Source organism: Coprococcus sp. RTP21428st1_C9_RTP21428_210409 (assembly GCF_040227395.1).
Classification (GTDB): domain Bacteria; phylum Bacillota; class Clostridia; order Lachnospirales; family Lachnospiraceae; genus Coprococcus; species Coprococcus aceti.
Genome location: NZ_JBEHVV010000020.1, coordinates 1 through 40,624, shown reverse-complemented (window position 1 = coordinate 40,624; position 40,624 = coordinate 1). Strand labels below are relative to the sequence as shown.

Sequence of the window (40,624 nt, the reverse complement as noted above, 5' to 3'; positions counted from 1 at the left end):
CATCTATACCGTACTGCTCAAGTAAGCTCCTGTCCTCAAAAAACTCACCTGTCCCTCCATCATACACTATCCTTCCATGCTCCATAAGAAGAATCCTCTCTGACATCTCATACACATCCTCCATGTCGTGGGATACCAGTATGATCGTCACATTTTTCTCTCTGTTGAGCTTTCTGACGAGATTCCATAACTGCTCCCGGCTCTCTCCGTCAAGTCCGCATGCAGGCTCATCAAGGATCAATACGTCTGGCTCATATGCCAGTATTCCCGCTATTGCCACCCTCTTTTTCAAACCACCAGACAATTCGAATGGAGAATACTCCGCATATTTCTCCGGTACTCCCACCAACTCAAGCGCCTTTCTGGCAGCATCCTCAGCCTCTCTCTTTGACATTCCAAAGTTTATCGGGCCATACATTACATCCTTGAGCACCGTATTCTCAAACAACTGGGACTCAGGGAACTGAAATACATACCCTATCCTCCTGCGGATATCCTTGATATTCCTTACACTCTGCACATCCGTATCATACAGATATACCTTGCCACTCTGTGGAACTATCAGCTTATTTATCATTTGAAGCAGTGTACTCTTTCCCGAGCCGGTCTGCCCTATTACAGCGACAACCTGTCCTTCATATATCTTGATGTTTATATCAGAAAGCGCCTGAAATGACTCATTTCCATTCACATACGAATATGATACATTCTGAAGCTCAACTATACATTTTTCTGAATTATCTGCAGTCTTCTCATCCTCAGCATGATTACTCTGCGCATTGTTCATATCGCTGCTTATATCCATATGCCTGTTCTTATATTTATAGCAGATATCGATCGGTATTCCGGCCCTACGCTTCATATCAACCGGTATCTCCAGTCCATAGCTCTTAAGCCGGTCAACATCTGTGAATACATCTCCAGGTGTACCCTCTGCCACGATCCTGCTATTATCCAATATGTATACTTTATCCGCCATAAGCGCCTCAGCTATCCTGTGAGTCACCATTATTACGGTTATTTTCTTTTCTTTGTTCAATCTCTGCACAAGCTCCAGCATATCCTTTGCTCCCTGCGGGTCAAGCATGGATGTCGCCTCGTCTAGCACTATACAATCCGGAGTCATCGCCATGGACGATGCGATTGCAAGCCGCTGTTTCTGTCCACCGCTTATTCTTGACGTATTGGCATACTTATAGGCTGTGAGCCCTGTGAGCTCCAGCATCTCATCTATCTTCTTCCATATATCTTCGCTGGAGACGCCAAGATTCTCCAGCCCAAATCCTATATCCTCAGCGAGGGTGTTGCCGACTATCTGGTTATCGGGATTTTGAAACACCATTCCTACCTGTCGTCTGACGGATGTAAGCTCTCCCATCTCCGCCATGTCTTTTCCACCTATGACTATCGAACCCTCATGCGGTGCAAGCAGTCCATTCAAATGTCTTGCAAACGTAGACTTCCCTGAACCGTTTCTGCCAAGGATCGCGATTATCTCCCCCTTGTCGGCAAGAAAATCCACATCCTTTATTGCCCAGTTCTCCCCTATCTTATTGCCGTCTTTGTCCTTTATATTAAATTTATGAGATAGTCCTTTTACATTTATGAAGCTCATAATCTTTCCAATCTATATCAATGAAATCTCTCTATATTTCACTAAATTTTATTAAAAAACAGGGCCGCCGTACACGAACGTAAACTAATACGTCTATGTACTGCAGCCCTGTTTATTTATCTGTATAATATCAATCTATCAATCGATTATACTAACTCGAGAATAACCTCAAGAGCCTGATCACCCTTACGCTGACCGATCTTGATGATTCTTGTGTAACCACCCTTACGTCCTGCGTACTTTGTACCATACTCATCGAATAACTTCTGTGTTAAGTCGATCTTCTTAGTACCGGCCTTCTTACCAGCAGCATCTGTAGGAACTTCAACAACTGGATATAAAACCTTGAGCATCTCTCTTCTGGCATGAAGTCTTGAAGGCTGATCCTTCTTAACTGTCTTCTCAACTGTGTCGTATACTGTAACCTTCTTACCGTCTACAACTTCCTTGATTCTCTTGCCATCTTTATCCTTCTTAGCAACCTTAGCCTGAACTGTAACCTCATCGTAGTTGTCCTTCTCAGCAACTGCTAAAGTGATGAGCTTCTCTGCGATCTTAACAACTTCCTTAGCTCTTGCCTCTGTTGTCTTGATCTTTCCATGATACAGTAACTGAGTTACCTGGTTACGAAGTAATGCGTTTCTCTGTGCGCTTGCTTTTCCAAGCTTTCTATACTTTGCCATTTTAATTATCCTCCTATACCCTTTGCGGGTCTTCACTGTGCTTACTATTATTCAGCTTGAGTGGTATACGGGAACTGCTATTAGTCCTCGTTCTGATTAAGTGATAAGCCTAACTCCTTAAGCTTAGCTAATACTTCATCCAGTGACTTACGACCAAGGTTACGAACCTTCATCATATCCTCTGGTGTCTTGTTTATAAGTTCCTGAACTGTGTTGATGCCAGCTCTCTTCAAACAGTTGTATGAACGAACTGATAACTCGAGCTCATCGATATTCATCTCAAGAACCTTTTCCTTCTCGTCTGTTGTGCTCTCAACCATAACATCTACAAGACGTGCGTTCTCTGATAAATCTACGAACAGCTTCAAGTGCTCTACCAGAAGATTTGCAGCAAGACTTACTGCCTCATCTGGAGCAAGAGCTCCGTTTGTATATACATCAAGAGTTAACTTATCATAGTCAGTAACCTGACCAACACGTGTATTCTGAACTGTAAGGTTTACTCTTTCAACAGGGGTGAAGATTGAGTCAATAGCGATGACATCAATTGGTGCATCTGCTTCCTTGTTCTTGTCAAGGCTTACATATCCACGTCCGTTGACAATTGTAAGCTCCATCTCAAGCTTTGCGTCCGGACCACTAAGGTTTGCGATTACAAGATCAGGATTTACGATCTCTATATCTCCGTCAACCTTGATATCTCCTGCCTTAACAACGCGCTCACCAACAACATCGATGTATGCCTGCTTTGGCTCAAATGTATCTGAGTTATTCTTGATAACGACATTCTTGATGTTCATTATTATCTCAGTAACATCCTCTTTTACACCTGGTATTGAGCTGAACTCGTGTAAAACACCCTTTATCTTAACGTGGCTTACAGCGGTACCTGGTAATGAAGAAAGCATTATTCTTCTAAGTGAGTTACCAAGTGTTATACCGTAACCTCTCTCTAAAGGCTCGATTACAAACTTGCCATATTTGTTGTCATCTGAAGTCTCAACGATCTCGATTTTTGGTTTTTCAAACTCAAACATCTAAGCCCCTCCTTTACGGGTTTTAAAATGCTACACTCCAAGTTACAAAATGTATAAATAAAGAACAAATCTTACTTAGAATATAACTCGACGATGAGAGTCTCATTTACAGGAACATCGATCTGCTCTCTGCTTGGCTTCTCTACAACTTCACCTGCGAGGTTATCTCTGTCTGCTGTTAACCAACCTGGTACGAGAACACCCTCTGTTGCAGCCATGATATCCTTGTATCTCTGAAGAGACTTGCTCTTCTCTCTGATCTCGATCTTATCGCCTGGCTTAACTGAGTATGAAGGGATGTTTACACACTTGCCATTTACAAGTACGTGCTTGTGATCTACGATCTGTCTAGCCTCTCTTCTTGTTCTTGCAAAGCCTAATCTGAAGATGATGTTGTCAAGTCTAAGCTCAAGTAATGTCATGAGGTTAGGACCTGTTAATCCCTTCTGCTGCTCAGCCTTTGCATAAAGGTTACGGAAAGGCTTCTCAAGTACACCATAAATGAACTTAGCCTTCTGCTTCTCGCGGAGCTGAAGTCCATACTCGCTCTGCTTTCTATTTGATCTGTTTGGTCTTCTGTTTGACTTCTTGTCTATTCCGAGATACATTGGCTCCATGCCTAAAGATCTGCATCTCTTAAGAACTGGGGTTCTATCTACTGCCATCTTGTTTGTACCTCCTCTAATTAAACTCTTCTTCTCTTTGGTGGACGACATCCGTTATGTGGAACCGGAGTAACATCCTTGATACTAACTACATCTATACCACATGCTGAGAGTGCACGAATTGCAGCCTCTCTTCCTGAACCTGGTCCCTTGACAAATACGTCGATTGTCTTGAGTCCGTAAGGTGCAGCAGCCTTTGCGGCTGTCTCTGCAGCCATCTGAGCAGCATATGGAGTTGACTTCTTAGAACCCTTAAATCCTAATCCACCAGCGCTTGCCCATGAAAGCGCATTGCCTTCAGCGTCTGTTAATGTAACAATTGTATTATTGAAAGATGACTGAATATGAGCCTGTCCGTGCTGTACGCTCTTTCTGACACGCTTCTTAGCCACTTTTTTAGTTGCCTGCTTAGCCATTAGCCTAAACCTCCTATGGTTTTTTACAAATATATTCTATAAATATTACTTCTTCTTATTAGCAACAGTCTTCTTAGGACCCTTACGAGTTCTAGCGTTAGTCTTAGTCTTCTGTCCACGAACAGGAAGTCCCTGTCTATGACGCTTACCACGATAGCAAGCAATCTCCTGTAAACGCTTAATATTGAAGCCTATCTCTCTACGTAAATCTCCCTCTACTACCTGAGTTGCCTTGATAACCTCGCTGAGTCTTCTAACCTCATCGTCAGTCAGATCTGCGCAACGTGTATCAGGATTAACGTTTGCTTCCTTAAGAATACGCTGTGATGAAGGAAGTCCGATACCATAGATATAAGTAAGACCAATTTCAACACGTTTCTCTCTTGGTAAATCAACACCTGAAATACGAGCCATTATAATAACCTCCGTAAAATCTTCTTTTAAGCTGAATCCACAAATGTATCCCATAGCACACGCTATGGGGTGAAATGCATACACCGCAAACTTCAACTAAGTTGTATATTTCTATAATTGTATTGGCATATCTACGTATGCCACAGCCGCTTTTAAATAATACAGTACATTAGATATATGTACTGACGCACGAAAATAAGTATACTTCCGGATGGGCTATCATCCATATACTTCTTTTCCTTTTTTGATTAACCCTGACGCTGCTTGTGCTTTGGATTCTCGCAGATAACTCTAACGATTCCCTTTCTCTTGATAACTTTGCACTTATCGCAGATAGGTTTTACTGATGCTCTAACCTTCATTAGAAACTCTCCTTTCAAAAAAAGTCCGCTACGAATTAGCATTCTATCATTTTCATTGATAAAATGCAATAGGGAAATTCATTTTTTTATTATTTATCTCTCCAAACGATTCTTCCCTTGGTAAGATCGTATGGTGATAACTCTATTGTAACTTTGTCGCCAGGAAGAATCTTTATATAATTCATTCTCAGCTTTCCACTTATATGAGCAAGAACCTTGTGTCCATTCTCAAGTTCTACCTGAAACATGGCATTTGGAAGTTTCTCAACTACTGTTCCTTCTACTTCAATTACATCTGCTTTTGACATTTTCAAAAATCCTCCTATATATATAAATCAACTTATGAGTTCTCCATGATATAATGAATATATCATCGTGCTTACGAACGACGACATATGATATCACATCTACAGCTCAATTCCATCGGCCCTTGAAAGTATCTCAGGCTCTCCATCTGTTATAAGTATTGTATTCTCATAATGTGCCGCCAGTGATTTGTCTGCGGTGACGACCGTCCATCCATCCGGCATCCACTTCACTTCGTAATCGCCAAGTGTGATCATCGGTTCTATCGCTATCGTCATTCCTGCTTTCAGCTTCGGCCCTCTTCTTCTTGTTGCGAAGTTTGGGACCTCCGGCTCTTCATGAAGATTTTTTCCAACTCCATGTCCCACCAGATCGACAACAACTCCAAGTCCACACTCATCGGCATAGGACTCGACCGCTATTCCTATATCCCGCACATGATTTCCCGCACGGGCCGCTGACAGTCCTTCAAAGAAGCTTTGCTTCGTTGCCTCTATGAGATACTTTGCCATATCAGATATCTCGCCAACTCCATATGTTCTGGCTGAGTCTGAATGGTAACCCTTATAGATAACACCGGCATCAAGACTTACTATATCTCCATCCTGAAGCACTCTGTTCTTTGATGGAATTCCATGTACCACCTCATCATTTACAGATACACACACCGACGCCGGATATCCCTGATAGTTCAGAAATGATGGTTCACAGTGATAACTTCTGATAACCTCTTCACCGAGCTTATCTATATCATATGTGGTCATTCCCGGCTTCAATGCTTTTCTCATCTCCTCATGAGTTATCGCCAGAATTCTTCCAGCCTCTCTCATAAGCTCAATCTCTTCCTGGGATTTTATGGAAATACCCTTCATATTTACTCACCTAATATATCAGTGATAGCAGCGAATACATCCTTCATATCTACGGTTCCGTCAACCTCTTTCAGGATGCCCTTTGCCTTGTAGTAATCGATGAGAGGCTGTGTCTGCTCATGATATACATTAAGTCTCTTCTCTACTGTCTCTGGCTTATCATCGTCTCTAAGGATGAGATCAGCTCCACATGCATCACACTTGCCCTCAACTTTTGTTGGGTTGTATACGATATGGTATGTTGCTCCACAACCTACACATGCACGTCTGCCTGACATTCTCTCGATGATATTCTCATCAGGTACCTCAACATTGATAGCGTAATCAACTGAATCGCCGATTGCTGAGAGTGCCTTGTCAAGTGCCTCTGCCTGTGGGATAGTTCTTGGGAATCCGTCAAGGATATATCCCTTTGCACAGTCATCAGCCTTGAATCTATCTATTACCAAGTCGACAACGAGCTCATCTGGTACAAGAAGTCCCTTATCCATGTACTCCTTTGCCTTTGCACCAAGCTCTGTGCCGTTCTTTATGTTCGCTCTGAATATATCTCCTGTTGAGATATGTGGTACGCCGTACTTTGCAGCGATCATCTTTGCCTGTGTTCCCTTGCCTGCGCCCGGTGCGCCTAACATGATTATCTTCATATATTCAACCTCCATTTTTTTGAACGTTTCCCATTCTTATCAAATACTATTCTCTCTATAATACACGAATAGGAAGTGTACTATACGGCACACTCCCATTCGTGTTTATTGCCACGTCATATTTTAGTCTAAAAGGAATCCCTGATAGTTCCTTACCAGCATACGTGACTCAATATTCTTAATTGTCTCTATAACAACACCTACAACGATGATAAGTGATGTTCCTCCAAATGAAACATTTGCTCCAAAGAAACCACTGAAGAACATTGGTATACATGCTACTATGATAAGTCCTACAGCACCTATAAATATGATGTAGTTTAAAATCTTATTAAGGTAATCCTGTGTTGACTGTCCAGGTCTTATACCAGGGACAAAACCGCCACTCTTCTTCATATTGTTGGCAATCTCCATTGGATTGAATGTGATCGCTGTGTAGAAATATGCGAAGAAGAACACAAGTAAAATATATACGATCAAACCGATCGATGCCCAAGGATAAGATCTGTTAAACCAGTAGCCCTGACTCATACCCTGGATTATCTTTGCTCCTACACCAGATGTCTTGATGTTGAACAGATTCACTACGATCTGTGGAACAGACAGTATGGATGATGCAAAGATGACCGGAATAACACCTGCAGTATTGACCTTAAGTGGAATATGAGAGGACTGTCCTCCCATCGTCTTTCTTCCTCTTACTGTCTTGGCATACTGTACAGGAATTCTTCTCTCTGCGCCCTGAAGTGCACATACAAATACTACTGTAATAACTACAACTGCAAGGATAATGAGCCCTACAAGTGTAAATCTTACAAAGTCTCTGCCCTTCATGAACTGTGTGTATAAATTCTTGAAGTCATTTGGCATTGTTGAAACGATGTTTATCAGAAGGATTACTGATATACCATTGCCAACACCCTTCTCTGTTGCTCTCTCGCCAAGCCACATTACTATAGCACTTCCTGCCGTAAGAATGACTACGATGCAAAGAACTGTCCAGAAGTTATAATTCTCAATGACTCCCTTGTTTCCAAATCCTACTACAAGACCAGCACTCTCAAGAATAGCAAGACCTACTGTCATATATCTTGTGATAGCGGTGATCTTCTTTCTACCATCTTCTCCGTCTTTCTGCAGTTCTTCCAAAGCCGGTATAGCAATGGTGAGAAGCTGTATGATGATGGAAGCTGTAATGTAAGGTGTTACCGACAATGCAAAGATCGACATCTGCTCGAACGATCCTCCGGTGAATGAACTGAAGATGTTCAGTGAATCACCGAGTGCATTCTGCATGTACTCTCTTATTGCATCCGCACTTATTCCCGGAACGGTAATCAGACTACCAAGTCTGACTACCACGAGAATGAAGAACGTATATAAAAGTCTTCTTCGTATATCCTGTACCTTAAATGCATTGATTAAGGTTTTGAACATATTACATCACCTCTGCTTTTCCGCCAAGAGCTTCAATTTTCTCAGCTGCTGACTTTGAAAAAGCATTAGCCTTAACATTGAGCTTTTTAGTTAACTCTCCATTTCCAAGAATCTTAACTCCATCACGAGGATTCTTAATGATACCTGCCTCTACTAATGTCTCAACAGTTACGTCTGAGCCATCCTCGAATCTCTCAAGAGCTGATACATTGATTGCAACGATCTCTTTGTGATTGATGCAATTAAAGCCTCTCTTAGGAAGACGTCTATATAATGGCATCTGTCCACCTTCGAAACCTGGTCTAGGTGATCCAGAACGTGCCTTCTGACCCTTATGTCCCTTACCTGCAGTCTTGCCATTTCCTGAACCATGTCCACGGCCTACACGGAAATTAGCACTGTGCTTTGAGCCTTCAGCCGGCTTTAATGTAGATAAATCCATGATCTGCGTATCCTCCTTCTCTTATACTTCCTCAACCTTTACCATATAACTTACCTGCTTAACCATTCCAAGTGTTGCAGCGTTATTTGGGAGCTCTACTGACTTATTAACCTTCTTAAGTCCAAGAGCCTCTACTGTCTTTCTATGCTTTGGTACAGCACCGATAGGGGACTTTACCAAAGTTACCTTTAACTTATCTGCCATCTTCTAATACCTCCTTAGTTAAGTATCTCATCAACAGATTTTCCACGAAGTCTTGCGATATCCTCTGGGTTCTTGATCTCTGTAAGGCCCTTGATTGTTGCAAGAACTACGTTCTGCTTGTTGTTTGATCCTAAGGACTTTGTACGGATGTTCTTATATCCTGCAAGCTCAAGTACGCTACGAGCAGGACCACCAGCGATGATACCAGTACCTTCTGGAGCTGTCTTCAGAAGAACTGAAGCACTGCCGAACTGTCCATTCCAGTCGTAAGGGATACTACCAACTTCATTTACAGGAACTGTAACTAAATGCTTTGCAGCATCCTCCTTACCCTTACGGATAGCTTCTGGAGTCTCAACTGCCTTGCCAACACCAACGCCAACGTGGCCATTTCTATCACCAACAACTACGAGAGCTGCAACTCTAGAATTACGTCCACCCTTAACAACCTTTGTTACACGCTTGATGGCAACAACTTTATCTTCTAACTCTAACTTACTTGCATCAATTATTTCACGCTTCATACGTTGTTCTTCCTCCTTACTAGAATTCCAGACCAGCTTCTCTCGCTGCATCTGCTAATGCCTGAACCTTACCGTGGTATACGAAACCGCCTCTATCATAGATAACAGTCTTGATACCCTTCTCAAGTGCTCTCTCAGCAATAACCTTACCAACGTAAGCTGCTGCATCAACATCATTTGTCTTCTCAAGCTCATCCTTAATAGCCTTCTCTGTTGTAGATGCTGCTACTAATGTCTTACCAACTGAATCATCAATAATCTGAGCGTACATATGATTATTACTTCTGAATACAGCTAAACGTGGTCTCTCTGTTGTTCCAGCTAAACGATTACGAACACGCATATGCTTCTTTACACGAATTGCGCTTCTTGATTCTTTATTAATCATCTTATCTCACTCCTTTATTATTTCTTACCAGTCTTACCAACTTTACGTCTGATAGTCTCATCCACATACTTGATACCCTTGCCCTTGTATGGCTCTGGTGCTCTCTTCTCTCTGATCTCAGCAGCGTACTGACCAACCTTTTCCTTGCTGATTCCGCTTACTATGATCTTGTTTCCATCAACTGATGTTTCGATACCATCTGGATCAACCATCTCAACTGGGTGTGAATAACCAAGAGCAAGAACAAGCTTATTACCCTGCTTCTGAGCTCTGTAACCTACACCGTTAACCTCAAGCTCCTTCTTGTAACCCTCTGTAACACCTACTACCATGTTGTGGATAAGTGTTCTTGTGAGTCCGTGAAGTGATTTCATCTTCTTTAAGTCGTTAGGTCTTGATACTGTGATTGTATCGCCGTCTAACTTTATATCCATTTCCGCAGGGAGAACTCTCTCAAGAGTTCCCTTTGGTCCTTTAACAGTCACTTTATTATTTTCTGCTATATCTACAGTTACGCCTGCAGGTACAGCGATAGGCATTCTTCCGATACGTGACATTTTGCCGTCCTCCTTTTACCAAATAAACGCAAGTACTTCTCCACCTACGTTCTGTTTTCTAGCTTCCTTATCTGTTAATACACCCTTGTTTGTGGAGATAATAGCAGTTCCAAGTCCACCAAGTACTCTTGGAAGCTCATCCTTGCTTGCGTATACTCGAAGACCAGGCTTTGAAATTCTCTTAAGACCTGTGATGATCTTCTCGTTCTTATCTGCACCATACTTCAATGTGATCTTGATTGTCTCGAACTTACCGTCCTCAACTATATCTACAGCCTTAACATATCCTTCTGATAAAAGTATGTCGGCAATAGCTTTCTTCATCTTTGAAGCAGGGATTTCTACTGTATCATGCTTTGCTGTATTAGCATTACGAATTCTTGTAAGCATATCTGCAATTGGATCGCTCATTGACATAATAAATTTCCTCCTTCTTACTCTTACCAGCTTGATTTCTTAACGCCAGGAATCTGTCCCTTATATGCTAACTCACGGAAGCAGATTCTACAAATTCCATACTTCTTTAAAACTGAGTGTGGACGTCCACAAATGCTGCAACGTGTGTACTCTCTTGTTGAGAACTTCTGCTTGCGCTGCTGCTTAACTTTCATTGATGTCTTAGCCATTTCTCGAATCTCCTCCTTTATTATTTGCTATAAGGCATGCCGAACAGTGTAAGTAACTCACGAGCTTCCTCGTCAGTCTGTGCTGTTGTTACGCAAATTATATCCATACCTCTAACCTTATCTACCTTATCGTACTCGATCTCAGGGAAGATAAGCTGCTCCTTAATACCGAATGCGTAGTTACCTCTTCCATCAAATCCGTTTGGATTGATACCTCTGAAGTCACGTACACGTGGGAGTGCAAGATTTACAAGACGATCAAGGAACTCATACATCTTCTCGCCACGAAGAGTTACCTTACATCCGATAGGCATTCCCTCTCTCAGCTTGAAGTTAGCTACTGACTTCTTTGCTCTTGTTACAACTGCCTTCTGACCTGTGATTGTCTCAAGATCCTTGATAGCAGCGTCGAGAACCTTAGCGTTCTCTCTAGCTTCACCAACGCCCATATTGATAACGATCTTATCGAGCTTTGGTATCTGCATTACATTCTTATATCCAAATTTCTCAACCATGGCGCTCTTAATTTCAGCGTCATACTTTTCTTTAAGTCTACTCACCTAAGACGACCTCCTTCCAATTAATCTATCTTCTCTGTCTTGCCATCAACTTTGGCTACACGAACCTTATCCTTACCAGTTCCTTCAAAACCAACTCTAACTGGCTTGCCCTTGTAAAGATACATTACATTAGAGATGTCAAGTGGGGCTTCCATCTCGATGATTCCGCCCTGCTGGTTAGCCATGCTTGGCTTGCTATGCTTAAATACTTTGTTGATTCCTTCAACTACTACGGTACCATTCTTCTTATCTACTGAAACGACCTTTCCGCTCTTGCCCTTGTCCTTACCAGCGATAACCTGTACCATATCATCTTTCTTAATCTTCATTGTTGCCATAGTCACACCTCCTTATAATACTTCAGGTGCAAGTGATACGATCTTCATGAATTTCTTATCACGGAGCTCTCTTGCAACTGGTCCAAAGATACGTGTACCTCTTGGATTCATATCGTCTTTTATAATTACAGCAGCGTTCTCGTCAAACTTGATGTATGAACCATCCTTACGACGAGCGCCATGCTTTGTCCTAACTACAACGGCCTTAACTACATCGCCCTTCTTTACAACTCCGCCTGGTGTTGCATCCTTAACAGAGGCAACGATGATATCGCCGATATTCGCATATCTTCTAACTGATCCGCCTAACACTCTGATACAAAGTAACTCTTTTGCACCTGTGTTATCAGCAACTTTAAGTCTTGTTTCCTGCTGAACCATTTAATTTGCCTCCTTACTTTGCCTTCTCGATGATCTCAACAAGTCTCCATCTCTTATCCTTTGATAATGGTCTTGTCTCCATAACCTTTACTCTATCGCCAATCTTGCACTCGTTATTCTCGTCATGAGCCTTCAGCTTTACTGTTCTCTTTACAATCTTACCATAAAGAGGATGCTTAACATTATCTACGATAGAAACAACGATTGTCTTATCCATCTTGTCACTTGTAACTATACCAACACGTGTTTTTCTCAGATTTCTTTCCACAATAATTCCTCCTTCCAAGATAATTAAGCATTAGCCTTCTGGGCTATAACTGTCTGTATTCTTGCTATATTCTTTCTAACGTCCTTGATTCTGCTTGTGTTGTCAAGCTGATTTGTAGCATTCTGGAATCTCAGGTTGAATAATTCCTTCTTTGCAGCTACTAAATCTTTCTGGAGATCGTCAACGGACTTGCTATTTAATTCGTTCATAAAATCCTTAGTTTTCACTGCCTGCTACCTCCTCTAACTCTTCCTTTGATGCGATCTTACACTTAAGTGGAAGCTTGTGCATAGCGAGTCTGAGAGCCTCTTTAGCTACCTCCTCAGGTACGCCCTGAACCTCAAACATAACTCTGCCTGGCTTAACTACTGCTACCCAGTACTCAAGTGCTCCCTTTCCTGAACCCATTCGAGTCTCAGCCGGCTTTGCTGTAACTGGCTTGTCAGGGAAAATCTTGATAAATACCTTACCACTACGCTTCATATATCTTGTCATTGCAATTCTGGCTGCCTCGATCTGGTTTGACTTGATCCAAGCTGGCTCTAATGCTACGAGACCATACTCACCGTTTGTAATCTTATTGCCTCTAAGTGCCTTACCAGCCATTGTTCCTCTGAACTGCTTACGACGCTTTACTCTCTTTGGCATTAACATTATTTATTTCCCCCTTCCTTTACTGTCTTTGTTGGAAGTACTTCACCATGGTAGATCCATGTCTTTACGCCAACCTTACCATATGTTGTATCTGCTTCAGCAAATCCGTAATCGATATCAGCACGGAGTGTCTGAAGAGGAATTGTTCCCTCGCTGTAGAACTCTGTTCTAGCCATATCAGCACCGCCAAGACGACCTGAACATGCACACTTGATACCCTGTGCGCCTGACTTCATTGTTCTACCCATGCAAGACTTCATAGCCTTTCTGAATGCGATACGATTCTCAAGCTGTGCTGCGATGTTCTCTGCAACGAGCTGAGCGTCAGCATCCGGCTTCTTGATCTCCTTAACGTCGATAAAGAGCTTCTTATCTGTTAACTTCTGAGCGTCAGCCTTGATCTTCTCGATTCCGGCTCCACCCTTTCCGATTACTACTCCAGGCTTAGCTGTGTATAATACGATCTTTACATTCTTTGCTGATCTCTCGATCTCGATCTTTGAGATGTTTGACTTGTAAAGAGTTGTCTTTAAGTATTTTCTAAGGATCTGATCTTCTGCTAAGTTCTTAGCAAACTCGTCATTTCTCTTGTCAGCATACCAGTTTGAATCCCAATCTTTGATAATGCCGACTCTTAAACCATGAGGATTAACTTTCTGTCCCATATTTTACCTCCTATTTCTCGTCAAGCACGATTGTGATGTGGCTTGTTCTCTTCTCGATTCTATATGCTCTACCCTGTGCTCTTGGATGAACTCTCTTCATTGTAGGTCCCTTGTTAGCGTAACACTCTGCTACGTAAAGGTCCTCCTTCTTCATGCCATTGTTGTTCTCAGCGTTAGCAATAGCAGACTTCAAAAGCTTCTCTATAACGCTTGAGCCATATCTTGGGTTGTATTCTACGATAGCAAGTGCTGTCTGAACATCCTTACCTCTGATAGCATCAAGCACAAAACATGCCTTGGTTACTGATACTCTTGCGTATGAAACCTTAGCTGATGGTCTTGTATCTTTGTTCTCATTTCTGAGTCTCTTGTCATGGGATCTATGTCCTTTAGCCATTTTGAAAAGTCCTCCTTTCAAATATTCCTAATATTATCTTCTACCCTTCTTTTCGTCCTTACCATGACCTCTGTATGTTCTGGTAACTACGAACTCACCGAGCTTATGTCCTACCATATCTTCTGTTACATATACTGGTACGTGCTTTCTTCCATCATGAACGGCAAATGTGTGGCCAACGAATGATGGGAAGATTGTTGAACGTCTTGACCAGGTCTTTATAACTTCTGTCTTATTAGCAGCGTTTAAAGCATCTACCTTCTTAAGCAGATGTGCATCTGCGAATGGTCCTTTTTTTAATGAACGAGCCATATTTCTTCCTCCTTAACTATTTAACATTCTTACCGTCTCTACGTCTTACGATCAACTTATTAGACTGCTTGTTCTTCTTTCTTGTCTTGAGACCCATTGCTGGCTTGCCCCATGGAGTAGAAGGACCTGGACGACCGATAGGTGCTCTACCTTCTCCACCACCATGTGGATGGTCATTAGGGTTCATGACAGAACCACGAACTGTTGGTCTAACGCCCATATGACGCTTACGACCGGCTTTACCAATGTTAACAAGGCCATGCTCGATATTTCCTACCTGTCCAACTGTTGCTCTACAGATAATCGGAACCATTCTCATCTCGCCTGATGGAAGTCTAAGTGTTGCATACTTTCCTTCCTTAGCCATGAGCTGTGCAGCGTTTCCTGCTGAACGAACTAACTGTCCGCCCTTACCTGGGTAAAGCTCGATGTTGTGTACCTGAGTACCAACTGGAATATTCTGAAGTGGAAGACAGTTACCAACCTTGATCTCTGCCTCTGCGCCATTCATCAGCACATCGCCAACTGCAAGCTTGAAAGGAGCAAGGATGTATCTCTTCTCTCCATCTGCATAGAACAGAAGTGCAATATTTGCTGATCTGTTTGGATCATACTCGATTGCAGCTACTGTTGCTGGAATACCATCTTTGTCATTTCTCTTGAAATCTATTATTCTATACTTTCTCTTAGCACCACCACCGTGATGTCTTACTGTTATCTTACCCTGATTGTTACGACCGGCTGTCTTGCTTGTTGAAACAACGAGTGACTTCTCTGGAGTTGTCTTTGTGATCTCTGAGAAATCAAGGCCAGTCATATTTCTTCTGGAAGGTGTATATGGGTTATATGTCTTAATTCCCATTGTTGTTCTCCTTTCGGTTCAATTTATTCTCACGCTTTGATTGCGTATACAACTAATGTGATGAGCAGCTATACTGTGCAGCCACCCACGGCTATATCTTAAAGTCCCTCGAAGATCTCGATGTCCTTGCTGTCAGCTGTAAGCTGAACGATAGCCTTCTTGTACTTTGCTGTGTTACCAAGTGTCATACCACGTCTCTTGACCTTACCGTCATTGTTCATTGTGTTGACCTTTGCAACCTTTGTTCCCTCGAACATCTTCTCTACAGCTTCCTTAACCTGTGACTTGTTTGCTTCTGGATGAACAAGGAATGTATATTTCTTCTCAGCCATAGCGTTCATGCTCTTCTCTGTGATCACTGGCTTAAGTATAACGTCATAATATTTGATATCTGCCATTATGCGTACACCTCCTCAATTGCTGCAACTGCTTCCTTAGTAAGAACAAGCTTCTCATACTTGAGAATATCGTATACGCTAAGTGAATTAGCTACTGTTGTCTTAACTGTTGGAATGTTGTTTGCTGAAAGAACAACGTTATTGTTCTTATCCTTTGTTACTACAAGAGCCTTAGGAGCTGAAAGCTTTGCAAGGATCTTTGCAAATACGCTTGTCTTAGCCTCCTGAAGATCAAGCTTGTCAACTACTACCAGCTTGTTCTCAGCAACCTTTGATGAAAGTGCTGACTTCATAGCAAGCTGCTTCTCTTTCTTATTCATCTTAACTGAATAATCTCTTGGCTTTGGTGCGAATACAACTCCGCCGCCTGTCCACTGTGGAGATCTTGTTGAACCCTGTCTAGCATGACCAGTTCCCTTCTGTCTCCAAGGCTTTCTTCCACCACCAGAAACTTCTGAACGTGTCTTAGCGCTCTGTGTTCCCTGACGGTTGTTGGCTAACTGACCAACTACAGCCTTATGCATTATATGCTCATTTATTTCTACACCGAAAACTGCATCATTGAGCTCTAATGTCTCAACTTCTTTGCCTTCAATGTCATAAACCTTAACTGATGCCATTGTTGTCTCTCCTTTCCAAAGCCCTACTTACCAGACTTTACTGTATCTTTAATCATAACCAATGACTTCTTTGGTCCTGGAACAGCGCCCTTAACCAAGATTACATTGTTCTCAACATCTATTTTAACTACCTCAAGGTTCTGGATTGTAACTCTTACGCTACCCATATGTCCAGGCATCTTCTTGCCCTTGAATACTCTACCTGGAGTAGTTGCAGAACCGTTTGAACCTGCATGTCTGTGATACTTTGAACCATGTCCTGAAGGACCTGACTTAAGGCCGTGTCTCTTAAGACCGCCTGCGTATCCCTTACCCTTTGACTTAGCAGTAACATCAATCTTGTCGCCAGCAGCAAATACGTCTGCCTTGATCTCTGCGCCAAGCTCGTACTCAGCAGTGTTCTCAAGTCTGAACTCTCTATAGAAAGCCTTTGGAGTTGTTCCTGCCTTCTTAGCATGACCAACCTCTGCCTTACCAGCACCATGTGGATTTCTGATAACTTTCTTTCCTGATACGTCCTTTGTTGTTACTCTTTCCTTCTTCTCGCCGAATCCTACCTGAATTGCATCGTAACCGTCATTCTCAACTGTTTTGATCTGGGTTACAACACATGGACCAGCCTGCAATACTGTAACTGGTGTTAATACACCGTTCTCGTCGAAAATCTGTGTCATTCCGACTTTTGTAGCTAATATAGCCTTCTTCATTTCTGTTTCCTCCTAATTTAATTCACAGCGGATTGCATCTGCAATCATACTAAATTACATCCGAAAATGCATTAGGTACTGTTATTTAATTGTTTCTGCGGTTTGTTTTAAATTAGTCCGCATCTAATTGGGTTTCTTTTGAATTGCTGTCTGACTTTGATTATTTCATCTTAACATCGATGAACACGCCAGCGGACAGATCGATCTTCTGTAATGCATCAATTGTCTTCTGAGTTGGTGCTACAACATCGATAAGTCTCTTATGAGTTCTCTGCTCAAACTGCTCTCTTGAGTCCTTGTACTTATGAACTGCTCTTAAGATTGTGATCTTCTCAATCTTAGTAGGCATTGGAACTGGTCCGCTTACCTTTGCGCCAGTCTTCTTAACTGTATCAACAATCTGTGCTGCTGCCTTGTCGATAAGTTTGTGGTCATAAGCCTTAAGTGTAATTCTCATAATCTGATTTGCCATAAAAAAAGCCGCCTCCTTTTCGCACTTAATCTTAGTACAACAAGCGGTGACTGTACACTCTCCCGTGTGTGTCCTAAGTTAAAACCCAGAACCATCACGTCGTTTCTGTCCTCTTGACAGACGGTTATATTGTACAGTGACTTGTCGCCAGTTTTGTAAATTGACATTCGCTCCACGAAAAACCTGCGTCATATATGTACGCAGCAACCTCCGCTTCTCAGCTATCATGCCACAGTATGTTTGATTATATACTAGGGATTTCTTTAAATCAAGAGGTTTTTTTAATTTTTTTATGTTTTTTTGAATTTTTTTAACGGGTATTTACAGGGTATCACTCGCCAGATTCACTCAGCTTGAATGTCCTCTTCATCTTAATCCCCTTGTTCTCCCATATCTCAAACTTCGAAAAGCTTAAGATGAACCCGTAATCTGTATGGTAACCATAATTCTCCATCGCAAACCCAGGGAATCTGCTTCGAATCGCATCGAGCAGCTCTGCCATATCATCTATCTTATATCCCCTGCCCGTCATATACTCATATGCAAATGTGTCTATCTCCTCCCTGTCATCGACCAACGTCAGCTTTGTCACGCCATTCTCATCGGTATAAACCTTCACTCCACTCACATTATTCTCCACAAATGTATCAAGATGAGTATAGCCATAATTTCTGACATCAAAATCCGGGTATCTTCTCACAACGCCTTCATACACCTGTTCCATGACAGCATCTCTTCCCTGTCCTTTATAATAGGAAGAAACCGAATATATCTCCTTTGCTATATCACCTATATCCGGTATATCAGCAGTGCATTTTCCTCCGGCAAGAACATCTATATACATATATCTCTGGGCGCTGTTCACAAGGATTTTGTCTGCGTCACATGGACCGGCAACCACAACCTCTATATCCGTGAGCCTCAGCTTGTTGAGAAGCGGTACTGTCAGACTGTCCCCCGTTGCTATATATATGCGCTCTGGCTTTGAAAGCGCAGCATCCGCCATAACCTCCACGGCCAGCGCAACCATCGCCGATGACACCTTATACTCTCCGTGCATGCAGTCCTGTATTCTGAACCTCCCTGCACTCTCCATAAAGCTGTCATCGTCTTTGTCGGAATTAAACATCTTGCAGATCACAAGCTTGTCCGTTCTGATTATATCCTCATATATAACAGGCACAGCCTTTGCCTCTATGCTATCACAATCTATATACAGCGCAGCCCTCATGATATCCTCCTTAATAATATTCCACAACCATCACACACACAACAAACCACAGGTTTAATCCAATTATATCCTGCCATCCACCTTAATCATCTCCATCAGAGTCTGTCTGAATCCAAACTCCTCACAAAGTGCTTCCGCATCCTTAAGAGCCTTCTTTCTCCTGTCCGGAGATACATTTTTCTTCACAGCTCTTATGAGCAGATTTTTAGGCGAATGTGCAATGTCTATAAATTCCATTATATCAGTCTTATATCCACACGCCTCAAGCATATGTCCACGGATGGAATCTGTTGCCAGCGCAGCTATCCTCTCCTTTATGATACCGTATCTTGTCAGCGCAACCAGTTTATCAGAATGCATCTGTTTATTCAGCTCATGCTGGCAGCAAGGCACGGACAATATATACTGTGCGTTCCAGCAAATGGCATTGTACAGCGCATAGTCCGTGGCAACATCACACGCATGCAGCGTCATGACCATATCCACATCCACATCCGTCTTATACCCATTTATATCCCCAAGTTCGAATTTTAGTCCGGTATATCCAAACTGTTCCGCCAGCGCATTGCAGTCTTTTATCACCTGCTCCTTGAGATCCAGGCCGGTTATATGGACATCAAGCCCCTTAACCTCATGCAGATAATAATAAACTATAAATGTCAGATACGATTTGCCGCATCCAAAATCTACTATATTAATAGAAGGTTTGTTGTAGCTCTTCATGACATTGTCCACGATCTCCGCAAATCTGTTGATCTGCTTAAACTTGTCATACATGGAGTGCACAACCTTGCCATCCTTTGTAAATATGCCCAGATGGGTAAATACAGGGATATCCATTCCCTCTTCAAGTATGTATTTCTTTCTTCGGTTGTTTCCCTGAACAGTTATGAGTTTATTCTCCGTGTGCCTCTTATTCACAGCTATTTTGCCCTTCTTTGAGATCTTCACATCCCACTCCTCCCGGGCCGAGAACATGTTTATCTGTCTGAATCCATCCCGCAGATCTCCGGCCAGTGCTTCTTCAAGCTCGTCCTCATCTATATTCTGGTGGAACACCTGCTTCTCCGTATACCTTTCTATCTGAAAGCACCTTTTACCGCCTATGATTTTTCTCTCAAATACCACTTTTCTATATTCACCGCGTCCGCCACTGAGGATAATCTTGTGGGGATCACTCTGTACCATCTCTTCTATTAATTCTTTTATACTTATATCTGCCATTATTCCAACTTCTCCATTACCAACAATCTGTATCGTCATTAATCTCTGTCATCAATCTATGCACACAGCAGCCTTGACGCAGTGCTTTGATACAAGTATAATCTATAGGATATATTTTTTGAAGTTATTTTTATAAGGAAGGATTACATATATGTGGATAGCAGATGGATGGAAGGATTATGAAGTTATTGACTGCTCTGACGGAGAAAAGCTTGAGCGTTGGGACAAATACACTCTGCTCAGACCAGATCCCCAGGTTCTGTGGAGCACTCCAAAGAAAAATCCTGCATGGAATAAACTGAACGGACATTATCATAGAAGCAACAAAGGCGGCGGAGAATGGGAGTTTTTCAGCCTGCCTAAGCAGTGGACGATAAATTACAGGGATCTGACTTTCAATCTGAAGCCATTCAGCTTCAAGCACACTGGTCTGTTCCCTGAGCAGGCTGTCAACTGGGACTGGTTCAGCGAACTGATAAAGAACTCACCTAAAAAGGATATTAAGGTGTTGAACCTGTTCGCATACACAGGGGGCGCAACATGCGCAGCCGCCAAAGCCGGAGCTGCAGTCACCCATGTTGATGCATCCAAGGGAATGGTTACCTGGGCAAAGGAAAACGCAGCATCATCAGGGCTCGCCGACGCACCGATCAGATGGATAGTTGACGACTGTGTGAAATTTGTCGAAAGAGAGATCAGACGAGGCAACAAATATGACGCGATCATCATGGATCCTCCTTCATACGGCAGAGGACCAAAGGGTGAGATATGGAAGATCGAAGAGAAGATCCATCCTTTCATCAAGCTCTGCAGCCAGCTTCTCTGTGACAAGCCGCTTTTCTTCCTTGTAAATTCATATACAACAGGTCTCGCGCCTGCGGTGCTCACATATATGATATCCACAGAGGTAAAGAGCAGATTTGGCGGACATGTTGTGGCAGATGAGATCGGACTTCCTGTCACAGAGACAGGTCTTGTTCTTCCTTGCGGTGCCGCCGGAAGATGGCAGAGATAACAACGGATCGGTCGAGGCAGATACATTTTGCAGATAAACTAAAAGCAGGAATATGAAACCCAGCAAACTTCGTTATAGGGGCTCATATTCCTGCTTTTTTTAATTTTTCAGCTTCTTAATTTCAGCTTTTTTGTCACGTAATTTAGTCCTTTACACCGTCACATCCACATACTCCAGACGTATGACCTTCTCCAGATCCGCAGGGGCTATCTCTATCTGATACCCAACCTTACCCGCACTCACATACATCTTATCAAGATTTTCAGCACTTGCATCTATCGTGGTCCTGAAAAACTTCTTCATACCGATAGGTGAGCAGCCGCCATGTATATATCCGGTAAGAGGGAGGAGTTCCTTTGCCTTGAGCATATCTATCGACTTCTCTCCCACAGCCTTCGCAGCTTTCTTGAGATCAAGTTCCTCCTTGACAGGAATTACAAACACGTAATTTGCGCCGGACTTCGCAACGGTCACCAGGGTCTTATACACATACGCAGGATCCTGTCCAAGTATGGCAGCAACCTTCTCTCCATTCGTCTCGCCCGTCTCCACATAACAATAATGGTTGTACTTTATCTTCTTGCTGTCAAGTATGCGCATGACATTTGTCTTTTCCTCAGTCTTTGCGTTCTTATTCTTATCTTTCATGTTCCAGTTCATCTCCTTGTCATCAAATGCACTAAGCGCCCCAACCTTGTCTATTGAAGATTGAAGCGCTGTATGCATGTCTATTGTATTCTCCGGCTTTATCTTAATCTGCCGTACATAACTTTATCTGTCTTCCATCGGCAGATACTCTTTGTGTGTTCCCACATACTTATATGCAGGTCTGATGATCTTGCCGGCATTGACAAGCTCCTCTATTCTATGCGCCGACCATCCTGCAATACGTGCGATGGCAAATATAGGAGTAAACAGCTCGATAGGGATACCGAGCATCGTATATACAAATCCACTGTAGAAGTCTACATTTGCCGATATAGGCTTGCCGCTGCGTCTTCTGGCCGCAAGCAGTCTTCCTGATATCTCCTCAACCTTCTTGTACAGCTCAAATTCCTTTGTCCTGCCCTTCTCCTGGGCAAGTCTCTCTGCATATCCCTTGAGTATCCTAGCTCTAGGATCTGAGTTGGTGTATACCGCATGACCCATTCCATATATAAGGCCTGAATGGTCAAAGCCATTCTTGTCAATAAGTCCTGTGAGATATTTCTCCAGTGCAGCCTCATCATCCCAGTTCTTGACATGGCTCTTGAGGTCATCAAACATCTGCTGAACCTTGAGGTTTGCACCACCATGCTTAGGTCCCTTCAGCGATCCAAGTGAACTTGCAACTGCAGAATATGTGTCTGTTCCTGTCGACGATACTACATGAGTTGTAAATGTGGAGTTATTACCACCACCATGCTCAGCGTGTATAACCAGACATATGTCAAGCACCTGCGCCTCAAGCTCTGTATATTTCTTATCCGATCTGATAAGCCTCAGGAAATTCTCTGCAGTGGAAAGCCCCGGCTTCGGATTGTGTATTACAAGACTCATGTCGTGGAAATAGTGCTTGTAGCCCTGATAACCATATGCGGCGATCACAGGGAACTGTGCTATCAATTCCATACACTGTCTGAGAACATTCTCAATGCTTATATCATCCGGATTATCATCATATGAATAGAGTGTGAGAACACATCTCTGCAGAACGTTCATCATATTCTTGCTTGGTGCTTTGAGGATAACATCTCTTGTAAACTTTCTAGGAAGCTCCCTGTAGCACTCCATCATCTCAACAAATCTCTTAAACTGCTGCTCATTTGGAAGCTTTCCAAACAACAGAAGATACATAGTCTCCTCAAATCCGAATTTACTTCCGTGAAAACCTCTCTCGAGATCCTCAACATTGTACCCTTGATAATACAGACGACCATCAGTCGGCACTCTCTCTCCATCTATTACATCATATCCTATGACATCAGATATCTCTGTGAGTCCCGTGAGTACACCTTTTCCTGTGGAATCTCTGAGGCCTCTCTTGACATCATAATTGACATAGAGGTTCTGGTCTATCTTGCCAGATTCTGTACAATAACCTGTAAGCTCATCCAGTATTCTGTTATATTCCTCGCTGTTTCTTTCCAAACCTCATGTCTCCTTCCTTTATCCAATCCCTGTTCATCATCCCGGAGCTTCTCCGGATCTTATCAATAAACTATATCAACTCACCACAGTTTATCAAAAAAACTCCATTTTCGCAAGAAAGACAGCAATAAATTTGATTTATTCCTGTCTTTTCGCCAAAATTATTTAATTTCAAAATATTTCTGCCTAAATTTCAATAATATATCTCTCATAGGCATTTATGATCGTCGTGTCCTCGTATTTTGATTCGCGGACAAAATCTCTTCCATAATTTATATGCACATGGCCATGGACAAAATACTTAGGTCTGTACTCCTCCATAAGCGTTCTGAAACACTTAAAACCTGTATGTGGGAGATCCTCGGAATCATTTATCCTGTATGCAGGCGAATGGGCAACAAGTATGTCAAAGCCCTTGTTCCTCATGATCTTAAACCTGAGTTTCCGTACTCTTCTGGCCATCGCACGCTCGGAATACTGATGATCCGCACCACCAAACTTGTATTCCATCGAACCGCCAAGTCCCAGAATTCTGACACCCTTATACACATAAAGCTTGTCGTCTATGCACTCGCAGCCCCCCGGCGGTGTATCCTTGTAGCACACGTCGTGATTGCCATGGACATAGAGAACGGGCGCATGACTGAATGTCGCAAGGAACGACAAATACTGTGGCGATAAATCGCCACAGGATATTATCAGGTCTATTCCCTCGACCTTACTCTTATCAAAATAATCCCACAAATACTTGGATTCTTCATCCGCCAACAACAAAATCTTCACGTATCTATTCCCCTGTACTACAGTATACCTTCTCCGTAGGAGATTTATCTTATTTCACTTCCGGAACCGACTTGAGCTCCAGACTCTCCGGTGTGTCTATACCCTGAAGTGCAACTACCGTCTTTGCCTCATCGACAAGATCGTCCTCTGTAGGGAGCATGCCCACTACATTCTCAGCAAGCCAATCCATCTTGAGTATATCTTCATGGAGCATCGCTCCGTCATCTTCATTTCTCACTATTCCGTTCTGGGATGTAAGCTTTCCGCTGAACGGTGTGATAGCGCCCTCTCTTATGAGGTTTGTCATAACCGATATGAGCTTCTGTGTTCCGGCCGGAAGGTGCTTTGAGCATATGACGTCAACTATTCCCGCTGACATACCCCACCAGTAGCTTATCGCATTGCTGGTCTCGTTCTTCTCCTCCTGCTTCCAGTTGCCCTCCAGTATGGATCTAAGGATCCTCTCATAGAATGCACCCCAGTTGTAGAAAGGCATGGCAAGGTTGACGACCTCTCCATTCTGATCATAGTGATAAAGTCCGAAGTTTCGTGACGCATCATCCGGCATGATCATGTCTCTATCGGATATATATGTTATTCCATTTCTCTCGAAGAACTTCTGTGGATCAGCATTCTTAACCTTCGTCCACTGCAGATATATCTTTGCCCTAGGGTTGACCATCCTTGCTCCGATGGCAAATGCATTGATGTTCGCTGTTGTTCCGAATATCGGATAATCAGCTACATATCCTATCTGTCCGTCAGCACAAAGGCTTCCCGCTATCATACCGGTGAGGAACTTCACCTCGTACATTCTTGCATAATAGGTACGCACATGGCTGTTCGCAAGGCTGAGGGAACAGTTAAGTATCTTTATCTCCGGGTGGAGCACTGCAGTCTTAAGAGCCTCAGGAAGCATCTCAGGCCCTGTCGTAAATATCACATCATACTTCTCATCCACAAGTCTTCCAAGGCACTCTGTCAGCTTGGCAGGTGTATCCACATTACAGAAGGTTCTGCTGTCGACAGAATCTCCGAGTTTATTCTCCATGTCCATTCTACCCAGTTCATGGCTGTATGTCCAGACCGAGTTGGCTGGCGACTTATCATACACAAATGCCACCTTCAGGTTCGAAGGGCCTGATGGCTTTATAACCCTGTCGAGTATGGACTTCTTAGGCTCCACAGGATCAAGCTTTGGAAGAACCGTCTTATCCTTCTTCTCATTTGTGAGGACTATCTCATTCCATACCTTGTCAACACTGTCCTTCACCTGGGATGTAGTCATGTTCTTAAGAGCTTCATAGCCATACACATTGAGGAATACAAGCATGGCATCGTCCACTGTTATAGTAAGCTCCTCATTGCCCTTCTTAGCAAGATAAGCCTTCTCAAATGCGAGATGTGCCGAGTTGAAATCCAGTCTCTCATCCTCTGTGAAAACCGCATCCTTAGTGATCCCTATGAACTCCCTGAGCTTATCATATCCACCGAGCTGTGAGAAATATACATAGTTGATCCCCGTCTGCTTGTGGAAATCTATAAATTCAAAATATATCTTATTCTCAAGTGAGTCGGTCCTTCTAGGTATCTTTCTTGTAACCATGGCAGGAACTGAGTCCGCACCAAAGTATTTGAGCACACTCACTCTCTTATTTCCTTCTACTACATAGAATTTGTTCATATACTCATATACCTTTATCGGGTCATGTATACCTTCCTCTATGTGGGACTCACACAATGCGGTCCATTTCATTCCAAATTCAGTATGATAATCCAATATAGGCATAAAATTACTAGCAAACGCCGTCGTCCTTGCAGCGGTAGCGGTTCCAACCACGCGGTCAAGCGATATGGTCTGGAGACCAAGATTCACCTCACCCACAGTGTCGGATGGTGATATTATTTCATCCAAAACCGGAAGATATGGATATTCATTTTTTGCTACGGCTGCCTGATATCTCTTCTCACCAAGCTTCTGAGCCCTTAAATATTCGTTTGCTGACATACTATCACTCTCCTTATTCAAGACCATATAGTAATACTATAAAATTCAATAATCAAGAATTTGTTTCCTTCCGATCCGCCAAAATTATCTGCCTTTCAACTGCATGTTTTGTGAATTATGTATAAACCGCATTGTATGTTATGCATAATTACCACTTGATTTTTTTCGTAACATGCTGTATTATATTATTAAATTCAGAAGATTTCACATATTTTCGAACTTAATGTCGGTGTGTGTGAATACCAATATACTTAAGGAGTCTGGCTAATACACTTCCACCAGGCTCCTTTTTATTGTAGCATCTATTCTGTTCTTTTACAGCATTCCCCATCAAAATTCATTGATTTCGACTGCATCATTGTTCATCTTCCCTGTATGCGTCAAATGTAACCTTTATGTCAGTTCCCTTACCTGGTTCACTGTCCATATCAAGCTGTGCATTGTTGCGGGCAACTATATGCTTTACTATGGCCAGGCCAAGTCCTGTGCCACCTGTGGACTTCGATCTGCTCTTGTCCACTCTGTAGAATCGTTCAAATATCCTCTCCTGATGCTCCTTCGGGATTCCTATTCCCGTATCCTTCACCCTGAGTATAACCTTGCCATCCTCTGCCTTTACAGATACATCCACACTTCCATTCTTATTGTTATATCTGATGGCGTTGTCTGTGAGGTTATACACAAGCTCCTCCATCATCATCTTGTTCGCATATATATATCCGTGACTGCCATCATAGCTGAGTGTCACACTGTTCTTCTCTGCGTTTATCGCCAGCATATCCGTGGCTGTTCTGGCTATGACCGCCAGATCGATCTTCTCCATCAGTGGCGCATCCTCAGATACATCCAGCTCTGACAGTCTGATTATGTCATTGATGAGGGTGAGAAGTCTGTTGGAGTTCTTGTGGATCTCAGTTGCAAAATGATGTACATCCGCCTCGGTGGCCATACCTGTCTCGATAAGCTCCGAATACCCCGATATGGATGTGAGCGGCGTCTTGAGCTCATGTGATACATTTGCCGTGAACTCCTGTCTCATCTGTGAGCTCTTCACTATATCCGCATGCTGCTTCTGTATCATATCTATAAATGGCCGCATCTCCTTGTACGCAACTATGTGGGTATCGTCGTCCAGACTGTTTGCCATCTGCTCTATTGGTTTCAATATGTTTCTGGTCAGATAGTGTGTCACTATGATGGTGACACAGACCAGGATCGCCATCACCACCAGCATGACCGGCACAGCCGCAAGGAACATACTGATTACATTGTTGGTCTCCCTCGCTATTCTCAGCACCCTTCCAGACTTGAGCAGTATCGCATAGTAATATGTGCTCTTATTGAGGGTTTCCGACTTTCTTATAACCTGTCCATCACCATTTTCAAATGCCTCTGCTATCTCTGGTCTGTCAAGGTGGTTCTGCATGGAAGTCTCATCGGCCTGATTGTCATACAGAACACTGCCGTCAGGCGCTATAAGCGTCAGTCTGAGGTCATTGGTATCCACGCTTGCATACACACCGGTGTCATCCGCGTCGAAATCTCCGGTATTCTTAAACACCTCAGCATAGCCCTTCAGATCCCTTATGATCTCTGCCTTGTACACCTCATAGAATATGAATGTCGACAGAACCATGGTCACCGCTATGGCCACCAGTGAAAAGATGATAAACTCCAGATTGATAACCTTTTTCAGTCTTTTATCGTCTCTCTTACCCATATGCTACTCCATCTTATACCCTACATTTCTAACTGTCTTTATCATATTACCTGCTTCGCCAAGCTTCTGTCTCAAAGTCTTGATATGCATATCAAGGGTTCTGGATTCGCCCTCGTAATCCGTTCCCCACACATCCGACATGATTGTGTCTCTGTGAAGAACTATTCCTGCATTCACCATGAGAAGCTTTAAGAGTTCAAACTCCTTGAAGGTAAGCTCACACAACTCGCCGCCCACATGCACCTCGCGTCTCTCTGAATCAAGGGTTATATCCCCGAGTACCAGCTGCTTGTCATCCTGCAGCGCCCTGCTTCTTCTGAGCAGCGCCTTGACCCTGGATATGAGCTCCATCACGCCAAATGGCTTGGTGAGGTAATCATCCGCTCCTATATCCAGTCCCTTGACCTTGTCAAGCTCTGTAGTCTTGGCTGTCACAAGGATAATCGGAACTCTGACAGTATCAGGTCTGCTCCTGAGCTTCTTCACAATCTCAAGACCATCCATGTCAGGGAGCATGATATCCAAGAGTACCAGATCAGGGACCTTCTCCACAGACCTTGAGAAGAAGGATTTCGCATTCTCAAACTCCTCCACCACATATCCGCTGTTTTTCAAAGCAAACATCTCTATCTCTCTTATATTCTTATCGTCTTCTACAATATAAATATGTACTGCCATTTTGTCTCCTTTCCCTATACAATACCACTTTCATTTACATGCATATTGCATTTTATTTTTATCATTATTTTTTATATAAATGCACGCCAGATATCACTTCAGCTTGTATATCTCTCTGTAATATGTGTACATGCTCTGGAAATCTATGTTGGAATCTTTCTTCATGTTGTCCAGATATTCATGTGTATCAAAGTTGTCTGATTTTAACTGGAGCATTGCCACCGCCACGTTGGAACAGTGGTCTGCAACTCTCTCATAGTTGTTGATAAGATTCTCCAGTGATATTCCGAGCTCAATGGTACATTTGCCCTTCTGAAGTCTCTTGATATGCTGCTTCTTAACCGCACTGTTGAGCTCATTAATTGCTTCCTCAAGCGGCTCCACATGGGATGCCTCCTGAAGGTCTTCTTTGTCATAAGCCTCCACAGTCATGCTGACTATGTTCTGAACTGCATCCTTGTATACACCAAGTTCTGACTTTGCCTTTTCTGAAAAGGACGCGCCCGCCTCATTCATCTTCCTACATATATCCGCTATGGTTATGGCGTGATCAGACATTCTCTCAAGGTCACCTATGACATGAAGTCCGATCGACACCTTCTGGCTGTCCTCATGGGAGAGCTCCTTGCTGCTGAGCTTTACCATATAAGAACCGACCTCATCCTCATAGGTATCTATGATGCCCTCAAGATTCTCAACCTTATCCCTGACCGTTTCATCATAATTATCAACCAGTGACAGTGCCATATCAACACTGTTCTTTGAAAGCTGAGCCATGTATTTTACGACCTCTATACAGTGTCCAACAGCAAATGCCGGTTTCTCAAGGAATCTGGCATCCAGACGCTTGAGCATCTCCAGCTCTGCAGGAGTATTCCTCTCCACCTCGTCCTTATCTCTGACAGTGAGCGTTGCAAGCTTCTCAAGTCCACCTGAGAACGGAAGCAGAAGAAGTGTCGCTGCAACGTTGAACACACTGTGTACAACAGCTATACCAGCTGCATTTGCAGAATCATTCAGGAACTGGAAGTGTATAAATGAATTGGCTGTATAGAACACCACCATGAACACCACTGTTCCTATAATGTTGAAGTACAGATGCACAAACGCCGCTCTTTTGGCATTCTTCTTTGTTCCTATGCATGATATAAGTGCAGTTACACAGGTTCCTATGTTCTGACCCATGATGATAGGGATCGCCGTCCCAAATGATACAGCCCCGGTTGCACACAGCGCCTGGAGTATACCTACAGATGCCGAAGAACTCTGTATGATGGCTGTTATCAACATTCCCACAAGCATTCCAAGGAATGGATTGGAGAACATGGTGAGTATATTCGTAAATTCCGGTACATCCTTAAGTGGAGCAACCGCACCGCTCATCATCTCCATACCGAACATAAGCACTGTAAATCCAAGAAGTATTCCACCTATATCGTGCTTCTTCTCAGACCTGGTGAACATGAGAAATATTATTCCTATTACTGCGAGTATAGGTGAAAAGGATGAGGGTTTCAACATATTAATAAATATATTGTCACTCTGTATTCCTGTAAGGCTGAGTATCCATGATGTTACTGTTGTTCCTATATTTGCACCCATGATGATACCCACTGCCTGTCTCAGCTTCATGATGCCTGAGTTTACAAGTCCAACCACCATAACTGTGGTCGCCGATGATGACTGGATCACTCCTGTCACCGCAGCGCCCAGCAGAACACCCTTTATAGGTGTTGATGTGAGCTTTTCCAGTATCTTCTCCAGCTTACCGCCAGCCGTCTTGGCAAGGCCATCTCCCATCACGTTCATTCCATACAGGAACATTGCAAGTCCGCCCAGAAGGGATAACACATTGAAAATATCCATATCTTTTGTCTCCTTATTACATTTCCAATTACTTCTGTATAAGGACTTGTATACACAATATCCCTTTTACAGCGTCTGTTTTATCAGAGTCTATTGTAAAAGGGATATGTAAAATGTGAGATATGTGTATGTAAAATCTGTGTAAATTTAAAATCTATGTAAAATCCTGCAAAATATTTGGCACAGTTTTGTGGTATCACATAGACCTTTTTTCTGTTTTCATCTGTTTATTTGCTTCCGAGAGGCTCATTTATGAGCAGATACACCGCACTTCCAAGCATTCCTACCAGGAACATGCCATAACCGCCACATATGAACATCAGCTTTGCGAATGATACATCTCCCAGCACAGGGAGCATGTGGAGCAGCAATGCTGCAGCACATCCCGCAAGTCCGCACACCACCATGCTGACTGTTATGAAAAGTTTCATATTGCCTATACCTGTTCTGTGTGACAGTTCATTTATCTTCGTACATACCCACTTCATAGAAATCACCTCTTTTCGTCCATGACTCAATCATCAGTCTATATGTTCTCCTGTTATCGAGAAGAGTACCCACTCTGATATATTCGTTGCGTGATCGCCAATCCTCTCAAGATACTTGGCAACCATAAGAAGGTCACAAGCCTGCTCTCCATCATCCGAATTCTCATGTATCATTGTGATGAGTTCATTCTTGACCTTGTCAAAAAGATCATCGACGACATCGTCATGCTCTATTACACTCTTTGCCTTTTTCTCATCTGCGTTGACATATGCCTCTATGCTTGATACCAGCATGACGATCGTCTCTTTTGCCATCTGCTGTATGTGCTCAAGCTTCTTTATATATGGTGTGCCAGCCATGCACAGTGTGAGTTCTGATATATCTGAGGCGTGATCTCCGATCCTCTCCATATCCGTTATCATCTTGAGTGCTGCGGATATATTTCTCATATCCCCGGCAACCGGCTGCTGGGTAAGGAACAGCTTGAGGCACAGATTCTCAATCTCTCTCTCCTGATGGTCGATGGCGTCATCCGCCTCGATCGCCTTCTTTGCGAGCTCTGTGTCCTGGGCCACGAGAGCCTTGATCGCTGTCTCTATCGCCTGCTCGATCATAGTTCCCATCTCTATCATCTCTGCATGGAGCTTTCTAAGCTGCATCTCATATTTGTCTCTCATCTTGTCTCAATCTCCTTTAACCAAATCTACCAGTTATGTAATCCTCTGTACGCTTATCCGACGGCTTGCTGAACATCTTCTCTGTCTCCGCATACTCGACAACCTCTCCTAAGAGGAAGAATGCAGTATTGTCGGCAACTCGAGTTGCCTGCTGCATATTATGTGTAACCATAATGATGGTGTACTTGTTCTTAAGTTCCAGGACAAGATCCTCTATCTTAGATGTAGATATTGGGTCAAGCGCTGATGTCGGCTCATCCATGAGAAGCACCTCTGGCTCCACTGCCAGTGCTCTGGCTATGCAAAGTCTCTGCTGCTGACCGCCTGAAAGTCCAAGGGCTGACTTCTTCAGTCTGTCCTTAAGCTCATCCCATATCGCTGCCTGTTTAAGTGACTTTTCAACTATCTCATCCAACTTTGCACGGTTTCTGATACCATGGGTTCTCGGTCCATATGCTATATTGTCGTATACACTCATCGGAAATGGATTTGGCTGCTGGAATACCATTCCAACTCTTTTTCTCAAAAGGTTGATGTCCATGCCACTGTATATATCCTCGCCATCAAGTCTCACATCACCTGTTATCTTGCATCCCTCTACCAGATCATTCATTCTGTTGAGCGACTTGAGGAATGTTGACTTACCACAACCTGATGGTCCGATAAATGCTGTAACCTCATTTGCCGGAATGTCCATATCTATCCCTTTTAGGGCATGGAACTTTCCGTAATAGAGGTTCAGATCTTTAACGCTGAACTTAACGTTATTATTCATCTATTTTTCTCCATTCTTAACATCAAGCACGAAACAAAGCATTGCGCTATCTTTTTCGTACTCATAATTTTCTTCTTTAGTTGCAGAAGCGTATATGCTTCTGCCGGATATTGGAAACACATACCAAAGCTCTGATTCCAAAGCCCTGACACATGCTAATTGGCTTTATCTGCAGCAACCTTGCCTGCAATCTTGTCTGATGCAAAGTTGATAAGCACCACGAGTACCAGAAGTACAACCGCTGTCGCATAACCTTGATCAGTGTGAAGTCCTTCTTTGGACAGAAGGTACATATGAACTGCCAAAGTTCTTGTTGAATCGGTAAGCTTTGTTGCCATCTTTGCAACCGATCCTGCTGTGTATATGAGTGCTGCAGTTTCTCCCACGATACGTCCTGTCGCAAGTATGATTCCTGACAGGATTCCCGGAACGGCACTAGGAAGCACTACTTTGAATACTGTTCTGAGATTTCCGGCTCCCAGTCCAAAACTTCCTTCTCTATAAGACTTAGGCACTGCCATAAGTGCCTCCTCTGTGGTCCTCATTATGACTGGAAGAACCATTATCGCCAGGGTGAGCGCACCTGATATGAGTGACAATCTAAGTCCACACGCATTTGTGAAAAACAACATTCCAAAAAGTCCATATACTATGGACGGTATTCCTGTAAGTGTCTCCGCTGTGATCCTCACAACCCCCACCAGCTTATTGCCAGTCTTTGCATATTCGACAAGATATATTGCTGCAAATATTCCTATCGGACCTGCTATCAGGAGGGACAGCAGCGTCATGTAAACCGTATTTATAAGTGCTGGCACCAGCGAACAGTTGTCCGATGTATATTCCCAGCTGAATATGTCTGCATTAAGATTAGGGACTCCCTTTACCAGTACATACACCAGCAGAAATCCTATAGAAAGCACAGTTATGAGTGTTGCCAGATGTACAAGGATAAACATTATGAATGATCCCGGTTTCTTTCTGTACTCAGCCCATTTCTCAGACCATGTTCTCTTGTTTATAGCCTCTATGCTGTCCACATCAACTATGGATGAAGGATCATCCTCAGGTGCCGTCTTTTTCGTGCTGATTATTGTATTTTTTGTTCTGTCATCGCCACATGCGACAACTGTCTTTATTCCTTCTACTCTCTCTGCCATCTATGCCACCGTCTTTCTCTTTATGATGGAGAACAGGAGGTTGATAATGAGTATGAATACGAACAGTACAACGCCCGTTGCTATCAGAGCCTGTCTGTGCAGATCCGTCGCATATCCCATCTCCATTACTATATTTGTGGTGAGTGTTCTGACACCTCTCAGTATTCCGTCAGGCATATGAACCTGGTTTCCAGCCACCATGATAACCGCCATAGTCTCTCCAACTGCACGGCCAACACCCAGGATAATCGCTGCCATAACTCCTGACTTTGCTGCAGGGACAACAGTCTTGAACACGCTTCTCTCATGTGTTGCTCCAAGTGCCAAAGCTCCCTGATAATACTTGTCAGGTACCGCTCTTATTGAAGTCTCTGATACACTGATGATAGTTGGAAGTATCATCATTCCAAGAAGTACTGATGCCGTGAGCATCGTATTTCCATTTACTCCAAATATGCTTCTCACCATCGGTACAAGCACACACATTCCAAAGAATCCATATACCACCGAAGGTATTCCGGCCATCAGATTGATAAATGGCTTTATAACTTTATATAATCTGTCGGGACAAAACTTTGCCAGATATATCGCCGTGAGAAGTCCTATCGGAACTCCTATTATCAGCGCTCCGGCTGTCACATATATGCTTCCTAATATAAAAGGAAGAATGCCGTAGTATCCATTTGTCGGTTTCCAAACCTCACCCAGGGTGAAGTCTCCGAAACCAATCTCCTTGATGGCCGGTATTCCATTCACAAACAGGAACACACATATGAGTGCTACTGCTGCGATGGATACCAGTGCCGCTATCAGGAATACTACATGCATAATTGTTTCTTTAAGTTTATGCATAAGCTGATTACTTTACGTCCTCCCACTTTGCTGCTGAACCTGTGAATATATTCTTGACCTGATCTACTGTGTAGTCATCAGCAGGGTTGTTGTTATTTACTATAACTGCAATTCCATCCATTGCTATTACTGTTGCCTTAAGTCCAAGTGATGTCTCTGTGTCCTTAAGCTCACGTGATGCCATACCTATGTCGCATGTTCCATCTGATGTTGATGTGATACCTGTTGTTGAATCGCTCTCCTGAAGCTCGATGTCAGCATTTGTGTTGATCGCCTTGTATGCCTCGATAAGCTTTTCCATAACAGGTGTTACTGAAGATGAACCTGCAACAACAATCTTGCCCTTTGGATTTGTCGAAGTAAATGCTCCGCTGTTCGCAACCTCGATGTACTTATTTGCTGAGATGATCTTCTGTCCATCCTCGCTCATAATGTAGTTGATGAAATCCTGTGCAACATCACTGATGCCATCCTTTGTAACGATGTTGAAAGGTCTTGAAAGTGTGTATGAACCATTGTTGATGTTCTCCTCACTTGCCTCAATTCCACCGATCTTGAGTGCCTTTACTGTATCGTTGAGTGCTCCGAGTGATATGTAACCGATTGCATAATCATCCCCTGCTACTGTTGTGAGTACGACCTCTGTGCTGTTGCATGTGATGGCATTTGTTGTTGTGTTGTCGACCTTATTGCCATCTGCATCCTTCTCCTCAACTCCTGTGAGCTCTACGAATGCTCCTCTCGTTCCTGAGCCTTCCTCTCTTGATACTACTGATATATCCTGTGTTGCATCGAATCCGCCATCTGCGCTCTTTGATGAATTATTTCCACAGCCAGCAAGACTTCCTATCATAAGTGCTGCTCCAAGTGTTACTGCCAATACTTTCTTTAATTTAACCATTTTCTTTTTCTCCTTAACTTAACCTTATTCTGCCGGTTATCTCTTGAACCGGTCTTTGCAAATATTGTATTATTGGGACATATCATTCTTTGCTTATGTCCCAGAAAAGAACTCGCGCGCCTTTCGTTCTTTTCTTTGCACTATGATAAATGGCATAAGTAAAATACATAACCAGCGCAATGTAAATAGAATGTAAAGTCGGCGTTAATCAATGCATGCTGAATGTACTGCAAACAATCTGTCATGGCTTATAAATTACAACCAGAAAGTGGGATAAAAATACATGATAAATACCAGTTTAGAAGTAATAGGATATGTGAGATGTGACTACAAAGAGAAGTTCGGAATTCCAAGGCAGAGCGGTCTGACAGGCTGCGCCACCGCTTTTATAGAGATGCTTCCACCATACAATCAGGCAGAGGCTTTCAGAGGGCTTGACGAATTCTCCCACTTATGGCTTCTGTGGGACTTCTCCAAAGCTCATAAGAACGGTTTTACCGCAACAGTAAAACCCCCAAAGCTGGGCGGTAACCAGCGGATGGGGGTTTTTGCCACCAGATCACCATTCAGGCCGAACAACATCGGTCTGTCATCGGTGAGGCTTCTGGATATTATATATAATGAAGAAAACGGCTGTGTACACGGACTTGTGGTGTCGGGTGCCGATATACTGGACGGAACACCGGTGTACGACATCAAGCCTTATCTGCCATACACCGACAGCCATCCGGAGGCGACCGGGGGCTGGACAGACTCCCTTGATATTCCAGAACTGTCTGTGTGTTTCTCCGACGATATCGCCGCCAAACTTGAAACTATATTTTCAAGTGCACAGATCGAGGCCCTGAAAGAGATACTTGCGCAGGATCCAAGGCCTGGCTATCAGGATGAACCTGGCAGACGCTATGGAATGCTGTACGGCGGATACGATATCAGGTTTACCATATCTGGTGACACTCTTACCATATGCGAAGTGGCTGAGCCCGGATCACAATGATACAAAAAGGCATTTTACCGGCATAAAGCTGAAAAATTATGATATTTTCTCATCATCCTGACAGTGACACTCCTCTCCTCAAAGCTGATATTTCCCAGTAGTTTCACCGGCATGACCCCCATCAAGGAATTGGTCACAAAGCATTCCTGATATGATGACAGTTCATCAGGGAATATCACCGTCTGCGTGACCGCCTCTGATTCACAGATATACTCCCTTACTGTTCCAGGCAGAAGACCTGAGTCTATCGCGGGTGTGTATATCCTGCCATCTCTCACAAAAAATATATTGCTCACCGTACCCTCGCATATCTGTCCCTTTGTATTCAGGAAGATCCGTTCATCCATTCCAGCTTTGCCAGACCGCCTTTTTTCAAGAATGCAGTCTCCGTAATTCATGGTTTTATGATGTACGAACGGCGACGTCTCATTTCTTCTAACATTACTTATGTCCATTGCAAACCCCCGTTCGTATATATCCGGGGTGTAAGGATTATCTCTCATTGAAAAAATCACATTTTCCTGAGTCAGCATGATCTTTAACGCACATCGCCTCATATGACCTGATCGATCTCTGTAATCATGCTCACTCATCCACTTTCTCAGATATTCCAGCACAGCTATCCTGTCTATGCCCCGTTCTGCTGGCATGCCAAGATCCAGGAATCTTGCAGCATCTTCCAGGCGTCTCAGATGCCTGTCAAGAAATATCGGCCTGCCGTCAACCACACTTATAGTTTCAAATGCTCCAAGACCAAATTGAAAGCAATCATCCATTTTTACATTCATTTTACATTTCTCCCATTTTCATCATTTTCAAATGCTACTGCAATGCACTGAGTATTGCTTTTGCCTTATCCCGTGTCTCTTCATACTCTGCACCAGGATCTGAATCGGCAGTAATACCGCCTCCAACGCCAAGATAATACCTGCCATTTCTGTACAATACAGTTCTTATCACTATATTAAAATCACATTTTCCATCCAATGTAATATAACCAATAGAGCCGGTGTAAATATTTCTCTTCCCACATTCAAGTTCATCTGTAATCTCCATAGCCCTGCGTTTCGGCGCCCCTGTAACAGAACCACCCGGAAATGTCGCAGTAAGAAGAGACATCACATCTTCCCCATCCTGCAGCATGCCTTCAACATTTGCCACCTGATGAAAAACAGTTGCATACTCTTCTATCGAAAACAGTTCAGTCACTTTTACGCTTCCCGGTCTGCACACACGGTTCAGGTCATTCCTCTCAAGATCTACAATCATCAGAAGTTCGCTCTTTTCCTTCTGTGATTTCTCAAGCTCACCCCTGAGCGCCTCATCCTCCCTGTCAGTCTCTCCTCGTCTCCTCGTTCCCTTTATCGGCCGGGTGTACACACGACGATCCTTTATCTGCATGAACCTTTCAGGAGATGCGCTCACTATCTGATAATCTCCCAGATCAAGATATCCACCAAATGGCGACGGATTACAAACTCGCAGATCGCGGAACACGTCCAGAGGCTTTTTTTCGCTGTCGACAACTATATGCCTTGTCATATTTGCAACATATACATCCCCCTCGGTTATATAATCCTTCAGCCTTCTTATAGAGTCCTCATACTCTTCCCTGCTGCATTCTTCGTACACATTCAAGTTATACTTCTTTCTCTTTTGTACATCTTCACTTGTCCTGTCAATTATATTCTCATTTTCCCGATCATCCCTGCCGCAATACTTCTCTATATCATTCTCCATTACATCAATATTTGACTGTGCATCACCTGTCATCCCATTTGCCACAAGATATGTCTCTTTTTTTAGGCAATCTTCAACAACAAAACAGTCATAGAATGTCATGACTGCCTCTGGAACAGACACAAGATCTTCATTGATGGAATCAAGCCCCATCCTATCCATTCCATAATCGTAGGATACATACCCTATCGCTCCTGATACGATTGGCAAATCCTCCGAACTTTTATCCATATGCTGTACAAGATACTGTCTCATATATTCTTCAAATGTTATATCCTTTTCAGAATCTCCATTAACCTCAAATGCATCCCCATTCTTAACAAGCCTGAGATACGGGCATCTCCCAATGATCGAATAGTGTCCCAGATTATTCACAAGGGATGAGTCAAGGAATGCTATTCCTGTCTCATCCTCATATATTCCAAAAACATCAGCTGCACTCACATATCTGTCAAGTTTTTTTAGCACTCGCCTCATACTGCTCATATATGACTCCTTATCTGCAATTAAATTTCTCCGCCGCTATACAAAAATTATACAATATATCATGACCATACTCCGTAAGTACCGCTTCCGGGTGAAACTGCACACCGTACAACGGCAGCCTTCTGTGTGATATTCCCATAACTGCACCATCCTCGGATATCGCATCCACCTGGTAATCATCCGGCAGACTGCTGCCATTTATTACCAACGAGTGGTATCTTGTGACATGAAAGCTTTCTGGCAGCCGCGCAAACAGACCTGTTCCACAGGTATGTATCTCTGTCACCTTTCCATGCATTGGCATCTTTCCTTTTTCAACAATGGCGCCCGCACAATACCCAAGTATCTGATGTCCAAGGCAGACTCCAAGTATCGGAATCTTTCCCTTATACATGTTCACAACATCCACACACATTTTTGCCTCCCATGGCCGCCCAGGTCCCGGTGAAAGTATTATGCCCTCCGGCTCCAGATCTTCCACATCATGCAGAGATATCCGATCGCACCTTTTTACGGTCACACATCTTCCCATCTCTTCGAAATACGCCTTCAGGTTATACACAAATGAATCAAAATTGTCTATCATCAGATACATGCACTTCTCCTTATCCGCAATCACTATAAAACACAAAAAGGATAACAGCCGGCATGCCAAAGCATGCACAGTCGTTATCCTTTTCGGTCCGTAATCTGCACGTTATTTTTATCTTTGATTTTTACAGATTCTATCATATCTGTCCTCAGAAAGCAAATGCCTTTGCTACTTTTGCGCAGTCTCACTATGCAATGCGCCTACTGACGTGCCCTCTCATAGGCATCTGCATACTGCTGTTCCTGTGAGTTTATCTCCTCAACATCGCGGTTCTGTTTCAAGTAGGTGCCGTCAGGCTGCTGTATGCGTGCCTGCATGTTATCCTTCATCATAAGTCCAAACATGTCCCTGATACGCTGCTTAATCTTATCATCATATATAGGTGTAGCAACCTCCACACGGCGGAGGGTGTTACGCGTCATAAAATCCGCCGAAGCTATATATATCTTGTCTCTGTCAGGTGTTCCGAAGATGTATATTCTTGAGTGCTCAAGGAAGCGTCCGACAATACTTCTTATATGTATGTTCTCCGTCTCGCCGGGGATTTCCGCCAGCAGACAGCATATTCCTCTGACTATAAGTCCAACCTTAACTCCCGCATTTGATGCCTCAACCTGCTTGATGTGACATGAATTAGCGCATATATATCAAGTTAATCACTTGATAACAAATAAAAAAGAGGCCTCCACATTCTGATGCGCACCCGGAATTCCAGATGTATTCCAGTTACATTGATTGGGAGAACCTCTTTTTTATTTTCTTATATTATTCTCTTCTAGTTGTGCTCTGGCACTACAGCATAGAACACCAGATCCTCATCGCCGTTGTTCTTCAGACTATGGCTGTGTCCCGGTGGGCAATAATGGCAGTCGCCCGGATTGAGTATCTCCATGGTATCGTCATACTCCATGGTCCCAACTCCTGAGATGATAAATATGATCTCGCTGTTGGTGTCATGTGTGTGAAGTCCTATAGAACTTCCGGCTGGAAGTGTTGCCCTCATGATCTTGTTGTAATTGCCTACGTGCATGCGTGGCTTGAATACGCCTTCGCCGCCCTTAAAGTTCTGAATATTCTGCTCCTCAAGTGAATCAAATGATATCTTCATCCGTTGTCCTCCTTACGAAAAATTCCTGCAAACGCATGAAATGCGCTCCGCGCGGCGTCTGCATGCTATGTCGTCAAGCACACCACACTCTCAAGAAGTCTGTCACAGGCTTCCTCTATTATGTCTTCTTCTATGCCCGAATAATTGATAACCAGTGTGTGGCTGTCCTCCTGCTCTTTTCCGTGGCAGTACTGGCTGAGGCTGGATATGTTGATTCCTGCCGCGGCAGCCCTGTCCACCATCTCTCTGTCCGTGTATGACGTGTCGATCTCCATAAGGAAATGAAGACCTGCATTCTCTTCCTTTATCGTTACCTGTGGATACAGCCTGTGACTCCTGATACAACCAAGTATCCTGTCCCTG

54 protein-coding genes and 1 pseudogene are annotated in these 40,624 nt (G+C 43.3%); 2 read left to right on the top strand and 53 right to left on the bottom strand.

What is annotated here, in order from left to right; all coding sequences use genetic code 11:
- The 34 genes from ABUA34_RS05980 to ABUA34_RS05815 form a co-directional block, all read right to left on the bottom strand.
- Window positions 1–1,615, bottom strand: a 1,615-nt coding sequence (locus ABUA34_RS05980) for an ABC transporter ATP-binding protein (protein WP_349823001.1), incomplete at its 3' end; no start/stop codon positions are given.
- Between the two features lie 146 nt (window positions 1,616–1,761).
- Window positions 1,762–2,298 carry a bL17 family ribosomal protein gene (locus tag ABUA34_RS05975; protein ID WP_015533801.1) on the bottom strand — a complete coding sequence of 179 codons (537 nt, stop codon included), beginning with the start codon at window positions 2,296–2,298 and terminating at the stop codon, window positions 1,762–1,764.
- Window positions 2,299–2,378: 80 nt separating this feature from the next.
- The gene (locus ABUA34_RS05970; protein ID WP_015533800.1) at window positions 2,379–3,335 is read right to left on the bottom strand and encodes a DNA-directed RNA polymerase subunit alpha; all 957 of its coding nucleotides are present in this window, start codon (window positions 3,333–3,335) and stop codon (window positions 2,379–2,381) included.
- Window positions 3,336–3,406: 71 nt separating this feature from the next.
- On the bottom strand, window positions 3,407–4,000 hold the full coding sequence (gene rpsD / locus ABUA34_RS05965) for a 30S ribosomal protein S4 (RefSeq protein ID WP_015533799.1): 594 nt from the start codon (window positions 3,998–4,000) through the stop codon (window positions 3,407–3,409).
- 20 nt (window positions 4,001–4,020) lie between these two features.
- Window positions 4,021–4,416 carry a 30S ribosomal protein S11 gene (gene rpsK, locus ABUA34_RS05960; RefSeq protein WP_004850165.1) on the bottom strand — a complete coding sequence of 132 codons (396 nt, stop codon included), beginning with the start codon at window positions 4,414–4,416 and terminating at the stop codon, window positions 4,021–4,023.
- A gap of 45 nt (window positions 4,417–4,461) precedes the next feature.
- Window positions 4,462–4,830, bottom strand: a complete 369-nt coding sequence (gene rpsM / locus ABUA34_RS05955; RefSeq protein WP_015533798.1) for a 30S ribosomal protein S13 — start codon at window positions 4,828–4,830, stop codon at window positions 4,462–4,464.
- A 248-nt stretch (window positions 4,831–5,078) separates the two neighbouring features.
- On the bottom strand, window positions 5,079–5,192 hold the full coding sequence (gene rpmJ / locus ABUA34_RS05950) for a 50S ribosomal protein L36 (protein WP_015533797.1): 114 nt from the start codon (window positions 5,190–5,192) through the stop codon (window positions 5,079–5,081).
- Between the two features lie 89 nt (window positions 5,193–5,281).
- On the bottom strand, window positions 5,282–5,500 hold the full coding sequence (gene infA, locus ABUA34_RS05945) for a translation initiation factor IF-1 (protein WP_004850160.1): 219 nt from the start codon (window positions 5,498–5,500) through the stop codon (window positions 5,282–5,284).
- 99 nt (window positions 5,501–5,599) lie between these two features.
- A complete protein-coding gene (gene map, locus ABUA34_RS05940) occupies window positions 5,600–6,370 on the bottom strand; it encodes a type I methionyl aminopeptidase (RefSeq protein WP_015533796.1) in 771 nt (256 codons plus the stop codon).
- Between the two features lie 2 nt (window positions 6,371–6,372).
- Window positions 6,373–7,017 carry an adenylate kinase gene (locus ABUA34_RS05935; RefSeq protein ID WP_022216653.1) on the bottom strand — a complete coding sequence of 215 codons (645 nt, stop codon included), beginning with the start codon at window positions 7,015–7,017 and terminating at the stop codon, window positions 6,373–6,375.
- Between the two features lie 123 nt (window positions 7,018–7,140).
- Window positions 7,141–8,454 (bottom strand): preprotein translocase subunit SecY, encoded by a 1,314-nt coding sequence (gene secY, locus ABUA34_RS05930; RefSeq protein ID WP_022216652.1) that lies wholly within the window; start codon window positions 8,452–8,454, stop codon window positions 7,141–7,143.
- A 1-nt stretch (window position 8,455) separates the two neighbouring features.
- The gene (gene rplO / locus ABUA34_RS05925; protein WP_004850150.1) at window positions 8,456–8,896 is read right to left on the bottom strand and encodes a 50S ribosomal protein L15; all 441 of its coding nucleotides are present in this window, start codon (window positions 8,894–8,896) and stop codon (window positions 8,456–8,458) included.
- 21 nt (window positions 8,897–8,917) lie between these two features.
- A complete protein-coding gene (gene rpmD / locus ABUA34_RS05920; protein ID WP_004850147.1) occupies window positions 8,918–9,100 on the bottom strand; it encodes a 50S ribosomal protein L30 in 183 nt (60 codons plus the stop codon).
- Between the two features lie 14 nt (window positions 9,101–9,114).
- Entirely contained in the window at window positions 9,115–9,624 is a 510-nt protein-coding gene (gene rpsE / locus ABUA34_RS05915; protein ID WP_015533792.1) for a 30S ribosomal protein S5, read from the bottom strand.
- A 19-nt stretch (window positions 9,625–9,643) separates the two neighbouring features.
- Window positions 9,644–10,012, bottom strand: a complete 369-nt coding sequence (rplR, locus tag ABUA34_RS05910; protein WP_022216651.1) for a 50S ribosomal protein L18 — start codon at window positions 10,010–10,012, stop codon at window positions 9,644–9,646.
- 17 nt (window positions 10,013–10,029) lie between these two features.
- Window positions 10,030–10,569 carry a 50S ribosomal protein L6 gene (rplF, locus tag ABUA34_RS05905; RefSeq protein WP_022216650.1) on the bottom strand — a complete coding sequence of 180 codons (540 nt, stop codon included), beginning with the start codon at window positions 10,567–10,569 and terminating at the stop codon, window positions 10,030–10,032.
- 15 nt (window positions 10,570–10,584) lie between these two features.
- Window positions 10,585–10,986: a 30S ribosomal protein S8 gene (gene rpsH / locus ABUA34_RS05900; protein ID WP_022216649.1), complete on the bottom strand. Its 402-nt coding sequence runs from the start codon at window positions 10,984–10,986 to the stop codon at window positions 10,585–10,587.
- A 23-nt stretch (window positions 10,987–11,009) separates the two neighbouring features.
- Window positions 11,010–11,195, bottom strand: coding sequence for a type Z 30S ribosomal protein S14 (locus tag ABUA34_RS05895; RefSeq protein ID WP_004850137.1), 186 nt, complete (start codon window positions 11,193–11,195; stop codon window positions 11,010–11,012).
- Window positions 11,196–11,215: 20 nt separating this feature from the next.
- Complete coding sequence (gene rplE / locus ABUA34_RS05890; protein ID WP_004850134.1) at window positions 11,216–11,755, bottom strand: 50S ribosomal protein L5; 540 nt, start codon at window positions 11,753–11,755, stop codon at window positions 11,216–11,218.
- 20 nt (window positions 11,756–11,775) lie between these two features.
- Entirely contained in the window at window positions 11,776–12,093 is a 318-nt protein-coding gene (gene rplX, locus ABUA34_RS05885) for a 50S ribosomal protein L24 (protein WP_004850132.1), read from the bottom strand.
- A 12-nt stretch (window positions 12,094–12,105) separates the two neighbouring features.
- Window positions 12,106–12,474: a 50S ribosomal protein L14 gene (rplN, locus tag ABUA34_RS05880; protein WP_022216648.1), complete on the bottom strand. Its 369-nt coding sequence runs from the start codon at window positions 12,472–12,474 to the stop codon at window positions 12,106–12,108.
- 13 nt (window positions 12,475–12,487) lie between these two features.
- Window positions 12,488–12,742 (bottom strand): 30S ribosomal protein S17, encoded by a 255-nt coding sequence (gene rpsQ, locus ABUA34_RS05875; protein WP_022058713.1) that lies wholly within the window; start codon window positions 12,740–12,742, stop codon window positions 12,488–12,490.
- Between the two features lie 23 nt (window positions 12,743–12,765).
- Window positions 12,766–12,969 carry a 50S ribosomal protein L29 gene (rpmC, locus tag ABUA34_RS05870; RefSeq protein WP_004850126.1) on the bottom strand — a complete coding sequence of 68 codons (204 nt, stop codon included), beginning with the start codon at window positions 12,967–12,969 and terminating at the stop codon, window positions 12,766–12,768.
- Window positions 12,959–13,396: a 50S ribosomal protein L16 gene (gene rplP / locus ABUA34_RS05865; protein ID WP_022216647.1), complete on the bottom strand. Its 438-nt coding sequence runs from the start codon at window positions 13,394–13,396 to the stop codon at window positions 12,959–12,961. Before rplP ends, rpmC begins: the two co-directional genes overlap by 11 nt.
- Window positions 13,396–14,061 (bottom strand): 30S ribosomal protein S3, encoded by a 666-nt coding sequence (gene rpsC, locus ABUA34_RS05860; protein WP_022216646.1) that lies wholly within the window; start codon window positions 14,059–14,061, stop codon window positions 13,396–13,398. The genes rplP and rpsC overlap by 1 nt, the downstream gene beginning before the upstream one ends.
- Before the next feature lie 10 nt (window positions 14,062–14,071).
- Window positions 14,072–14,458, bottom strand: a complete 387-nt coding sequence (gene rplV / locus ABUA34_RS05855) for a 50S ribosomal protein L22 (protein WP_004850120.1) — start codon at window positions 14,456–14,458, stop codon at window positions 14,072–14,074.
- 33 nt (window positions 14,459–14,491) lie between these two features.
- Window positions 14,492–14,770 carry a 30S ribosomal protein S19 gene (rpsS, locus tag ABUA34_RS05850; RefSeq protein WP_022216645.1) on the bottom strand — a complete coding sequence of 93 codons (279 nt, stop codon included), beginning with the start codon at window positions 14,768–14,770 and terminating at the stop codon, window positions 14,492–14,494.
- Window positions 14,771–14,786: 16 nt separating this feature from the next.
- Window positions 14,787–15,632 (bottom strand): 50S ribosomal protein L2, encoded by an 846-nt coding sequence (gene rplB / locus ABUA34_RS05845; protein WP_022216644.1) that lies wholly within the window; start codon window positions 15,630–15,632, stop codon window positions 14,787–14,789.
- Window positions 15,633–15,730: 98 nt separating this feature from the next.
- Window positions 15,731–16,030 (bottom strand): 50S ribosomal protein L23, encoded by a 300-nt coding sequence (rplW, locus tag ABUA34_RS05840; RefSeq protein ID WP_004850114.1) that lies wholly within the window; start codon window positions 16,028–16,030, stop codon window positions 15,731–15,733.
- Window positions 16,030–16,650 carry a 50S ribosomal protein L4 gene (gene rplD, locus ABUA34_RS05835; protein WP_015533790.1) on the bottom strand — a complete coding sequence of 207 codons (621 nt, stop codon included), beginning with the start codon at window positions 16,648–16,650 and terminating at the stop codon, window positions 16,030–16,032. The genes rplW and rplD overlap by 1 nt, the downstream gene beginning before the upstream one ends.
- Before the next feature lie 23 nt (window positions 16,651–16,673).
- The gene (gene rplC / locus ABUA34_RS05830; protein ID WP_015533789.1) at window positions 16,674–17,357 is read right to left on the bottom strand and encodes a 50S ribosomal protein L3; all 684 of its coding nucleotides are present in this window, start codon (window positions 17,355–17,357) and stop codon (window positions 16,674–16,676) included.
- 160 nt (window positions 17,358–17,517) lie between these two features.
- The gene (gene rpsJ / locus ABUA34_RS05825) at window positions 17,518–17,829 is read right to left on the bottom strand and encodes a 30S ribosomal protein S10 (protein ID WP_004850108.1); all 312 of its coding nucleotides are present in this window, start codon (window positions 17,827–17,829) and stop codon (window positions 17,518–17,520) included.
- 331 nt (window positions 17,830–18,160) lie between these two features.
- Window positions 18,161–19,060 (bottom strand): OST-HTH/LOTUS domain-containing protein, encoded by a 900-nt coding sequence (locus ABUA34_RS05820; RefSeq protein ID WP_161172020.1) that lies wholly within the window; start codon window positions 19,058–19,060, stop codon window positions 18,161–18,163.
- Window positions 19,061–19,123: 63 nt separating this feature from the next.
- The gene (locus tag ABUA34_RS05815; protein WP_349823000.1) at window positions 19,124–20,323 is read right to left on the bottom strand and encodes a class I SAM-dependent methyltransferase; all 1,200 of its coding nucleotides are present in this window, start codon (window positions 20,321–20,323) and stop codon (window positions 19,124–19,126) included.
- Window positions 20,324–20,435: 112 nt separating this feature from the next.
- Between ABUA34_RS05815 and ABUA34_RS05810 the strand changes: the two genes are divergently transcribed.
- Entirely contained in the window at window positions 20,436–21,299 is an 864-nt protein-coding gene (locus tag ABUA34_RS05810) for a class I SAM-dependent methyltransferase (RefSeq protein ID WP_015533786.1), read from the top strand.
- Window positions 21,300–21,449: 150 nt separating this feature from the next.
- Here ABUA34_RS05810 and ybaK read toward each other — a convergent pair whose 3' ends face one another.
- The 13 genes from ybaK to ABUA34_RS05745 all read right to left on the bottom strand — a co-directional run bounded on the left by ybaK (window position 21,450) and on the right by ABUA34_RS05745 (window position 35,338).
- The gene (gene ybaK, locus ABUA34_RS05805; RefSeq protein ID WP_118017398.1) at window positions 21,450–21,947 is read right to left on the bottom strand and encodes a Cys-tRNA(Pro) deacylase; all 498 of its coding nucleotides are present in this window, start codon (window positions 21,945–21,947) and stop codon (window positions 21,450–21,452) included.
- Window positions 21,948–22,070: 123 nt separating this feature from the next.
- On the bottom strand, window positions 22,071–23,429 hold the full coding sequence (locus ABUA34_RS05800; protein ID WP_055223145.1) for a citrate/2-methylcitrate synthase: 1,359 nt from the start codon (window positions 23,427–23,429) through the stop codon (window positions 22,071–22,073).
- Window positions 23,430–23,615: 186 nt separating this feature from the next.
- Window positions 23,616–24,212 (bottom strand): metallophosphoesterase family protein, encoded by a 597-nt coding sequence (locus ABUA34_RS05795; RefSeq protein ID WP_055223143.1) that lies wholly within the window; start codon window positions 24,210–24,212, stop codon window positions 23,616–23,618.
- 49 nt (window positions 24,213–24,261) lie between these two features.
- The gene (locus ABUA34_RS05790) at window positions 24,262–26,220 is read right to left on the bottom strand and encodes a BMP family ABC transporter substrate-binding protein (RefSeq protein WP_055273750.1); all 1,959 of its coding nucleotides are present in this window, start codon (window positions 26,218–26,220) and stop codon (window positions 24,262–24,264) included.
- A gap of 355 nt (window positions 26,221–26,575) precedes the next feature.
- On the bottom strand, window positions 26,576–27,940 hold the full coding sequence (locus tag ABUA34_RS05785) for a sensor histidine kinase (RefSeq protein ID WP_015533782.1): 1,365 nt from the start codon (window positions 27,938–27,940) through the stop codon (window positions 26,576–26,578).
- 3 nt (window positions 27,941–27,943) lie between these two features.
- Entirely contained in the window at window positions 27,944–28,618 is a 675-nt protein-coding gene (locus ABUA34_RS05780; protein WP_055223141.1) for a response regulator transcription factor, read from the bottom strand.
- A 93-nt stretch (window positions 28,619–28,711) separates the two neighbouring features.
- Window positions 28,712–30,484 (bottom strand): Na/Pi cotransporter family protein, encoded by a 1,773-nt coding sequence (locus ABUA34_RS05775; RefSeq protein WP_238051533.1) that lies wholly within the window; start codon window positions 30,482–30,484, stop codon window positions 28,712–28,714.
- A gap of 227 nt (window positions 30,485–30,711) precedes the next feature.
- Complete coding sequence (locus ABUA34_RS05770) at window positions 30,712–30,972, bottom strand: hypothetical protein (protein WP_055223139.1); 261 nt, start codon at window positions 30,970–30,972, stop codon at window positions 30,712–30,714.
- Window positions 30,973–31,005: 33 nt separating this feature from the next.
- Window positions 31,006–31,650 carry a phosphate signaling complex protein PhoU gene (phoU, locus tag ABUA34_RS05765; RefSeq protein WP_022216632.1) on the bottom strand — a complete coding sequence of 215 codons (645 nt, stop codon included), beginning with the start codon at window positions 31,648–31,650 and terminating at the stop codon, window positions 31,006–31,008.
- 16 nt (window positions 31,651–31,666) lie between these two features.
- Complete coding sequence (gene pstB / locus ABUA34_RS05760) at window positions 31,667–32,425, bottom strand: phosphate ABC transporter ATP-binding protein PstB (protein WP_349822999.1); 759 nt, start codon at window positions 32,423–32,425, stop codon at window positions 31,667–31,669.
- A 155-nt stretch (window positions 32,426–32,580) separates the two neighbouring features.
- Window positions 32,581–33,585, bottom strand: coding sequence for a phosphate ABC transporter permease PstA (gene pstA / locus ABUA34_RS05755; protein ID WP_349822998.1), 1,005 nt, complete (start codon window positions 33,583–33,585; stop codon window positions 32,581–32,583).
- Window positions 33,586–34,437: a phosphate ABC transporter permease subunit PstC gene (gene pstC / locus ABUA34_RS05750; protein WP_015533776.1), complete on the bottom strand. Its 852-nt coding sequence runs from the start codon at window positions 34,435–34,437 to the stop codon at window positions 33,586–33,588. It lies immediately after the preceding gene.
- Window positions 34,438–34,444: 7 nt separating this feature from the next.
- Window positions 34,445–35,338 (bottom strand): substrate-binding domain-containing protein, encoded by an 894-nt coding sequence (locus ABUA34_RS05745; RefSeq protein ID WP_349822997.1) that lies wholly within the window; start codon window positions 35,336–35,338, stop codon window positions 34,445–34,447.
- Between the two features lie 283 nt (window positions 35,339–35,621).
- Between ABUA34_RS05745 and tsaA the strand changes: the two genes are divergently transcribed.
- Window positions 35,622–36,335: a tRNA (N6-threonylcarbamoyladenosine(37)-N6)-methyltransferase TrmO gene (gene tsaA / locus ABUA34_RS05740; protein ID WP_349822996.1), complete on the top strand. Its 714-nt coding sequence runs from the start codon at window positions 35,622–35,624 to the stop codon at window positions 36,333–36,335.
- Between the two features lie 14 nt (window positions 36,336–36,349).
- On the opposite strand, the gene ABUA34_RS05735 is transcribed toward tsaA, so the two are convergent.
- The 6 genes and pseudogenes from ABUA34_RS05735 to ABUA34_RS05710 all read right to left on the bottom strand — a co-directional run.
- Entirely contained in the window at window positions 36,350–37,123 is a 774-nt protein-coding gene (locus tag ABUA34_RS05735) for an aminotransferase class IV (protein ID WP_349822995.1), read from the bottom strand.
- 34 nt (window positions 37,124–37,157) lie between these two features.
- The gene (pabB, locus tag ABUA34_RS05730) at window positions 37,158–38,561 is read right to left on the bottom strand and encodes an aminodeoxychorismate synthase component I (protein WP_349822994.1); all 1,404 of its coding nucleotides are present in this window, start codon (window positions 38,559–38,561) and stop codon (window positions 37,158–37,160) included.
- 10 nt (window positions 38,562–38,571) lie between these two features.
- Window positions 38,572–39,156: an anthranilate synthase component II gene (locus tag ABUA34_RS05725; RefSeq protein WP_015533771.1), complete on the bottom strand. Its 585-nt coding sequence runs from the start codon at window positions 39,154–39,156 to the stop codon at window positions 38,572–38,574.
- 197 nt (window positions 39,157–39,353) lie between these two features.
- Entirely contained in the window at window positions 39,354–39,776 is a 423-nt protein-coding gene (locus tag ABUA34_RS05720; RefSeq protein ID WP_502880263.1) for a phospholipase D-like domain-containing protein, read from the bottom strand.
- Window positions 39,777–39,928: 152 nt separating this feature from the next.
- Window positions 39,929–40,261: a cupin domain-containing protein gene (locus ABUA34_RS05715; protein ID WP_004850052.1), complete on the bottom strand. Its 333-nt coding sequence runs from the start codon at window positions 40,259–40,261 to the stop codon at window positions 39,929–39,931.
- 65 nt (window positions 40,262–40,326) lie between these two features.
- Window positions 40,327–40,624: pseudogene (locus tag ABUA34_RS05710) on the bottom strand (MocR-like pyridoxine biosynthesis transcription factor PdxR); the annotation flags it as partial.

What these genes read in the sequence shown, in the direction of transcription:
- ABUA34_RS05785 (WP_015533782.1), bottom strand. Translation starts at nt 27,940, where the DNA reads ATGGGTAAGAGAGACGATAAAAGACTGAAAAAGGTTATCAATCTGGAG.
- ABUA34_RS05725 (WP_015533771.1), bottom strand. Translation starts at nt 39,156, where the DNA reads ATGTATCTGATGATAGACAATTTTGATTCATTTGTGTATAACCTGAAG.
- rplO (WP_004850150.1), bottom strand. Translation starts at nt 8,896, where the DNA reads ATGGATTTATCTACATTAAAGCCGGCTGAAGGCTCAAAGCACAGTGCT.
- ABUA34_RS05815 (WP_349823000.1), bottom strand. Translation starts at nt 20,323, where the DNA reads ATGACGATACAGATTGTTGGTAATGGAGAAGTTGGAATAATGGCAGAT.
- rplX (WP_004850132.1), bottom strand. Translation starts at nt 12,093, where the DNA reads ATGGCAACAATGAAGATTAAGAAAGATGATATGGTACAGGTTATCGCT.
- rpmD (WP_004850147.1), bottom strand. Translation starts at nt 9,100, where the DNA reads ATGGCAGATAAGTTAAAGGTAACTTTGGTAAAGTCCCCTATCGGTGCT.
- rplW (WP_004850114.1), bottom strand. Translation starts at nt 16,030, where the DNA reads ATGGCAGATATCAAATATTATGACGTTATACTTAAGCCAGTGATCACA.
- rplD (WP_015533790.1), bottom strand. Translation starts at nt 16,650, where the DNA reads ATGGCATCAGTTAAGGTTTATGACATTGAAGGCAAAGAAGTTGAGACA.
- ABUA34_RS05975 (WP_015533801.1), bottom strand. Translation starts at nt 2,298, where the DNA reads ATGGCAAAGTATAGAAAGCTTGGAAAAGCAAGCGCACAGAGAAACGCA.
- ABUA34_RS05745 (WP_349822997.1), bottom strand. Translation starts at nt 35,338, where the DNA reads ATGGTTAAATTAAAGAAAGTATTGGCAGTAACACTTGGAGCAGCACTT.
- ABUA34_RS05935 (WP_022216653.1), bottom strand. Translation starts at nt 7,017, where the DNA reads ATGAAGATAATCATGTTAGGCGCACCGGGCGCAGGCAAGGGAACACAG.
- rpsE (WP_015533792.1), bottom strand. Translation starts at nt 9,624, where the DNA reads ATGAAGCGTGAAATAATTGATGCAAGTAAGTTAGAGTTAGAAGATAAA.
- phoU (WP_022216632.1), bottom strand. Translation starts at nt 31,650, where the DNA reads ATGAGAGACAAATATGAGATGCAGCTTAGAAAGCTCCATGCAGAGATG.
- ABUA34_RS05895 (WP_004850137.1), bottom strand. Translation starts at nt 11,195, where the DNA reads ATGGCTAAGACATCAATGAAAGTTAAGCAGCAGCGCAAGCAGAAGTTC.
- rpsC (WP_022216646.1), bottom strand. Translation starts at nt 14,061, where the DNA reads ATGGGACAGAAAGTTAATCCTCATGGTTTAAGAGTCGGCATTATCAAA.
- ABUA34_RS05780 (WP_055223141.1), bottom strand. Translation starts at nt 28,618, where the DNA reads ATGGCAGTACATATTTATATTGTAGAAGACGATAAGAATATAAGAGAG.
- ABUA34_RS05970 (WP_015533800.1), bottom strand. Translation starts at nt 3,335, where the DNA reads ATGTTTGAGTTTGAAAAACCAAAAATCGAGATCGTTGAGACTTCAGAT.
- ABUA34_RS05775 (WP_238051533.1), bottom strand. Translation starts at nt 30,484, where the DNA reads ATGGATATTTTCAATGTGTTATCCCTTCTGGGCGGACTTGCAATGTTC.
- tsaA (WP_349822996.1), top strand. Translation starts at nt 35,622, where the DNA reads ATGATAAATACCAGTTTAGAAGTAATAGGATATGTGAGATGTGACTAC.
- rpsK (WP_004850165.1), bottom strand. Translation starts at nt 4,416, where the DNA reads ATGGCTAAGCAGGCAACTAAAAAAGTGGCTAAGAAGCGTGTCAGAAAG.
- pstB (WP_349822999.1), bottom strand. Translation starts at nt 32,425, where the DNA reads ATGAATAATAACGTTAAGTTCAGCGTTAAAGATCTGAACCTCTATTAC.
- rplN (WP_022216648.1), bottom strand. Translation starts at nt 12,474, where the DNA reads ATGGTTCAGCAGGAAACAAGACTTAAAGTTGCTGATAACACAGGTGCA.
- rplV (WP_004850120.1), bottom strand. Translation starts at nt 14,458, where the DNA reads ATGGCTAAAGGACATAGATCCCATGACAAGAGACTCAGAAATGAGAAC.
- ABUA34_RS05770 (WP_055223139.1), bottom strand. Translation starts at nt 30,972, where the DNA reads ATGAAGTGGGTATGTACGAAGATAAATGAACTGTCACACAGAACAGGT.
- pstA (WP_349822998.1), bottom strand. Translation starts at nt 33,585, where the DNA reads ATGGCAGAGAGAGTAGAAGGAATAAAGACAGTTGTCGCATGTGGCGAT.
- rplR (WP_022216651.1), bottom strand. Translation starts at nt 10,012, where the DNA reads ATGATTAATAAAGAATCAAGAAGCGCAATTCGTGTAAAGAAGCATATG.
- rpmJ (WP_015533797.1), bottom strand. Translation starts at nt 5,192, where the DNA reads ATGAAGGTTAGAGCATCAGTAAAACCTATCTGCGATAAGTGCAAAGTT.
- rpsJ (WP_004850108.1), bottom strand. Translation starts at nt 17,829, where the DNA reads ATGGCAAATCAGATTATGAGAATTACACTTAAGGCTTATGACCACAAA.
- rpsS (WP_022216645.1), bottom strand. Translation starts at nt 14,770, where the DNA reads ATGGCTCGTTCATTAAAAAAAGGACCATTCGCAGATGCACATCTGCTT.
- secY (WP_022216652.1), bottom strand. Translation starts at nt 8,454, where the DNA reads ATGTTCAAAACCTTAATCAATGCATTTAAGGTACAGGATATACGAAGA.
- ABUA34_RS05790 (WP_055273750.1), bottom strand. Translation starts at nt 26,220, where the DNA reads ATGTCAGCAAACGAATATTTAAGGGCTCAGAAGCTTGGTGAGAAGAGA.
- ABUA34_RS05735 (WP_349822995.1), bottom strand. Translation starts at nt 37,123, where the DNA reads ATGAATGTAAAAATGGATGATTGCTTTCAATTTGGTCTTGGAGCATTT.
- rpsH (WP_022216649.1), bottom strand. Translation starts at nt 10,986, where the DNA reads ATGTCAATGAGCGATCCAATTGCAGATATGCTTACAAGAATTCGTAAT.
- rplP (WP_022216647.1), bottom strand. Translation starts at nt 13,396, where the DNA reads ATGTTAATGCCAAAGAGAGTAAAGCGTCGTAAGCAGTTCAGAGGAACA.
- rplB (WP_022216644.1), bottom strand. Translation starts at nt 15,632, where the DNA reads ATGGGAATTAAGACATATAACCCATATACACCTTCCAGAAGAAATATG.
- ABUA34_RS05820 (WP_161172020.1), bottom strand. Translation starts at nt 19,060, where the DNA reads ATGAGGGCTGCGCTGTATATAGATTGTGATAGCATAGAGGCAAAGGCT.
- map (WP_015533796.1), bottom strand. Translation starts at nt 6,370, where the DNA reads ATGAAGGGTATTTCCATAAAATCCCAGGAAGAGATTGAGCTTATGAGA.
- rpsM (WP_015533798.1), bottom strand. Translation starts at nt 4,830, where the DNA reads ATGGCTCGTATTTCAGGTGTTGATTTACCAAGAGAGAAACGTGTTGAA.
- rplF (WP_022216650.1), bottom strand. Translation starts at nt 10,569, where the DNA reads ATGTCACGTATCGGAAGAATGCCTATCGCTGTACCTGCAGGCGTAACT.
- rpsD (WP_015533799.1), bottom strand. Translation starts at nt 4,000, where the DNA reads ATGGCAGTAGATAGAACCCCAGTTCTTAAGAGATGCAGATCTTTAGGC.
- ABUA34_RS05715 (WP_004850052.1), bottom strand. Translation starts at nt 40,261, where the DNA reads ATGAAGATATCATTTGATTCACTTGAGGAGCAGAATATTCAGAACTTT.
- pabB (WP_349822994.1), bottom strand. Translation starts at nt 38,561, where the DNA reads ATGAGCAGTATGAGGCGAGTGCTAAAAAAACTTGACAGATATGTGAGT.
- ABUA34_RS05810 (WP_015533786.1), top strand. Translation starts at nt 20,436, where the DNA reads ATGTGGATAGCAGATGGATGGAAGGATTATGAAGTTATTGACTGCTCT.
- rplC (WP_015533789.1), bottom strand. Translation starts at nt 17,357, where the DNA reads ATGAAGAAGGCTATATTAGCTACAAAAGTCGGAATGACACAGATTTTC.
- ybaK (WP_118017398.1), bottom strand. Translation starts at nt 21,947, where the DNA reads ATGAAAGATAAGAATAAGAACGCAAAGACTGAGGAAAAGACAAATGTC.
- pstC (WP_015533776.1), bottom strand. Translation starts at nt 34,437, where the DNA reads ATGCATAAACTTAAAGAAACAATTATGCATGTAGTATTCCTGATAGCG.
- infA (WP_004850160.1), bottom strand. Translation starts at nt 5,500, where the DNA reads ATGTCAAAAGCAGATGTAATTGAAGTAGAAGGAACAGTAGTTGAGAAA.